At 71.7% G+C, this 54,695-nt stretch carries 57 protein-coding genes (1 of these 57 running past the window's edge); 41 read left to right on the forward strand and 16 right to left on the reverse strand.

What is annotated here, in order from left to right; translation table 11 throughout:
- From ACIBI9_RS31965 to ACIBI9_RS32040, 16 genes are all read left to right on the forward strand, one after another.
- Window positions 1-578, forward strand: a 578-nt coding sequence (locus tag ACIBI9_RS31965) for an aldehyde dehydrogenase family protein (RefSeq protein ID WP_397227332.1), incomplete at its 5' end; no start/stop codon positions are given.
- Complete coding sequence (locus ACIBI9_RS31970) at window positions 571-1,392, forward strand: aldehyde dehydrogenase family protein (RefSeq protein ID WP_397227334.1); 822 nt, start codon at window positions 571-573, stop codon at window positions 1,390-1,392. The genes ACIBI9_RS31965 and ACIBI9_RS31970, both read left to right, overlap by 8 nt.
- A gap of 77 nt (window positions 1,393-1,469) precedes the next feature.
- On the forward strand, window positions 1,470-2,411 hold the full coding sequence (locus tag ACIBI9_RS31975; protein WP_364257649.1) for a ribokinase: 942 nt from the start codon (window positions 1,470-1,472) through the stop codon (window positions 2,409-2,411).
- Entirely contained in the window at window positions 2,408-2,812 is a 405-nt protein-coding gene (rbsD, locus tag ACIBI9_RS31980; protein WP_397227336.1) for a D-ribose pyranase, read from the forward strand. Before ACIBI9_RS31975 ends, rbsD begins: the two co-directional genes overlap by 4 nt.
- Before the next feature lie 13 nt (window positions 2,813-2,825).
- Complete coding sequence (locus ACIBI9_RS31985; protein WP_397227338.1) at window positions 2,826-4,319, forward strand: sugar ABC transporter ATP-binding protein; 1,494 nt, start codon at window positions 2,826-2,828, stop codon at window positions 4,317-4,319.
- Complete coding sequence (locus ACIBI9_RS31990) at window positions 4,316-5,311, forward strand: ABC transporter permease (protein WP_397227340.1); 996 nt, start codon at window positions 4,316-4,318, stop codon at window positions 5,309-5,311. The genes ACIBI9_RS31985 and ACIBI9_RS31990 overlap by 4 nt, the downstream gene beginning before the upstream one ends.
- Window positions 5,312-5,322: 11 nt before the next feature.
- The gene (locus ACIBI9_RS31995; RefSeq protein WP_397227342.1) at window positions 5,323-6,324 is read left to right on the forward strand and encodes a substrate-binding domain-containing protein; all 1,002 of its coding nucleotides are present in this window, start codon (window positions 5,323-5,325) and stop codon (window positions 6,322-6,324) included.
- Window positions 6,325-6,762: 438 nt separating this feature from the next.
- Window positions 6,763-7,368, forward strand: coding sequence for a TetR/AcrR family transcriptional regulator (locus tag ACIBI9_RS32000; protein WP_397227344.1), 606 nt, complete (start codon window positions 6,763-6,765; stop codon window positions 7,366-7,368).
- A 97-nt stretch (window positions 7,369-7,465) separates the two neighbouring features.
- The gene (locus tag ACIBI9_RS32005; protein WP_397227346.1) at window positions 7,466-7,894 is read left to right on the forward strand and encodes a hypothetical protein; all 429 of its coding nucleotides are present in this window, start codon (window positions 7,466-7,468) and stop codon (window positions 7,892-7,894) included.
- 67 nt (window positions 7,895-7,961) lie between these two features.
- On the forward strand, window positions 7,962-8,894 hold the full coding sequence (locus tag ACIBI9_RS32010; protein ID WP_397227348.1) for a formylglycine-generating enzyme family protein: 933 nt from the start codon (window positions 7,962-7,964) through the stop codon (window positions 8,892-8,894).
- A 20-nt stretch (window positions 8,895-8,914) separates the two neighbouring features.
- Window positions 8,915-10,474, forward strand: a complete 1,560-nt coding sequence (locus ACIBI9_RS32015; protein WP_397227350.1) for a sulfatase — start codon at window positions 8,915-8,917, stop codon at window positions 10,472-10,474.
- Window positions 10,475-10,483: 9 nt separating this feature from the next.
- Complete coding sequence (locus ACIBI9_RS32020) at window positions 10,484-11,851, forward strand: sulfatase (RefSeq protein ID WP_397227352.1); 1,368 nt, start codon at window positions 10,484-10,486, stop codon at window positions 11,849-11,851.
- A 186-nt stretch (window positions 11,852-12,037) separates the two neighbouring features.
- Entirely contained in the window at window positions 12,038-13,003 is a 966-nt protein-coding gene (locus tag ACIBI9_RS32025; protein ID WP_397227354.1) for a sugar kinase, read from the forward strand.
- Window positions 12,975-13,736: an IclR family transcriptional regulator gene (locus tag ACIBI9_RS32030; protein ID WP_397227356.1), complete on the forward strand. Its 762-nt coding sequence runs from the start codon at window positions 12,975-12,977 to the stop codon at window positions 13,734-13,736. The genes ACIBI9_RS32025 and ACIBI9_RS32030 overlap by 29 nt, the downstream gene beginning before the upstream one ends.
- Window positions 13,723-14,328, forward strand: a complete 606-nt coding sequence (locus ACIBI9_RS32035; RefSeq protein ID WP_397227358.1) for a bifunctional 4-hydroxy-2-oxoglutarate aldolase/2-dehydro-3-deoxy-phosphogluconate aldolase — start codon at window positions 13,723-13,725, stop codon at window positions 14,326-14,328. The genes ACIBI9_RS32030 and ACIBI9_RS32035 overlap by 14 nt, the downstream gene beginning before the upstream one ends.
- Window positions 14,329-14,483: 155 nt before the next feature.
- Window positions 14,484-14,891: a cupin domain-containing protein gene (locus ACIBI9_RS32040; protein ID WP_397227360.1), complete on the forward strand. Its 408-nt coding sequence runs from the start codon at window positions 14,484-14,486 to the stop codon at window positions 14,889-14,891.
- A 33-nt stretch (window positions 14,892-14,924) separates the two neighbouring features.
- Here the strand turns inward: ACIBI9_RS32040 and ACIBI9_RS32045 are convergent, their stop codons facing one another.
- A complete protein-coding gene (locus ACIBI9_RS32045) occupies window positions 14,925-15,815 on the reverse strand; it encodes a helix-turn-helix transcriptional regulator (protein ID WP_397227362.1) in 891 nt (296 codons plus the stop codon).
- A gap of 147 nt (window positions 15,816-15,962) precedes the next feature.
- Between ACIBI9_RS32045 and ACIBI9_RS32050 the strand changes: the two genes are divergently transcribed.
- Window positions 15,963-17,192, forward strand: coding sequence for a multidrug effflux MFS transporter (locus ACIBI9_RS32050; protein ID WP_397227364.1), 1,230 nt, complete (start codon window positions 15,963-15,965; stop codon window positions 17,190-17,192).
- Window positions 17,193-17,197: 5 nt separating this feature from the next.
- On the opposite strand, the gene ACIBI9_RS32055 is transcribed toward ACIBI9_RS32050, so the two are convergent.
- Complete coding sequence (locus ACIBI9_RS32055; protein WP_397227366.1) at window positions 17,198-17,914, reverse strand: NADPH-dependent F420 reductase; 717 nt, start codon at window positions 17,912-17,914, stop codon at window positions 17,198-17,200.
- A gap of 114 nt (window positions 17,915-18,028) precedes the next feature.
- Here ACIBI9_RS32055 and ACIBI9_RS32060 point away from each other — a divergent pair, with 114 nt between their 5' ends.
- Together ACIBI9_RS32060 and ACIBI9_RS32065 are read left to right on the forward strand one after the other, a co-directional pair.
- Window positions 18,029-18,649, forward strand: coding sequence for a TetR family transcriptional regulator (locus ACIBI9_RS32060; RefSeq protein WP_397227368.1), 621 nt, complete (start codon window positions 18,029-18,031; stop codon window positions 18,647-18,649).
- A gap of 40 nt (window positions 18,650-18,689) precedes the next feature.
- A complete protein-coding gene (locus ACIBI9_RS32065) occupies window positions 18,690-19,454 on the forward strand; it encodes an SDR family NAD(P)-dependent oxidoreductase (protein WP_397227370.1) in 765 nt (254 codons plus the stop codon).
- A 14-nt stretch (window positions 19,455-19,468) separates the two neighbouring features.
- Here the strand turns inward: ACIBI9_RS32065 and ACIBI9_RS32070 are convergent, their stop codons facing one another.
- A complete protein-coding gene (locus ACIBI9_RS32070) occupies window positions 19,469-20,479 on the reverse strand; it encodes a LacI family DNA-binding transcriptional regulator (protein ID WP_397227372.1) in 1,011 nt (336 codons plus the stop codon).
- 219 nt (window positions 20,480-20,698) lie between these two features.
- Here ACIBI9_RS32070 and ACIBI9_RS32075 point away from each other — a divergent pair, with 219 nt between their 5' ends.
- Genes ACIBI9_RS32075 through ACIBI9_RS32095 form a run of 5 tightly spaced genes read left to right on the forward strand, consistent with a single transcriptional unit; the run spans window position 20,699 to window position 25,092 of the window.
- Window positions 20,699-21,682 carry an ABC transporter substrate-binding protein gene (locus tag ACIBI9_RS32075; protein ID WP_397227374.1) on the forward strand — a complete coding sequence of 328 codons (984 nt, stop codon included), beginning with the start codon at window positions 20,699-20,701 and terminating at the stop codon, window positions 21,680-21,682.
- Window positions 21,679-22,494, forward strand: coding sequence for an ABC transporter permease (locus tag ACIBI9_RS32080; RefSeq protein WP_397227376.1), 816 nt, complete (start codon window positions 21,679-21,681; stop codon window positions 22,492-22,494). Before ACIBI9_RS32075 ends, ACIBI9_RS32080 begins: the two co-directional genes overlap by 4 nt.
- Window positions 22,491-23,285 (forward strand): ABC transporter ATP-binding protein, encoded by a 795-nt coding sequence (locus ACIBI9_RS32085; RefSeq protein ID WP_397227378.1) that lies wholly within the window; start codon window positions 22,491-22,493, stop codon window positions 23,283-23,285. The genes ACIBI9_RS32080 and ACIBI9_RS32085 overlap by 4 nt, the downstream gene beginning before the upstream one ends.
- Window positions 23,282-24,091 carry an ABC transporter permease gene (locus ACIBI9_RS32090; protein ID WP_397227380.1) on the forward strand — a complete coding sequence of 270 codons (810 nt, stop codon included), beginning with the start codon at window positions 23,282-23,284 and terminating at the stop codon, window positions 24,089-24,091. The genes ACIBI9_RS32085 and ACIBI9_RS32090 overlap by 4 nt, the downstream gene beginning before the upstream one ends.
- Window positions 24,088-25,092 carry an amidohydrolase family protein gene (locus ACIBI9_RS32095; protein WP_397227382.1) on the forward strand — a complete coding sequence of 335 codons (1,005 nt, stop codon included), beginning with the start codon at window positions 24,088-24,090 and terminating at the stop codon, window positions 25,090-25,092. The genes ACIBI9_RS32090 and ACIBI9_RS32095 overlap by 4 nt, the downstream gene beginning before the upstream one ends.
- Before the next feature lie 44 nt (window positions 25,093-25,136).
- Here ACIBI9_RS32095 and ACIBI9_RS32100 read toward each other — a convergent pair whose 3' ends face one another.
- From ACIBI9_RS32100 to ACIBI9_RS32110, 3 genes are all read right to left on the reverse strand, one after another.
- A complete protein-coding gene (locus ACIBI9_RS32100; protein ID WP_397227384.1) occupies window positions 25,137-25,385 on the reverse strand; it encodes a hypothetical protein in 249 nt (82 codons plus the stop codon).
- Window positions 25,386-25,612: 227 nt separating this feature from the next.
- Entirely contained in the window at window positions 25,613-26,857 is a 1,245-nt protein-coding gene (locus tag ACIBI9_RS32105) for a serine/threonine-protein kinase (protein ID WP_397227386.1), read from the reverse strand.
- Between the two features lie 171 nt (window positions 26,858-27,028).
- Complete coding sequence (locus ACIBI9_RS32110; RefSeq protein ID WP_397227388.1) at window positions 27,029-27,613, reverse strand: TetR/AcrR family transcriptional regulator; 585 nt, start codon at window positions 27,611-27,613, stop codon at window positions 27,029-27,031.
- Between the two features lie 100 nt (window positions 27,614-27,713).
- Here ACIBI9_RS32110 and ACIBI9_RS32115 point away from each other — a divergent pair, with 100 nt between their 5' ends.
- The 6 genes from ACIBI9_RS32115 to ACIBI9_RS32140 all read left to right on the forward strand — a co-directional run bounded on the left by ACIBI9_RS32115 (window position 27,714) and on the right by ACIBI9_RS32140 (window position 31,509).
- Window positions 27,714-27,935, forward strand: coding sequence for a hypothetical protein (locus ACIBI9_RS32115; RefSeq protein WP_397227390.1), 222 nt, complete (start codon window positions 27,714-27,716; stop codon window positions 27,933-27,935).
- Window positions 27,932-29,071: a zinc-binding dehydrogenase gene (locus ACIBI9_RS32120; RefSeq protein WP_397227392.1), complete on the forward strand. Its 1,140-nt coding sequence runs from the start codon at window positions 27,932-27,934 to the stop codon at window positions 29,069-29,071. The genes ACIBI9_RS32115 and ACIBI9_RS32120 overlap by 4 nt, the downstream gene beginning before the upstream one ends.
- On the forward strand, window positions 29,068-29,463 hold the full coding sequence (locus ACIBI9_RS32125; RefSeq protein ID WP_397227394.1) for a VOC family protein: 396 nt from the start codon (window positions 29,068-29,070) through the stop codon (window positions 29,461-29,463). The genes ACIBI9_RS32120 and ACIBI9_RS32125 overlap by 4 nt, the downstream gene beginning before the upstream one ends.
- 24 nt (window positions 29,464-29,487) lie before the next feature.
- Window positions 29,488-29,958: a 4-oxalocrotonate tautomerase family protein gene (locus ACIBI9_RS32130; RefSeq protein ID WP_397227396.1), complete on the forward strand. Its 471-nt coding sequence runs from the start codon at window positions 29,488-29,490 to the stop codon at window positions 29,956-29,958.
- Between the two features lie 217 nt (window positions 29,959-30,175).
- On the forward strand, window positions 30,176-30,676 hold the full coding sequence (locus ACIBI9_RS32135; protein ID WP_397227398.1) for a SigE family RNA polymerase sigma factor: 501 nt from the start codon (window positions 30,176-30,178) through the stop codon (window positions 30,674-30,676).
- Window positions 30,673-31,509 (forward strand): hypothetical protein, encoded by an 837-nt coding sequence (locus ACIBI9_RS32140; protein WP_397227400.1) that lies wholly within the window; start codon window positions 30,673-30,675, stop codon window positions 31,507-31,509. Before ACIBI9_RS32135 ends, ACIBI9_RS32140 begins: the two co-directional genes overlap by 4 nt.
- A 119-nt stretch (window positions 31,510-31,628) precedes the next feature.
- Here the strand turns inward: ACIBI9_RS32140 and ACIBI9_RS32145 are convergent, their stop codons facing one another.
- Genes ACIBI9_RS32145 through ACIBI9_RS32155 form a run of 3 tightly spaced genes read right to left on the reverse strand, consistent with a single transcriptional unit; the run spans window position 31,629 to window position 36,298 of the window.
- Entirely contained in the window at window positions 31,629-32,336 is a 708-nt protein-coding gene (locus tag ACIBI9_RS32145; RefSeq protein ID WP_397227402.1) for a phytanoyl-CoA dioxygenase family protein, read from the reverse strand.
- A gap of 35 nt (window positions 32,337-32,371) precedes the next feature.
- The gene (locus tag ACIBI9_RS32150) at window positions 32,372-32,971 is read right to left on the reverse strand and encodes a TetR/AcrR family transcriptional regulator (protein ID WP_397227404.1); all 600 of its coding nucleotides are present in this window, start codon (window positions 32,969-32,971) and stop codon (window positions 32,372-32,374) included.
- Window positions 32,972-33,025: 54 nt separating this feature from the next.
- A complete protein-coding gene (locus tag ACIBI9_RS32155) occupies window positions 33,026-36,298 on the reverse strand; it encodes a BTAD domain-containing putative transcriptional regulator (protein ID WP_397227406.1) in 3,273 nt (1,090 codons plus the stop codon).
- Window positions 36,299-36,444: 146 nt separating this feature from the next.
- Between ACIBI9_RS32155 and ACIBI9_RS32160 the strand changes: the two genes are divergently transcribed.
- Both ACIBI9_RS32160 and ACIBI9_RS32165 read left to right on the forward strand, forming a co-directional pair.
- Window positions 36,445-37,956 carry an FAD-dependent monooxygenase gene (locus ACIBI9_RS32160; RefSeq protein ID WP_397227408.1) on the forward strand — a complete coding sequence of 504 codons (1,512 nt, stop codon included), beginning with the start codon at window positions 36,445-36,447 and terminating at the stop codon, window positions 37,954-37,956.
- A gap of 48 nt (window positions 37,957-38,004) precedes the next feature.
- On the forward strand, window positions 38,005-38,667 hold the full coding sequence (locus ACIBI9_RS32165) for an SGNH/GDSL hydrolase family protein (RefSeq protein ID WP_397227410.1): 663 nt from the start codon (window positions 38,005-38,007) through the stop codon (window positions 38,665-38,667).
- A gap of 38 nt (window positions 38,668-38,705) precedes the next feature.
- Here the strand turns inward: ACIBI9_RS32165 and ACIBI9_RS32170 are convergent, their stop codons facing one another.
- Complete coding sequence (locus ACIBI9_RS32170; protein WP_397227412.1) at window positions 38,706-39,893, reverse strand: ROK family protein; 1,188 nt, start codon at window positions 39,891-39,893, stop codon at window positions 38,706-38,708.
- Window positions 39,894-39,999: 106 nt separating this feature from the next.
- On the opposite strand from ACIBI9_RS32170, the gene ACIBI9_RS32175 reads away from it, so the two are divergent.
- The gene (locus ACIBI9_RS32175) at window positions 40,000-43,533 is read left to right on the forward strand and encodes an alpha-N-acetylglucosaminidase TIM-barrel domain-containing protein (RefSeq protein WP_397227414.1); all 3,534 of its coding nucleotides are present in this window, start codon (window positions 40,000-40,002) and stop codon (window positions 43,531-43,533) included.
- A gap of 112 nt (window positions 43,534-43,645) precedes the next feature.
- The gene (locus ACIBI9_RS32180) at window positions 43,646-43,843 is read left to right on the forward strand and encodes a hypothetical protein (RefSeq protein WP_397227416.1); all 198 of its coding nucleotides are present in this window, start codon (window positions 43,646-43,648) and stop codon (window positions 43,841-43,843) included.
- On the opposite strand, the gene ACIBI9_RS32185 is transcribed toward ACIBI9_RS32180, so the two are convergent.
- The 3 genes from ACIBI9_RS32185 to ACIBI9_RS32195 form a co-directional block, all read right to left on the reverse strand.
- On the reverse strand, window positions 43,824-43,964 hold the full coding sequence (locus tag ACIBI9_RS32185; RefSeq protein ID WP_397227916.1) for a hypothetical protein: 141 nt from the start codon (window positions 43,962-43,964) through the stop codon (window positions 43,824-43,826). The two genes, ACIBI9_RS32180 and ACIBI9_RS32185, sit on opposite strands and share 20 nt — an antisense overlap.
- Before the next feature lie 249 nt (window positions 43,965-44,213).
- Window positions 44,214-44,429 (reverse strand): hypothetical protein, encoded by a 216-nt coding sequence (locus ACIBI9_RS32190; protein WP_397227418.1) that lies wholly within the window; start codon window positions 44,427-44,429, stop codon window positions 44,214-44,216.
- Window positions 44,426-44,767: a DUF3147 family protein gene (locus ACIBI9_RS32195; protein WP_397227420.1), complete on the reverse strand. Its 342-nt coding sequence runs from the start codon at window positions 44,765-44,767 to the stop codon at window positions 44,426-44,428. Before ACIBI9_RS32195 ends, ACIBI9_RS32190 begins: the two co-directional genes overlap by 4 nt.
- A gap of 226 nt (window positions 44,768-44,993) precedes the next feature.
- Between ACIBI9_RS32195 and ACIBI9_RS32200 the strand changes: the two genes are divergently transcribed.
- Window positions 44,994-46,787: a thiamine pyrophosphate-requiring protein gene (locus ACIBI9_RS32200; protein WP_397227422.1), complete on the forward strand. Its 1,794-nt coding sequence runs from the start codon at window positions 44,994-44,996 to the stop codon at window positions 46,785-46,787.
- A gap of 43 nt (window positions 46,788-46,830) precedes the next feature.
- On the opposite strand, the gene ACIBI9_RS32205 is transcribed toward ACIBI9_RS32200, so the two are convergent.
- The 3 genes from ACIBI9_RS32205 to ACIBI9_RS32215 all read right to left on the reverse strand — a co-directional run bounded on the left by ACIBI9_RS32205 (window position 46,831) and on the right by ACIBI9_RS32215 (window position 48,959).
- A complete protein-coding gene (locus tag ACIBI9_RS32205; protein WP_397227424.1) occupies window positions 46,831-47,784 on the reverse strand; it encodes an LLM class F420-dependent oxidoreductase in 954 nt (317 codons plus the stop codon).
- 36 nt (window positions 47,785-47,820) lie between these two features.
- Window positions 47,821-47,976: a hypothetical protein gene (locus ACIBI9_RS32210; protein WP_397227426.1), complete on the reverse strand. Its 156-nt coding sequence runs from the start codon at window positions 47,974-47,976 to the stop codon at window positions 47,821-47,823.
- A 68-nt stretch (window positions 47,977-48,044) separates the two neighbouring features.
- Window positions 48,045-48,959, reverse strand: coding sequence for a glycosyltransferase (locus ACIBI9_RS32215; RefSeq protein WP_397227428.1), 915 nt, complete (start codon window positions 48,957-48,959; stop codon window positions 48,045-48,047).
- A 129-nt stretch (window positions 48,960-49,088) separates the two neighbouring features.
- Here ACIBI9_RS32215 and ACIBI9_RS32220 point away from each other — a divergent pair, with 129 nt between their 5' ends.
- The 6 genes in view from ACIBI9_RS32220 to ACIBI9_RS32245 are tightly spaced (each overlapping or abutting the next) and all read left to right on the forward strand, a layout consistent with a single transcriptional unit that may run on beyond the window.
- Entirely contained in the window at window positions 49,089-50,708 is a 1,620-nt protein-coding gene (locus ACIBI9_RS32220; protein ID WP_397227430.1) for a carbamoyltransferase, read from the forward strand.
- Window positions 50,705-51,595: a glycosyltransferase family 2 protein gene (locus tag ACIBI9_RS32225; RefSeq protein WP_397227432.1), complete on the forward strand. Its 891-nt coding sequence runs from the start codon at window positions 50,705-50,707 to the stop codon at window positions 51,593-51,595. Before ACIBI9_RS32220 ends, ACIBI9_RS32225 begins: the two co-directional genes overlap by 4 nt.
- Window positions 51,589-52,461, forward strand: a complete 873-nt coding sequence (locus tag ACIBI9_RS32230) for a glycosyltransferase family 9 protein (RefSeq protein WP_397227918.1) — start codon at window positions 51,589-51,591, stop codon at window positions 52,459-52,461. Before ACIBI9_RS32225 ends, ACIBI9_RS32230 begins: the two co-directional genes overlap by 7 nt.
- Window positions 52,458-53,645, forward strand: coding sequence for a glycosyltransferase (locus ACIBI9_RS32235; RefSeq protein WP_397227434.1), 1,188 nt, complete (start codon window positions 52,458-52,460; stop codon window positions 53,643-53,645). Before ACIBI9_RS32230 ends, ACIBI9_RS32235 begins: the two co-directional genes overlap by 4 nt.
- Complete coding sequence (locus ACIBI9_RS32240) at window positions 53,630-54,181, forward strand: SIS domain-containing protein (protein ID WP_397227436.1); 552 nt, start codon at window positions 53,630-53,632, stop codon at window positions 54,179-54,181. The genes ACIBI9_RS32235 and ACIBI9_RS32240 overlap by 16 nt, the downstream gene beginning before the upstream one ends.
- Window positions 54,178-54,695, forward strand: partial view of a PfkB family carbohydrate kinase gene (locus ACIBI9_RS32245; RefSeq protein ID WP_397227438.1) — the start only. The gene runs 835 nt beyond the window's last position; the window shows 518 of its 1,353 coding nt (coding positions 1-518); it begins with the start codon at window positions 54,178-54,180; the stop codon falls past the right edge of the window. Before ACIBI9_RS32240 ends, ACIBI9_RS32245 begins: the two co-directional genes overlap by 4 nt.

The following is a 54,695-nucleotide window of genomic DNA, read 5'->3' on the forward strand; positions in this document are numbered from 1 at the left end:
ACCAGGGCCATGTGTGCTGCGCCGGGTCGCGGCTGCTGGTGCAGGAGTCGGTTCAGGAGGAGCTGCTGGCCGCGTTGAAGCGGCGGCTGGGCACGTTGCGGGTGGGTGATCCGCTGGACAAGAACACCGATGTGGGGGCGATCAACTCCGCCGAGCAGCTCGCCAAGATCAAGGAGCTGTCGGCGCTGGGGGAGTCGGAGGGGGCCGAGCGGTGGTCGCCGGTGTGTGAGCTGCCCGAGCGGGGGTTCTGGTTCCCGCCCACGATCTTCACGGGGGTGGCGCAGTCGCACACGATCGCCCGGGACGAGATCTTCGGCCCGGTGTTGTCGGTGCTGACGTTCCGGACCCCGGCTGAGGCGGTGGAGAAGGCCAACAACACGCCGTATGGGTTGTCGGCGGGGATCTGGACGGAGAAGGGGTCGCGGATCCTGTGGATGGCTGACCGGTTGCGTGCGGGGGTGGTGTGGGCCAACACGTTCAACAAGTTCGACCCGGCCTCGCCGTTCGGCGGTTACAAGGAGTCCGGATACGGCCGCGAGGGCGGTTTGCACGGATTGGAGGCCTACCTCGATGTCTGATCGACGCGTGACCGTGCGCAAAACGTACAAGCTCTTCATCGGTGGAGCGTTCCCGCGCTCGGAGAGCGGGAGGTCCTACCCCGTGACGAGAACGGAGCACGCCGCCAGGGCCTCGCGCAAGGACGCCCGCGACGCGGTCGTGGCCGCGCGCAAGGCGTTTCCCGGCTGGTCGGGCGCCCCCGCCTACAACCGGGGACAGATCCTCTACCGCGTCGCCGAGATGCTGGAGGGCCGCCGCGCCCAGTTCGCCGACGAGCTCGGCGGCCCGCGCAAGCAGGCGCTGGAGCAGGTGGACGCCGCCGTCGACCGGCTCGTCTGGTACGCGGGCTGGTCCGACAAGATCGCCGCCGTGCGCGGGACGGCCAACCCGGTCGCGGGCCCGTACCTCAACCTGTCCTCGCCGGAACCGGTCGGGGTGGTCGCGGTCATCGCGCCCGCCGAGCCCCTGCTCGGCCTCGTCACCGCCGTCGCACCCGTGATCGTCACCGGCAACACCTGCGTCGTGGTCGCCTCGGAGCGGGCGCCGCTGCCCGCGATCACGTTCGCCGAAGTGCTGGCCACCTCCGACCTGCCGGGCGGCGTGGTGAACATCCTCACCGGGCACCAGGCCGAGCTGGCCCCGTGGCTGGCCGCGCACATGGACGTCAACGGGCTCGACCTCACCGGCGTGGCGGCCCCCGAGCTGAAGCCGGCCTGCGAACAGGCGGCGACCGAGAACTTCAAGCGCGTGCTCACCACGGCAGAGGACCGCGGGACGAGACGCATGACCGCGTTCATGGAGACCAAGACGGTCTGGCACCCCGCCGGGATCTGATCGACCCCGCACCCGCAAGGACACGGCACATGGGCCGTGCCCTCGGGTCACCCATCCCCGAATCTGGAGGAACCCCCATGGAACCCACCGGTGTTCTCGTCGTCGGGAGCATCACCGCGGACGTCACGGCGTTCAGCCGGCGGCTGCCGCGGCGCGGTGAGACCGTGCTCGGTGACGACTTCACCCTCGTGCTCGGCGGCAAGGGCGCGAACCAGGCGGTGGCCGCCGCCCACTCGGGCGCGCCGACCTGGATGGCCGCCTGCGTGGGCCAGGACCCGTTCCGCGACATCGTGCTGTCCGGCCTGGAGACGCACGGCGTCACGCTCACCGAGGTCCGCACGGTCGAGGGCCGCACGGGCGTCGCCCACATCCGCGTGGACGCCTCGGGCGAGAACGACATCGTCATCACGCCGCTCGCCAACGCCTCCCTCGACGAGGCGATGGTCACGGAGAGCATCGAGCGCGTCCGCGACCGGGTCGGCGTCCTCCTGCTCCAGCTCGAGATCCGGACGGAGGTCGCCTGCCACGCGGCGCGGGAGGGCGCGGCGGCCGGGCTGACCGTGGTCCTGGACCCGGCGCCCGCCCAGGAGTTGCCCGACGACGTGTGGCCGTACCTCGACATCGTGACCCCGAACGAGAGCGAGGCCACCGTGCTGACCGGCGTCCAGGTCACGGACCTGGAGTCGGCGGAGCGGGCGGCGGCCTGGTTCCTGGAGCGCGGCGTGCGCCACGCGATCATCACTCTCGGCGCGGGCGGGGCCCTGTCGGTCACGAAGGAGCGCACCCGCCACTTCCCCGCGTACGCCGTGACGCCCGTGGACACCACGGCGGCCGGCGACGCGTTCACCGGCTTCTTCGGCGGCGCCCTCGCCGCCGGCCTCGACGTGGACACCGCCATCCAGTACGGCATGGCGGCCGGCGCCCTGGCCACCACCAAGGCGGGAGCCAGCCCCTCGCTCCCCGGCAGGGACGAGGTCGAGCCACTGGTCAACACCTCCATGGAAGGAGCCACCCGATGAGGCGCAACCAAGGGACGCTCAACGCCCAGCTCGCCCGCGTCATCTCCGAGCTCGGCCACACGGACACGATCGTCGTCACCGACGCGGGCCTGCCCATCCCGAGGGAGGTGGAACGCGTGGACCTGGCCGTCAGGGAGAACCTGCCGCGTTTCCTCGACCTGCTGGACGTGGTGCTCGACGAGGTGGCCGTGGAGGGCGTGCTGCTGTCCGAGGAGATCAAGCAGCACAGCCCGGACATGCTGGCCGCGATCGAGGAGCGGTTCGACCGGCTCGGCCTGACGCTGGAGTTCCTGCCGCACACCGAGTTCAAGCGGGCCACCGCAGGGGCCAGGGCGGCCGTGCGCTCCGGCGAGTTCACCCCGTACGCCAACGTCCTGCTCACCGCGGGCGTCGTGTACTGATCGGGAGCCTGGCATGCATCTCCAGCTGGCCGATGTGCGCAAGTCCTTCGGCGACAACAGCGTCCTGCGCGGCGTCAGCTTCGACGTCGGTCCCGGCGAGGTCGTGGCGCTCATCGGGGAGAACGGGGCGGGCAAGTCCACGCTCACCCGGGTGATCTCCGGCGCGCACCAGCCCGACTCGGGGCGGCTGCTGATCGACGGGACCGCGACGGTGTTCAAGGACCCGCAGGCCGCGATGGCGCAGGGCATCGAGGTCATCTACCAGGAGTTCCAGCAGAACCTGTTCCCGCACCTCAGCGTGGCCGAGAACATGTATGTGCTGGACCGCGAGCGCGTCTTCGGCCGCCTGTTCGTCTCCAAGCAGCGCATGGCCGCCGAGGCCAGGCAGGCGCTCCGCCGCCTCGGCATGGAGATCGACGTGCACCGCCAGGTCAGCGAGCTGAGCGTGGCCGAGCGGCAGATGCTCGAGATCGCCAAGGCCATGACGCACGAGCTGCGGCTGATCATCCTCGACGAGCCGACCGCGGCGCTCGACGAGCAGGAGTCCGAGCAGCTCTTCGCCCAGGTGAACCGGCTGCGCGAGGCCGGCGTCTCGGTGATCTACATCAGCCACCGGCTGGACGAGGTCTTCGCCCTCTCGGACCGCATCGTCGTGCTGCGCGACGGCCGGGTCACGCTCGACGCCCCCACCGAGCGGCTCACCCCTGCCGAGGTCGTCACCGCCATGGTCGGCGACGCCGTGGACGACTTCTACCCCAAGGAGCGCAACGCCCGGGACGAGGTCGTGCTGGAGGTGCGCGGCGGGGGCGGCTCGCGCTTCCACGACATCGATCTGCAGGTCAGGGCCGGCGAGGTGGTCGGCATCGGCGGCGTGGTCGGCTGCGGGCGCAGCGACCTGCTGCGCGCGCTGTTCGGCCTGCAGCCGCTGACCGGCGGGTCCGTGCTCGTGGACGGCTCCGGCGTACGCGTCGCGAGCGTCCAGGACGCGATCGGCAGCCGGATCGCCTACCTGTCGCCCGACCGGCAGGCGGAGGGCCTGTGCATGGGCCAGTCGGTCGAGTCGAACGTGTCGCTGGCCTCGCTGCGCGAGTTCAGCTCCGGGAGCGGCGTCGTACGGCGTGGCAAGGAGCGCGCGGCCACCGGCGCGGTCATCTCGGAGCTGCGGGTGCGCGCCGCCTCCCCGTCGATCGCGGTCAGCTCGCTGTCCGGCGGTAACCAGCAGAAGGCCCTGTTCGCCAAGTGGGTGATGACCCGGCCGCGGGTGCTGCTCATGGACGAGCCGACCCGCGGCGTGGACGTCGGGGCCAAGACCGAGATCTACCGGATCATCAACCAGCTCACCGCGGACGGCGTCGCCGTCCTGCTCGTGAGCTCCGACCTGCCGGAACTCGTCGCCATGTCCGACCGCGTGGTCGTGATGCGCGAGGGACGGCTCGTCGCCGAGCTGACCGGCGACGACCTCGACGAGCAGTCCATCCTCAAGCACGCACTGGTAGGTGCCGCATGACCTCGAAGCTCAAGACCGTCGCGGGCCGGCTGCGCGCGGTGTGGATGCTCCTCCTGGTAGGGATCGTCCTCTCGGTGGCCTCGCCGGTCTTCCTCACCCCGACGAACCTGCTCAACGTCGCGCTCGCGACCTCCGTCGCCGCGCTGCTCGCGGCCGGGCAGACATATGTGATCATCCTTGCCGAGATCGACCTGTCCGTGGGCTCGGCGCTCGGCTTCTCCGCCGTCGTCACCGCCCTGACGCTCGGCACGTACGGGCTGATCCCCGCGCTGGCCGCGGGCCTGGCGACCGGCGCGGCCATCGGGCTGGTCAACGGCTTGCTCGTGACCAGGACCAGGATGCCGTCGTTCATCGCGACGCTGGCCACGATGTCGGTGTTCGCGGGGCTCACCCTGCACATCACCTCGGGCAACCCGATCCCGGTGACGGACTACGACTTCCAGGGGATCGGGCAGGCGAGGTTCGCGGGCGTGCCGGTGCCGGTGTGGATCATGCTGGTGGCGTTCGGGATCTTCGGGTACGTCCTGGCGCGCACCCGCTTCGGCCGCTACGTCTACGCCACCGGCGACAACGTCGAGGCCGCGCGGCTGTCCGGCATCAGGGTGCACCGCGTCAAGATCCTCGCCTTCGTCATCAGCGGCGTGCTGGCGTCCCTGGCGGGGTTCATCATCACCGCCCGGCTGTCCACGGCCCAACCGACCGCCGGCGCCGGCCTGGAGCTGGACGCGATCGCGGCCGTCATCATCGGCGGCACCAGCCTCGCCGGCGGTCGCGGCACCCTGCTCGGCACCCTCGTCGGAGCGCTCGTGCTCGGCGTCATCGACAACGGGATGAACCTGCTCGACGTCTCCCCGTTCCTGCAGGACGTGGTGAAGGGCCTGGTCATCCTCCTGGCCGTCTTCCTCGACCGCAACGTGGACATCCTGCGCAGGCTCGTGCCGCGCAGGGCCGAATCCCCCGTCCGTACCCCAGAACTCGCCCAGCACATCTAAAGGAAAGATCCATGCGCACTCCCCGCAAGCTCATCGCCGTCGCCGCCCTGGCCGCCGTCTCCCTGACCGCCTGCAGCCGGGGCGGCGAGGAGGCGACCACGGGCGCCCCCCAGGCGTCCGGCAAGAAGGACGCCACGATCATCATGAGCACGCTCGGCAACCCGTTCTTCATCAGCGTGAAGGACGGCGCCGAGGCCCAGGCCGCCAAGAGCGGCATCACCCTGAACGTGCAGAACGCCGACAACTCCGACGCCACCTTCCTCAACCAGGCGACGACCGCCATCTCCAAGCAGACCGGGATCCTCATCCTCGACCCGGTGGGCAGCCAGTCGGCCAGCAGCTCCGTCACCCAGGCGAACTCGGCGAGCATCCCCGTGATGGCCTTCGACCGCAAGCCGTCCGGCGGCAAGCTGGCCACGTTCGTCGGCTACGACGCCGTCCAGGCCGGCAAGAACGCGGCCGACGCGCTGGCCGAGGCCGTCGGCGGCAAGGGCAAGGTCGTCGAGATCCAGGGCATCCTCGGCACCAACGTGGCCCAGGACCGCAGCAAGGGCTTCCAGCAGCAGATCGCCACGCACAAGGACATCAAGGTCGTCGCCACGCAGGCGGCCGACTTCGACCGGGCCAAGGCCCTGAACGTGATGACGAACGTGCTGCAGGCCAACCCCGACATCGACGGCGTGTACGCGGCCAACGACGAGATGGCGATGGGCGTGCTGTCCGCGCTCAAGGCCCGCAACCTGGTGGGCAAGGTCAAGGTCGTCGGCAACGACGGCATCGCCGACGCGCTGGCCGCCGTCGCGGCGGGCGAGATGTACGCCACGAACGCCGAGTCGCCGTTCGCGCTCGGGCAGAAGGTGGTCTCGCTGGCCTCCGACGTCCTGGGCGGCAAGCAGGTGCAGGCCGACGAGACGCTGCAGGGCAAGCTCGTCAAGAAGGACAACGTGAAGGAGTACGCGGACTACCTCGTCGGCCTCGGCGACAAGTCCGGCGTCCCGGACAGCCTCAAGTAGGACCCTCGAACCCCGGCCCGGGCATCGGGCCGGGGTTGCCATGACGGCGGGGTGGGGCGTACACGCCCCGAATTTCGCGCGGCTCCGGTCTGCGCGGCGGGCGAGCGCCGTTCGGCGCTGGTGCAGACGATCGACTTCCGGTCGACGCTGCTCGAATGGTTCGCACTCCCGACAACGGCCCGCTGTTCACGCTGACGCCCACGCGCATGATGGCCCGCTTCCGCCCCGAGGAGTTGCGCGACGCCGAACTGGTGGGACGACGCGCTGAAGGCCCGGATGATCCGCCTCCTGGTCGAGCTGCTGCGGGACACCGACGCGCCCGCCGAGCTCAGCGACGCGTTGCTGCAGTAAGTTACTGAAAGGTAGGGGTTTCTTACCTACCGAGTACTCGGTAAGTTACGAGTAACCGGAGCAGCGGGCGCCGAAGGGGAGATACGCATGGCACGAGCGGAGAGCAGCCGGGTCCGCCGCCCGGCCGCCGCGCGACGGGAGCAGATCCTCGCCGTCGCCGCGGACGCGTTCGCCGTCGCGGGCTTCCGGGGCACGAGCCTGGCCGAAGTGGCCCAGAAGGTCGGGGTCTCCCAGCCGGGCCTGCTGCATCACTTCGACAGCAAGGAATCCCTCATCCTCGCGGTGCTCCAGCAGCGCGACCTCCAAGACGAGCAGCACGTCGAAGCGCAGTTCCAGGGGGTGGAGGTCACCACCAGGGAATGGCTGATGGCGTTCTGCCGTCGCAACGAGACCCAACCCGGCCTCGTCCGGCTGTTCACCGTCCAGGCGGCCGAGAGCCTCAACCCGGCGCACCCGGCTCACGACTTCTTCTACCAGCGCAACCAGCGAGTCCGGGACCGGATCGCCCGGCTGATCATCGCCGACCAGGAGAAGGGGCGCATGTCCCCGTCCCTCGATCCGGCCGCCACGGCCGCCGAGCTGGTCTCTCTGATGAACGGCCTGCAGCTGCAGTGGCTCCGTGACCCCACGACCGACATGTGCGAGCTCTTCGAGACGAGTCTGCTGCGGCTCGAAGCGATCCCGAAGGCCTGACCTTCCAGAAACACCCCCGGCGCCGGTCCCGCGCGTCAGCCGGCATGACGACGCATGCGCAGGCGGCGCCGTCCCCGGCTTCACGAGGAGTTCCACCATGCGTACAGGCGCACGAAGCCGTCCAACTCTCCGAGCCCTGCCGGCGTCGTCCGCGGGGCGGCGCCTGCCCTCCATCCCCGGCGCTCCCCCCGACCCCGCCCACCTGCCGAAAGGTCGTCCCTTCCGCCTGAGCGAGGACGTCTGCGCGCAGGAGGCGCCGGAGCTGTCGCCGCGCGGCGTCGGCCATTGTCGGCATCAACGTGGCGGCCTCGGGATCGGCCCGCATCGGGGCCGGTTCGTCGAGATCGGCGACGCCGACCGGGCGACCGGATGCCGGTTCCGCACCCGCTGCCCGATCGGGCCGCTGAAGCGCCCGGGCCGTACGGTCTGTGTCGAGCAGGCGCCGGAGCGCACGCCCGCCGCCACGGGGCAGCCGGCCGCGTGCCACTTCGCCGGAGATCCGGCCGCCACTGGAGCGGTGGCATGAGCGAGCGAAGCGAGCGACTAATCGAACACGGCCGGCTGTCGCTCATGCGACCGACGCAGGAGGGCGTATGAGCGGCTGTTGCACCCCAGGCCGGCCGTCGTCCGGCGCGTCGACGGCGGCGGCGCAGCCCCTGCGGGCGGGGCGCGGATCCGACGTCGGAATGGCGCGGCTTCCCGGCGGGCGCTTCCGGATGGGCAGCGACGGCGCCGAGGGCTTCCCCTCCGACGGTGAGGGCCCGGTCCGCACGGTGGAGCTCTCGCCGTTCCTCATCGACCGCTGCGCAGTGACGAACGATGATTTTTCGGGATTCGTGGCCGAGACGGGCTACGTCACGGAGACCGAACGGATCGGCTGGTCCTACGTGTTCGTCCGCTTCCTGAACCGGGAGCTGCGCCGGATCTCGCCGCGGCCCGAGGTCACCCCGTGGTGGGCGGCCGTCCGGGGAGCGGACTGGCGCCATCCCGAAGGACCGGGGAGCGGCCTGGACGACCGCGGCGATCATCCGGTCGTCCACGTGTCCTGGCACGACGCCGACGCCTATGCCCGCTGGGCCGGCAAGCGGCTGCCGACCGAGGCGGAGTGGGAGTACGCCGCGCGAGGCGGCCACGACCAGCGGCGCTACCCGTGGGGCGACGAGCTCACCCCCGGCGGCAGGCACATGGCCAACATCTGGCAGGGCCGCTTCCCGGTCACGAACACGGCCGAGGACGGCTACGCGGGGACCGCGCCGGCGCACGCGTTCCCGCCCAACGACTTCGGCCTGCACAACATGGCGGGCAACGTCTGGGAGTGGTGCGCCGACTGGTGGGGGACCGATCACCCCGCCCAGGAGCGAAACCCGGTCGGCCCGCGTTCGGGCACCGACCGGGTGACGCGCGGCGGCTCGTACCTCTGCCACGACTCCTACTGCAACCGCTACCGGGTCGCCGCCCGCTCGCACAACACGCCGGACAGCTCCGGGGGCAACACCGGCTTCCGCTGCGCCCGCGATCTCGACTGACCGACACACGAAGGGTTCCCATGCGCGTCATCTACATCGACGTCGACACGCTCCGAGCCGACCACACGCAACCCTACGGCTACCAGCGGCCCACCACGCCGAACCTGCAGGCACTGGCCGACAAGGGCGTGGTGTTCGAGCGCTACTACTGCTCCGACTCGCCCTGCCTGCCCTCGCGCACCGCGCTGACCAGCGGGCAGTTCGGCATCACGAACGGCGTCGTCGGGCACTTCGGCGAGGCCGCCAGGTTCCGCCTCGACTCGGGCCACGGCAACCATCCGGAACGCCCGCTGCTCGGCCAGCGGCTGGGTGCGCACGGCTACTACACGGCCGCCGTGTCGATGTTCGCCGAGCGGCACCGGGCCTACTACTTCCTGGGCAACTTCCGCGAATCGATCCGGGCCAGCAACGAGATCAACGACGAGGACGGGCGTGACATCAACCGGGTCGGGCTGGACTGGATCCGCCGCCACGCGCACGAGGACGACTGGTACCTGCACCTGACCTACTGGGAGCCGCACACGCCGTACCTGACCGAGCCGGGCTGGACCGAGAAGGCGGCCGCCTCCGGGCCGCCCCCGGCCTGGCCGGACCAGGAGGCCATCGACGGCCACGCGGAGGTCTACGGGCCGCGCAGCGCCCTCGACCTGCACTACTCGGCCCTGCCGCGCAGCTCCCCGGTCCCGCACAACATGCCGGAGGCCATCCGCACCCGCGCGGACTTCGAGCACCTCATCAACGGGTTCGACGGCACGATCATGTACTGGGACAGCCTGTTCGGCGAGCTGCTGGCCACGCTGGAGGAGCTCGGCATCGCGGGCGAGACCGCGATCATCGTGAGCGCCGATCACGGGGAGTCCTTCGGTGAGAACGGCTCCTACGCCGAGCACGGGCACGCCAACGAGCCGGTCCACCGGGTGCCGCTGGTCGTCTACTGGCCCGGCGTCACCGACGACCTGCCCGAGGACGCGCGCCGCTGCGACGCCCTGCTGTACAACATCGACCTCGCCCCCACGCTGTGCGACCTGCTCGATGTCCCGATCCCGGGCGGTTGGCAGGGCGCCTCGTTCGCCGACGCGGTACGCGGCTCCGCCATCCCGTCGCGCCCGTACCTGGTGCTCGGCCACGGGGCGCACACCTACCAGCGGGCGGTCCGCACCCGCGACCATCTCTACATGCGGACCTACCATCCGGGCAGCTTCCGCGCCGAGTGGGAGCAGCTGTTCCACGTCACCGCCGACCCGCATCTCACCACCGATCTGATCGAGAAGGAGCCGGAGCTGGCGGCGCAGATGCGTACGTACCTCTCGGAATGGTGGCACACCTACGCGGGCCGGCCGGGCGCGCTGCCCGACCCCATGCAGACGACGCTGCAGGTCGGGCCGACCTACTACAACGACCCGGTCCGCTACATGGAGCACCTGCGCGCCACCGGCCGGGCCCACCTCGCGGACGACCTGGCGGAGCGGCTGTCCACCGCCACCGGTGCCACGCCGGTCTCGTGGCACGCCGCGGAGGCCGCCTGGACGCCCGAGCGGCACGCCATGTGGGAACGCAGAGTCGCCGCGGCCGGCCGCTGAGGAGACCGCATGCCACCGAACATCCTGCTGATCACCGCGGACGACATGGGCGGCGACACCCCGGGCTGCTTCGGCGGCCCGGCGGAGGTGACCCCCGCCCTGGACCGGCTGGCCGCCGAGGGGATGACCTTCGGGCGCGCGCACGTGGCCATCGCGGTGTGCCAGCCCAGCCGTTCCGCGATCATGACCGGTCGCTGGCCGCACCGCAACGGCGCGCAGGGCTTCGAGCCGATCGCCGACGGAGTGCCGGTGCTCACCCGGGTCCTGCGCGAGGCCGGGTACGTGTCGGGCATCCTCGGCAAGGTGGAGCATCTGCAGCCGGTGGAGGCGTTCGGCTGGGACTACGCGCGCGGCATGCGCGAGCTCGGGATGGGGCGCGATCCGCGCGCCTACGGCGAGGCGTCGCGGCGGTTCATGGAGGAGGCGGCCGCGCGGGGCCGGCCCTGGTTCCTCATGGCCAACGCGCACGACCCGCATCGCCCGTACTCCGGCAGCCAGGACGAGCTGGACCGGTTCCCGGCCGAGGCCCGGGCCTCCTACCCGGCCCCGTCGAAGGTCTTCGGGCCGGCGGACGACGTCGGAGGCGTGCCCGGTTTCCTCCCCGACCTGCCGGAGGTGGCGTGGGAGTACCGCGAGTACCTGAGCTCGTCCCGCCGCTGCGACGACGTGGTCGCCGAGGTGCTGCGCGCGCTGGACGAGGCCGGCGCCGCCGGGGAGACCCTGGTGGTGTTCCTGTCGGACAACGGGATCGCCGTGCCGTTCGCCAAGGCGAACTGCTACCTGCAGAGCAGCCGGACGCCGCTGATCGTCCGCTGGCCCGGGGTGACCCGCCCGGGCGGGCGCGAGAACAGCGCGTTCGTGTCGATGATCGATCTGTTCCCCACGTTCTGCGCGGCGGCGGGCCTGCCCGGACCGGCCGGACTGGACGGGCGGACCATGCTCCCGCTGCTGCGCGGGGAGCCCCAGGACGGCCGGGACGCGATGTTCACGGTGTTCCACGAGACGGCGGCGAAGGGCCGGTACGAGATGCGGTGCCGGCAGGACGACCGCTTCGGCTACATCTGGAACGAGTGGTCCGACGGCACCCGGGAGTACCGGGCCGAGAACATGATGGGACGCACCTGGCCGGCGATGCTCGCCTCCGGCGACGAGCGGCTCGCCGAGCGCGCCCGCTTCTACCGGCACCGGACCCCCGAGGAGCTCTACGACCTGCACGCCGACCCGCATTCGCTGGCCGACCTGGCCGGCGACCCGGATCGCCGCAAGGACCTCGACGTGGCACGGCAGGGCCTGCTCGCGTGGATGTCCGAGACCGGCGACCCGCTGCTCGACACCTACCGGGCGTACCTCCAGGGTGAGGGTGCCCCCGCCAAGTGACGCCGGACGGCGGCCACGTCCCGGGACGCCTTCCGGCTGTGATGGGGCGACCCGGATGATCTCCACCCCACTCCTTCGAGACGTCCGGCTTATCGGATATATTGCAAATGCAGCATAGGCGTTGCAACATTTGCAATAGGGAGTGCCTTCGTGCGAGTGGTCACGTGGGCGGAGGGTGAGCGGCCGATGAGACCCGCAGACGTGCTCGCGATCGGCGAGACCATGGTGATGGTCACCCCGACAGCGGGCGGCCGCCTCGACGGGGACAGCGCGTTCATCCTGCGCCCCGGCGGCGCGGAGTCGAACGTCGCCGCGCTGCTGGCCCGGCTCGGCCACGTCACGGCCTGGGCGAGCGCCGTCGGCCGCGACCCCCTCGGTGACCTCGTCCTCGACGCGCTGCGCGCCCACGGCGTGGACGTCGATCTGGTCCGCCGCGACGACGAGCGGCCCACCGCTGTCTACTTCAAGGACCCGACCGCCTCGGGCACCCGCGTCTACTACTACCGGCGCGGCTCGGCCGCCTCGGCCATGACCGTGGCAGAGGTCGCGGGCTGGGCCGCCCGGCCGTCCAGGGTTACGCACATCTCCGGCATCACCGCGGCCATCTCCCCGCAGTGCCTGGAGCTGACCAGGCACATCGTGTTCGACCGGCCGCTCGGACCGGCCGCGGTCAGCTTCGACGTCAACCACCGGCCGAGCCTGTGGAAGGACGCCGACGCCCCGGCCGTGCTCCTGGAGCTGGCACAGCGCGCCGACATCGTCTTCGTCGGTCGCGACGAGGCGGCGGCGCTGTGGGGCACCTCCGACGCCGAGAGCGTGCGCCGGCTCATCGACCGGCCCCCGTACCTGATCGTCAAGGACGCCGCGATCGAGGCGGTCGCCTTCACCCCGGCGGGCGTCCATCGAGCGCCGTCGACGCCGGTCGAGGTGCTCGACGCCGTCGGCGCGGGCGACGCCTTCGCGGCCGGCTGGCTGAGCGGGTTCCTCGACGGCCGGGACGAGCTCACCCGCCTGCGGCTGGGACACTACGCGGCCTCCCGCGTCCTGATGTCCCCGGCCGACCTGGCCGATCTTCCTCCCGCCGGCGAGATCGTCTCGTTGCTCGAACAAGGAGCACACCAGCATGTCGCAGACCGTCGCACGGGCCATTGACATCGTCGGGTTCGTCTCCGTACGTCACCGCACGCTGGGCGAGATCGCCGAGCACCTCGGCGTCCACAAGTCCACCGCGCTGCGCCTGCTGCAGACGCTGGAGGAGGGCGGTTTCGTACGGCGTGTCCCCGGCGGCATGTACGGCATGGGCTTCCAGCTCATCGCGCTCGGCCAGCTCGCGCTCGACCAGGTCGAGGCCCGCTCGCTCGCGCACCCGATCCTGCACGGCCTGAGCGAGCGCTACGGCCAGACGGTCCACCTGGGAGAGCTGGTCGGGGACCAGGTCATCTACGTGGACAAGATCGACGGCCGGGGCACCGTGTCCATGGGCTCGCGCATCGGGCTGCCCGCCCAGCCGCACACCGCCGCCGTCGCCAAGGTCATCCTCGCCTACCAGGACGCCAGGACCTGGGCGCGGGTCATGGAGCGCACCACGTTCACCCGCTTCACCCCGACGACGATCACCACCGCCGAGGCGCTCGAGGCCGAGCTCGCCCTGACCAGGGAACGAGGCTGGGCCGAGGACGACGGCGAGCACGAGGACTACATCAACTGCGTGGCGCTCCCGGTCTTCGACGCCCGGGGCAAGGTCACGCACGGCATCTCGATCACCGCTCTGCGAGCGGTCGTACCACTGGAAGAGCTGCGCGCGTACATCGACGACCTGCGCGACGCGGCCCACGAGATCTCCAAGAGTCTGGGCTGGGGAGGAGACCGCTATGGACGCCGCTGACTTCTTCGACACTAATCTCGGCCGATGCCCGATCCTGGGCATTTTCCGCAATCTCGACCCCGTGGCCACCGTGGCCATGTGCGAGCGCGCCTGGGCGTTCGGCGTCGAGCTCATCGAGGTGCCCGTGCAGGCGCCCGACGCGCTGCCGTCCCTGCGTGCGGCGCTGGACGCCGCCCGGGCCAACGGCAAGAGCGTCGGAGCAGGAACGGTGACCACGGCCGAGCAGCTGACCGCCGTCAGCGAGCTGGGCGCCGCCTTCACCGTCGCGCCCGGGCTCCACCCCGAGGTCGTGGCGGAGTCGCTGCGGCTCGGGCTGCCGCACCTGCCGGGCGTGGCCACGTCCACGGAGATCGCCGCCGCCCTGGCCCACGGCTTCACCTGGCTGAAGGCGTTCCCCGCCGCGCAGCTCGGGCCCGACTGGATAAAGGCGCAGCTCGCGCCGTTCCCCGGCGTCCGTTTCGTCGCGACCGGAGGTGTCGACGCGGGCAACGCGGCCGCCTTCCTGGCCGCGGGCTGCAGGGGAGTGGCCGTGGGATCGGCGCTGAGCGATCCGGACGCGCTGGAACGGCTGCGCAAGGTCACGAATTCTTGACAGCCCCATCGAGCGAACCGGTCGCGGCCAGGGGTGGTCTGCGGGTACGTGGTACACCAGAGCCTGTCACGCGCGCTTGACCAGGCGTTTCATGGGCGATGGGGCGCGTTCGCCGTCGGGGGCGTACGCGCCCGGACCTGTCACAGGAGACATCCATGAAGATCTTGAAGCAGCCGCCGACCACCAAGCTGCCCGCCGAGTGGTTCACCGGCGACGCCTGGGCCGACGTAATCCAACGGGGCGAGGACCCCTCCCGCGCGCGGGCGAACATGGTCAGGTTCGCGCCCGGTGCCCGTACCGCCTGGCACTCGCACAGCCTGGGCCAGACGCTGTACATCGTCGAGGGCGTCGCGCTGATCCAGTCGCGCGGCGGCGAGATCATCGAGGCCCATCCCGGCGACATCGTCTACACGCCGCCGGGCGAGGAGCACTGGCACGGCGCCGCCCCGGACCGGTTCATGATCCACCTCGCGATGTGGGAAGGCGACGACGCCACCTGGCGGGAACACGTCACCGACACCGAGTACAACGGCCCGCGCGTCAGCACCCGGACCGGCTCCTGACCGTGGCACCGGCCGGGCGGCCGAAGTCCGGCGTCAATCGGCCGGTTGCGGCTGCAGGGTGGAGTCCGCCTCCTGCGAGGCGGCCCACGACGCGAGCAGGCGCAGCCCCTCCTCGGACGGCGAGCCGGGCTCGGCGGCGTAGACGGTGAGGGTGAGACCGGGTTCGGCGGCCATCTCCAGGCCCTCGTAGGCGAGGGTGAGGTCGCCGACGATGTGGTGGTGGAAGTTCTTCGTGCCGCTGCCGTGGTGGCGCACGTTGTGGGCGCCCCACCGTCTGCGGAACTCGTCGCTGCGGGTCGACAGCTCGCCGACCAGGTCGTGGAGTTCCTTGTCGTGCGGGTCGCGACCGGCCTCCGTGCGGAGGATGGCGACGCAGGTGTCGGCGGCAGGGCCCCAGTCCGGGTAGAACCGGTGGGCTCTGGGGTCGAGGAAGGTGAACCGGGCGATGTTCGCGGGGCGCTGCGGATCGGCGTAGACGTCGGCGTAGAAGGCTCGCGCGAGCCGGTTGGCGGCCAGGAGATCCATCCGGCCGTTCCGGACGAAGGCGGGGCCTTCGGTGACGGCGTCGAGGGTCCACTGCAGGCTCGGGCGCGGGGTCCACTGCTTCGCCGGACGCCGCCGGGGCCGTACGATCGCGCTCGATCTGCTTGCGGTCTGGGCCAGATTGAACAGGTGCGCACGTTCGGCCTCGTCGAGCTGGAGCGCGCGGGCGATGGCCTCCAGCACGCTGGGCGACACTCCGGCGAGGGCGCCTCGCTCGAGTTTCGAGTAGTACTCGATGCTCACGTCGGCCAGCGCGGCGACCTCGCTCCGGCGTAGTCCGGGGACCCGGCGGTTGGTCCCGGAAGGCAGCCCGGCCTGCTCCGGCGTTATCTTCGCGCGCCGCGAGACGAGGAACTCACGAACTTCCTGTCGATTGTCCACCTTTCGACCGTACGCTCCGCGGCCCCCGCGCCGGGATGCCCTGCCAGTACACCTTTCATCAAGAACTCCCTGGTCAGGAGCGGTCGGGGTGTCATGGACAACTACGCACCGGCTCGCATCGACCCCCGACAGGAATCCCAAGCCACCATGCCCCGACGCGAACAGGTCATCGGCCGCCCGCTGGCGGTCGTCCTCGGCCTGCTGACGATCTTCGGTCCGATCTCCATGGACCTCTACCTGCCCGTACTCCCCGCGCTCACCGCCGAGCTGCGGTCGGCGACGTCGGCCGCGCAGCTGACCGTCACGGCGTGCCTGCTCGGCCTGGCCCTCGGCCAGATCGTCGCCGGGCCCCTGTCCGACCGGTTCGGCCGCCGCCGCCCGCTCCTGGCCGGCGTCGTCGCCTACATCCTCACCTCGGCGCTGTGCGCCCTCAGCCCGGCCATCGAGACGCTCGTCGCCGCGCGGTTCGTCCAAGGACTCGCCGGCGGGGTGGGCATCGTGATCGCGCAGGCCGCGGGCCGCGACGTCTACTCCGGCGGCAGGCTCGTCCGGTACTACGGCCGCCTGACCGTGATCGGCGGACTCGCCGCCATCGTCGGTCCGGTGATCGGCGGGCAACTCGCCTCCGTCACCGACTGGCGGGGCATCTTCCTGTTCCTGTCCGCGGTCGGCGCGGCGATCCTGGTCGCCGCTCTCGTCGTCTTCCGTGAGACGCTGCCCCCGCCCGAGCGGGTCGCCGGCGGGCTCGCGCGGACCGGGCGCGACTTCCGCCGGCTGCTCGGCGACCGCGTGTTCCTCGGCGCCGTGCTCGTCACCGGGTTCGTGAACGCCGCGCTGTTCGCCTACCTGAGCGGCGCCACGTACGTCCTGCAGGGAATCTACGGGCTCTCCCCGCAGGGGTACTCGTTCGCGTTCGGCCTGAACTCCCTCGGGTTCATGGTCTTCGGCTTCGCCGCCGGCCGCCTCGCCGAGCGGTGGTCGGAGACGCGGACCCTGGTGATCGGGCTCGTGATGTGCCTCGTCGGCGCCGGCGGGCTGCTCGCCACCGCCGCCCTCCACCTGCCCCTGATCGCCGTGATCCTCTCGCTGTTCACGATGGTCAGCGGCGTGGCGGCCACGACCCCGCCGACCACCTCCCTCGCGCTGGCGAACTATCCCGGCATCGCCGGCACCGCCTCCTCGCTGCTCGGGCTGGCCCGTTTCGCGTTCGGCGGGCTCGCCGCGCCCCTCGTCGGCCTCGGCGGCGCCGGCGACGCCGCCCCGCTCGGGCTCGTCACCGTCGCCTCAGCAGCACTCGCCGCGACGGTCCACCTCGTGTGCATCCGGCGCCGGCCCGTCGAGGAGAGCTCGCAGCCGTACGACAGCCTCGCCGTATAAGCGCGTTACAGGACGGCCAGCTCGGCCAGCTTCCGCACCTCGTCGGCGGGCACCGGGACGCCGGGGGTGTCCAGGAACCAGCGGTACGACTCGTCGAAGTCCAGCCCCTCGGGCCGCTGCGCCGGGAAGTACGGCTGGACGTAGACGGGCGTGCCCGGCTGGATGCGCCAGCTGTCGGCGATGGTGCCGATGTCCACCGCGTCGTAGCCGAGCACGTCCAGGAGCCGCGCCACCTGCGCCTTGGCGCCTTCGTCGTCACCCGCGACGGGCAGGGCGCTGCGGTCGGGGGCGCCGGCGGGGCGGGCGAGGGTGAGCAGCCGGTGGAAGTCGATGTTGTTGAACGCCTTGACCACATGGGCCCCGGCCAGGTGCCGCTGCACCAGGGCGGTGGAGGTCAGCGTGCCGGCGGCCAGCTCCGGGATGTCGCCGTCGCGGTCGGGATAGTAGTTCATCGTGTCGATCACGGTCTTGCCGGCCAGGTCCGCGGCCGGGAGCCGGTCGTAGGCGTGCAAGGGGATGGTGGCCACCACCAGGTCGCCGGCGCGGGCGGCTTCGGCGGGCGTGGCCGCGCTCGCGTGCTCGCCGAGCTCGGCGACGAGGTCGGCGAGGGATTCCGGCCCGCGCGAGTTGCTGAGGACGACGTTCACGCCGGCGGCGACGGCGAGGCGGGCCACCGTGCCGCCGATCATGCCGCTGCCGATGAGGCCGAGAGTCTGAATCACGGGGTTATGTCTCCATTCAGGTGAATCTGTACGTCGATAGTGAAACTGAGTGTCAGGTTAGCTATATGGTCCTATCTCTGCAAGCAAGGTCCGAATTGGAGGTAGGATCGCGGAGTGATCGAAGCAGCGCGTACGAGCACGCGGGACATCGCACGGGCCGCCGTACGGGCCGAGCTGGCCCAGGTGGCTTTCGACCTGTTCATGCGCGAGGGCTTCGACAAGGTCACCATCAACGACCTGGCCGAGGCGGCCGGCGTCTCCCGCAGCACCTTCCTGCGCTACTTCGGCACCAAGGAGGACGCCGTCGTCAGCGCCCTCGACGCCCAGGGCGACAAGGTCGCCGACGCCCTGCGTGCCCGCCCCGCCGGGGAGGACGACTGGACGGCGCTGCGCCGAGCGCTGGACGCCGTCATCGAGCTCTATCACCAGGACCGCGCCGGCACCCTCGCGACGACCCGCCTCATCAGGGACACTCCCGCCCTGTGCGCGCGCCACCTGGAGAAGCAGCACTGCTGGCGCCCCGAGCTGGTCCAGGCCCTCGCCGAACGCACGGCCGCCCCCGGGTCGACGGAGCTGGCCCTGTCGGTCCGGGTGGCCGCCGCCCTCGACTGCCTGAACATCGCCGTCGACCACTGGACGGCGTCCGACGGCCGGCTCGACCTCGTCGAGCTCCTGGACGAAGCCTTCACCGCCCTCGCGCCGCCCCGAGATCAGGTCCGGGGAGCGACGGAGTAACCTGCGAGGTGAATCACGAACGCGGCTGATGGGGGCTTCGATGGCGGATCGGCTGAATGGCACCGTGGCGCTGATCACGGGAGCGTCGAGCGGCATCGGGGCCGCGGCCGGGCTGGCGCTGGCCGCCCAGGGAGCCACCGTCGCGCTGGTGGCCAGGCGGGCCGATCGCCTGGAGGAGCTGGCCGACAAGATCCGCGGCCAGGGCGGGACCGCGCTGACGCTCGTGGCCGACGTCAGTGACGAGCGGCAGGCCAAGGAGGTCGTGGAGCGCACCGCGACCGAGCTCGGACGGCTGGACACCCTGGTCAACAACGCCGGGGTGATGCTGCTCGGCCCGGCCGCCGACGCGCCGCTCGCGGAGTGGCAGCGCATGGTGGAGGTCAACGTGCTCGGCGTGCTCTACTGCGCGCACGCCGCGCTGCCGTACCTGGTACGGGCCGCCGCGGACGGCCCCCGCCAGGTGGCCGACATGGTGAACATCAGCTCGGTGGCCGGGCGGGTGGCGCGCAGCGGCAGCGGTGTCTACAACCTCACCAAGCACGGCGTGGGAGCCTTCAGCGAGTCGCTGCGCCAGGAGTTCGCCGGCCGGCACGTCCGGGTGTCGCTGGTCGAGCCGGGAGCGGTGGAAACCGAGCTGGCCGGCCACAACCGCCCGCAGATCCAGGAGCAGATCAACCAGCGGTTCTCCTCGGTGGAGCGGATGCAGGCCGAGGACATCGCCGACGCGATCAGCTACATCGTGACCAGGCCCCGGCGCGTCGCGGTCAACGAGCTGCTGATCCGCCCCACCGAGCAGGAGGGCTGACGTACGCCGCAGGGCTACGCCCGGCGGGCGGTGGTCTCCCGGGGGATGAGGCGGTGGCTCAGGATCGTCGTCGTGGCGTCGTCCGTGCCGGGGGCGGACTCGATGATGTGGCGGGCGGCCATGGCGCCCATCTCGTACAGCGGCAGGCTGACCGTGGTGAGGCCGACGAACTGCGCGACCCTGAGGTCGTCGAGGCCGGCGACGGAGATCTCGCCGGGCACGTCGATGCCCGCCTGACGTAGGGCGTTGAGCGCGCCGACGGCGGCTTCGTCGTTGGCGGCCAGGATGGCGTCGGGCAGCGGCGGGCGGGCGATGAGCCGCATGGCGGCGGCGTGCCCGGCCTCGAAGTCGAAGCCGCCCGGGAGGCACCGCGCGTTCTCGGCGAGGTCGGCGTCGCTCATGCAGGCCAGGAAGCCCTCGCGGCGCTGCCGGCTGGCGATCATGCCGGACGGGCCCTCGACGAACGCGATCCGGCGGTGGCCGAGCGAGATCAGGTGGTCGGTGATGTCGTACGCGGCGGTCCGGCTGTCGGCGGTGATGACCGGGCAGCCGATGTCGCGGACGGTGAGCGACACGGTGTGGATGCCCTGCTCCCGGGCCTGGCGCACGGCCTTGACCAGCTCCGGTGTGTGGGGGTCGTCGTCGTAGCCGCTGCCGGCGAAGATCACTCCGGCGGCGCGGTAGTCGCGCATGGTCTGCAGCCGGTTGATCTCGGTGGTGGTGCGCCGGTCGACGTTGGACAGCATGGTGACGTAGCCGGCGCGGCTGGCCACGTCGTCCACGCCGCGGGCGATGACCGAGAAGTACGGGTTGACGATGTCGCTGACCAGGACCCCCAGCAGGCGGCTGTTGCGCGAGACCAGCGCGCGGGCCAGGGCGCTGGGGGAGTAGCCGAGCTGCTCGGCGACGGCGATCACCCGGGCGCGCGTCTTGGCCGAGATGGGATGGCTGGAGCCGGTCAGCACCCGCGACGCGGTGGACACCGACACGCCGGCCGCCTTGGCGACCTCCATCAGCGAGCTCACGTATCACCCTCCCGAAGGACAACGTTTGCCTAAACGATGGCACGGTTTGCCCAGGTCGGCAATCGATTGGTGAAAACCGCCACGTAACTAACCTGCAACGCCCTCTTGACGATGTCGTGCCGCAGATCTTTAACTTGCCCGTAAGGCAGACGTTTGCCTAGCCGGTGACCTTGGCTTACACAGGGCCGAGGCCACGGGTGCGAGCTCGAAGGAGGAGCCATGCGCGCCGGGACCCATGTGAAACGGATCGCCGCCCTCGCGGTCCTGTCAGCCGTGGCCGCCTGCGGCGGCGGGGGCGCCGGCACCAACGCGGACGGGACGTCGTCGTTCACGGTGGCGGTGATCGAGCCTGACCTCACGACGGTGCCGATCCTGGCGGCCGTGGACGCCGTCCGCCAGGCGGGTCACCAGGTCAAGGTGGTCGAGCTGGCCGAGCCGGAGCTGGCCATCGAGGGGCTGGCCAAAGGCGACTACGCGATCTCGGCCGAGGCGACGAGCCCGGCGCTGATCGCCATCGAGCAGGACGCCCCCATCAAGATCATCGCCGATGTCATCGGCAACCAGTGGGCGATCTACAGCAAACCCGGGATCTCTTCCTGTGACGACCTGAGCGGGCGTCCGTTCGGCATCTTCAGCGAGGGCGCGGTGGCGACCGCGATGGCCAAGGAATGGGTGGGTGCCCAGTGCGGCGCCGGCAAGCGGCCCGATTACCTGACCATCGGCGGGTCCGATGTGCGGGCCCAGGCCCTGGTCGCGGGCCAGATCGACGCGACGCCGCTGGAGATCTCCGACGTGGCCGTCCTGGAGTCGTCGGGGAAGGAGAAGTTCACCCAGGTCGTCGACTTCGGCAAGACCCTGCCCGACCTGCACCCGCAGACCGTGTACGCCAACGCCGGGTTCCTGACCGAGCACAAGGCCGCGGCGCAGGCGTTCGTGACCGCCCTCGTCCGCGAGCACGCCAAGATCAACGCCGACCCGCGGTACCTGGTGAGCCTGGCCGCCAAGTACCTGCCGGACGAGGACACCGGCCACGTCGCCGAGATCGCCGAGCGGTACGTCAAGGCGAAGCTGTTCGACGCGCCGGCCCTGACCGAACAGAACCTCCAGGGCACCATCGACTTCTTCGTCCGGGCCGGCGTGATCAAGCAGGGCATGACCGCCAAGGACGCCGCCGACCTGTCCTTCATCAAGGCGGCCGCATGACCTCCGGACCCAGGCCCGCGCGCCGTCCAGGGGCACTGCGCCGCATCGCCGGCGCGAGCCTGCCATACCAGCTGCTGACCTTCGCCGTCTTCGCGGCCGGCTGGGAGCTGTACGCCCGCGAGTGGGGCGGGCTGCTCGTCCCCACCTTCACCGAGACGGTGGAGGCGACCGTCGAGCTGCTGGGCAGCTCGGAGCTGTGGCGCGCGATGTACGTCAGCAACCAGGCGCTGGTGCTCGGCTTCGGCATCGCCGTCGTGCTCGGCGTGCCCGCGGGCATCGTGCTCGGCCGCTTCCGGCTGCTGGAGCGCCTCACCGACGTCTACCTGAACATCCTGCTGGTCACGCCGATGGCGGCGATCATCCCGCTGCTGGTGATGTCGGTCGGGTTCGGGCTGGCCTCGCGGGTCATCCTCGTCACGATCTTCTCGATCGTGATGGTGGTGGTCAACGCCCGCGCCGGCGTACGCCAGGTGGACCCGTCGCTGATCGAGATGGCCCGCTCGTTCGGCGCGAGCGAGCGGCAGATCTGGACCCGGATCCTGCTGCCCGGCGCGCTTCCCGCGATCATGACCGGCATCCGGCTGGGCATCGGCCGGGCGGTCACCGGCATGGTGATCGTCGAGCTGCTCATGGTCTCCACCGCGCTGGGCGGGCTGATCCTCGAATACCGCGGCCTGTTCAAGGCCCCGCTGCTCTACGGCACCATCGTGATCATCCTGGCGGAGGCGCTCCTGCTGATCTCCGTCGCACGGTGGGGCGAGCGCAGGCTGACCGGCTGGGCCCACACCATCACCGCAAGGAGCGCTGGATGATCGAGATCCGTGGATTGAGCAAGAGTTTCGTCGGCCAGGACTCCCGCCCGGTCGACGCGCTGCGCGAGGTGAACCTCGACGTCGCCGAGAACGAGTTCCTGACCGTGCTCGGGCCGAGCGGCTGCGGCAAGACCACGCTGCTGAAGGCCATCGCCGGGCTCATCCCCTGGAACGACGGCGACATCATCGTCGACGGCACCCCCGTACGCGGCCCGGGCCCCGACCGCGCCATGGTCTTCCAGAACTTCGCGCTGCTGCCGTGGGCGACCGTGCTGGAGAACGTCACCTTCGGGCTGCGCCTGCGCGGCGTCGGCCGGGCCGAACGCGAGGAGCGCGCCCGTTCGCTGATCGCCATGGTGGGGCTGTCCGGGTTCGAGACCAAGCGGCCCGGCGAGCTGTCCGGCGGCATGCAGCAGCGCGTCGGCATCGCCCGCGCCCTGGCCGTGCGGCCGCGGGTGCTGCTCATGGACGAGCCGTTCGGCGCCGTCGACGAGCAGACCCGCCGCCTGCTGCAGGAAGAGCTGCTGTCGATCTGGGAGGAGCACCGGATGACCGTCGTGTTCATCACCCACAGCATGGAGGAGGCGGTGCTGCTCGGCGACCGCGTCGTGCTGATGAGCGCCCGCCCCGGCCGCATCGCCGAGATCGTCCCGGTTCCGCTGGAACGGCCCCGCTCCAGCGACGTCGGCGCCCTCGAACGGTCCGGCCAGTACGTCGAGATCACCGCGTACCTGTGGGACCGGCTGCGCGACATGCACGAGGAGCACCGCCCGGCGAAGGCGGCCGGATGAGCGTCCTCGCCCAGCGGCGCGCGGCCCGCGCGCCCCGGCAGCTGTCCTGGCGGCGCCTGCCGGCCGCCCCCGTCAGCCTGGCCGTCGGCGCGGCCGCCTGGGAGCTGATCGGCCACCTGGCCGGCGGATCGTTCTTCCCCCCGCTCAGCACGGTCCTGGCCCGTCTCGCCGACATGACCGCCGGCGGCCTGATCGTCACCAGCCTCGGCGACAGCCTCGTCAACCTGGCCCTCGGCTTCGCGATCTCGCTGGTCGCGGGCCTGCTGACCGGCGTGGCCATGGGCCGCTACCGCAAGGTCGAGGCCGCGCTGGGCGTCTACGTCTACGCCCTGCTCACCGCCCCGTCACTGGTCTTCGCGCCGATCTTCTTCTCCCTGCTGGGGGAGGGGCGCGGCTCGATCGTCGCCGTGGTGGTGATGTACGCGATGTTCGTCATCATCATCAACACCGCCTCGGCCATCCAGTCCGTGCCCGCCCATCTGGTCGAGATGGCCCGGTCCTACGGCGCGAGCGAGGGCCAGGTGCTGCTGCGCGTCATGCTCCCGGCGGCCGCCCCCATGATCATGGCCGGGGTACGGCTCGGCGTCGGCCGCGCCGTCACCGGCATGATCAACGGCGAGATGTTCATCGCCGTCGTCGGCCTGGGCCGCATCGTCACCCAGGCCGGCGGCCGGTTCGACAGCGCGAGCGTGCTCGCCGTGCTCCTGGTCATCATCGCCGTCGCGCTCGGCGCCGTCGCCCTGGTCCAGGCCGTCGACCGGCGCATCACCCGCTGGGTCCCGAAGACGACAAGAGGAGATCGATGAAGGTCGACGCCTACAGCCACATCCTGCCCGCCCGCTACTTCGAGCGCATGCGCGAGCTCGCCACCGACCCCGGCGCGCTCAAGCGCTGGCTGGAACTGCCCGCGCTGCACGACCTCGACGCCCGGTTGCGGATGATGGACGAGTTCGGCGACGGCTACCAGCAGGTGCTCACCCTGTCCTCGCCGCCCATCGAACTGCTCGCCGGGCCGGCCGAGTCCGCGGCCCTGGCCCGGCTGGCCAACGAGTCGATGCTGGAGCTGTGCGAGAAGCACCCCGACCGGTTCCCGGCCTTCGTCGCCTCCCTGCCGATGAACAACCCCGACGCCGCCCTGGACGAGCTGGCCCACGCCATCGACGAGCTCGGCGCGCGCGGCGTGCAGGTCTTCACCAACGTCAACGGCCGCCCCCTGGACGATCCGGCCTTCCAGGCCGTCTTCGACGAGATGGCCCGCCGCGACCTGCCCATCTGGATGCACCCCACGCGCAGCGCCGCCTTCTCCGACTACGCCACCGAGGAGCGCTCCAGGTACGAGATCTGGTGGGCGCTGGGCTGGCCGTACGAGACCAGCGCCGCCATGGCCCGCCTGGTCTTCTCCGGCCTGTTCGAACGCCACCCCGACATCAAGATCATCACTCATCACATGGGAGCCATGATCCCCTACCTTGAGGGCCGCATCGGGCTGGGCTGGAGCGACCAGCTCGGCAGCCGCACGGCCGGCGAGGACTATCGCGATCTGCTGCCGCGCCGGCCGCTGGACTACTTCCGCCGCTTCTACGCCGACACCGCGCTGTCCGGCTCGGCCATCGGCACCCGTTGCGGCCTGGACTTCTTCGGCGCCGACCACGTCCTGTTCGGCTCCGACTGCCCCTTCGACCCCGAAGGCGGCCCCATGTACATCCGCGAGACCATCCGGGTCATCGATGCCCTCGACGTCACGGACGCCGCCCGCGAGCAGATCTACCACCTCAACATCCGGCGCCTGATGCGGCAGCCGGACTGACCGGGAAGAACGCGCCACGCACTGGCGGCGTGCCCACGGGTCCGTCACCGCTGCCCCGGCCCGAGCAGCACCTCGGCGACCCTCTTCCAGCTCTCGCCGAGGCTGAAGGCGCCGGGGTCGAGCAGCCAGTGCGTCTGGAGGCCGTCGAGCACGGCGAGGACGCGGCGTACGAAGCCCTCGTCCTCGCCGGTGATCGCCCCATGATCTACCAGCAATCGCGCGAACCTGGCGGGGCGTTCACGCAAGTTCTCGGTGCCGGAGATCGTCTTCGGCGCGGTCGAGCGGGGATACACGGTCGCGGCCGATCAGCGGTACTACACGATGCGCTGGACAGGCGCGGAAGGGAAAGCGAGCGAGTGACCGCTCGCGTACGACCTGTACCGGCCGGCACGCGCGGTCGCCAACGTCGAGCTGCCCTTGGCGATGCACTCGTCGAACGCCGACTACTACGGCGTGTGGGGGCAGATGACCGATCAGTACCTCCTCCGGTTCGCTCGGCTGGTCCTTCCCGATAACCGGTTCATCCGGCCGTCCAGGTGAACTTGTTCGACACGACTCGTTCCCCGTCCGGCCCTTCGGCGACGATCCACACCTTCTGGCCGGTCGCGCTGCACGGGAAGCGGTCGTGCGTGTGCTGCTCGCCCTTCTCGTCGGTGGTGAACGTCGCTCCAGGGTTGAACGCCCCCCAATTGTCGGCGTACGGCCGGAAGACATACTTCGTGTTCGGCTTGAGGCCGGTGGCCCGGAACTCGACGAAGGCGCAGTTCTTCCGGCAACTGCCGTAGGTCGTCGAGGGGCCTTTGGATGCGACGATCCTCGCCTTTTCGCTGGGACTGGGCGAGTTGGACGTCGCGGGCGGCGAAATCGGCAGGGGAGCGGTGGGACGGTCGTCGCGGTCGGCGAGCCAGAGCGTCCCGGTCGCGGCCAGCGCCAGGGCGGCGGCGCCCGCGGAGAGCGCCTGCCACCGGCGCCCGGCGACATTGCGGGTCCTCCGCCACCGCGAGGGCGGGTCGGCGATGTCGCGCAGCGCGTCGCGGGCTCCGGTGGCGGTCGGCCGCTTGCCGGGCTCGCTCCGGAGCATCGCCGTCAGCACCGGCCGCAGCGGCCCGATCTCCGCGCTCAGCTCGATGACGCCGTGGTGCGTCGCCCATCCCACGATCCGCCGGTCGTCGTCCGGCACGCGCTCGTCTCCTTCGCCCTGCGCCCAGGGGCGAGGGGGGTTCCCGGCGACCAACGTGTAGACGGTGGCGCCGAGCGAGAACACGTCGGAGGCCGTATCCGGGCGGCCCCCGATGAGCTCGGGCCCGGCGTAGTCGGGCGTGTAGGAGATCGGGCGGTCGGGAGAGATCGTCTCCACGCCGCCGAGCCGCCGCGCGGCGTCGAAGTCGGTCAGTTTCGCCGCCCCTTCGGCGTCCATGACGATGTTGGCGGGCTTCACGTCGCAGTGGATCAGACCCTTGCGGTGCAGCGCCGTCAGGGCGTCGGCGATCTGCGCGCCGATCCGGGCCGCCTCCTGGGGGGAGAATCTCCTGTCCGACAGGCTGCCGTTCGGCACCCGTTCCATGACCAGCCACGTGCCGGCCCGAGGGCCGTCGTCAACGGTCAGGACGTCGTGAACGGTGACGATGTGGGGATGGACGAGCTTGGCGAAAGCGCGGGCCTCGCCCGAATGGGTGCGCTTGAGCACAACGGGGAGCTTCAGCTTCTCGTCGTAGGCGAAGAGCACCTCGCCCTTGCCTTCGGCGACGGTCGCTCCCTGCTCCACCTGGAATCGCGCGCCAAGTCCTTCATCTCCGTTCAGCCGCAATTCGTCCGCCTCCACAGTGACTGGCGTGTGCTCGTACCGGGGCGAAGCATCCCAGATTTCACACACCATCGTCACACGCGGTAGGCCGATCGGTCACGAGAGTGACGCTCCTCGAACTCTCGGCCCGGTCTAGCCGCCGGTCGCGTGCCGTACCAGTGCTTCGAGCTGGATCGTGACGTCGTCGAGGGGGCGGATGTCGCGTTGGGCGCGGCACATCGCCACCGTGCCTTCGGTCGCCGCCACGATCAGGGTCGCCAGCTGGGCGGCTTGGGCCTGGTCGGCGCCGTGGTCGCGCAGTGACGCGGCGAGCATCCGTTCCCACGTGCCGAACACCTCGGCGGCCGCGTCGATCGCTTCGGGAGGGCCGTCGGCGGGAGGCTCTTCGACCGCGACGGCCAGGACGGGGCAGCCGGCGCGGAAGTCGCTGTCGAGTACGGTCTGCCGCCACAAGGTCAGGAACGCGCGCAGACCGGCCGCCGGGCCGGCCTTGAGCTCCCGCTCCAGGACCCGCGTGACCAGGTCGCCGGCGAAGCGGACCGCCTCGGCGGCCAGTTGCTGCTTGCCGCGCGGGAAGTAGTGGTAGGTGGAGCCGAGGGGCGCGCCGGAGTGCGCGGCCAGGTCCCGGACCGTGCTTCCTGCCAGGCCGCGCCGCCGGATCAGGTCGGCGGCGCCGAAGATGATCCGCTCCCGTGACCGCGGTTCCCGCTGTGCCATGTAGTACCCCAGGTTGATTATGACGTGCGTTATAGCCTACCGTGAGCAGCGGTTATAACGACCGTCATAAATCGTCCTCCCCAGGAGGTGTCTCAGGCCGATGATCCAGCTCACCGCCTCCTCCGGGGCGCTGACCGGCCAGGGCCGGGCGGAGGTCCGGCGCGAGCTCGCGCGGGCGCCGCTGCGCCGGGAGGGCGCACCGGACACGGCGTTCTTCCGCGCCCGGGCGTGGAGCTACCTCACCGGGCCGCCCGCGCAGGCGCGGACGACCGCCGAGGACGAGGTGCCCCGCATGGTGGGCGGTCTGCGAGCGCCGCGATGACCCCCGACAGCGTGCGCGAACTCGTCTTCCTGCGCAGCGGTCGCCTCGCCTGGCACGAGCGTGCCGCGTCTCAACCGGCCGAACCGGGTGACGCCATCGTCCGCCCGTTCCTGGCCGGCCGCTGCGACGGCGACACCCTCCCGATCCACCGGCCGGTCTCACGAGCGCTGCAGGCGGGGATGGCGCTCGGCCTCGTCGACCCGATCGTGGCTTCCATCTGCGGGAAGGTCCCCTTCCACGGGCCTTTCCCGATCGGCCACGAATGCGTCGCCGAAGTCGTCGCCGTCGGGTCCGGCGTGCGACGGGTCCGGATCGGCCAGACCGTCGTCGTCCCGTGGGCGGTCTCGTGCGGCACCTGCCCGCGCTGCCTGGCCGGGCTCACCTCCAAATGCGCCACCACCACCCGCGGCACCCTGGCCGCCTACGGCTTCGGCCCCGCCAGCGGCCCGTGGGGCGGCATGGTCACCGACCGGATCCGCGTCCCCCACGCCGACCACATGCTCGTCCCCGTCCCGGACGGCGTTCCGCCGCTGCGCGTCGCCGCGGCCAGTGACAACCTCGCCGACGCCTGGCGGACGGTCGTCCCCCTGCTCGCCCGGCGCGAAGGCGCGAGGGTGCTCATCCTCGGCGGCGGCGCCAAGAGCATCGGTCTGTACGCAGCCGGGCTCGCCGTCGCCCACGGCGCCGCAACCGTCCACTACCTCGACGACGCCCCGGGGCGACGCCAGATCGCCGAATCCTTCGGCGCCGAGGCCCGGCCGCTGACCGGTCCCGTCCGCGGCGCCTACGACATCGTCGTCGAAGCCACCTCACGCGCCTCCGGCCTGCGCCGGGCGCTCACCGCGACGGCTCCCGGCGGCGTCTGCACCGCAGTGGGCTACTACCTGGCGACCGGCACCCGCGTCCCTCTCATGCGCATGTACGCCACCGACGCCACTCTCCGGGTGGGCGTCTCCCACGCCCGCGCCACCCTCCCGGACCTCCTGGAGTTCGTCCACCGCACCGGCTTCCCCGCCGAACGCGTCATCACCCTGCTTGCCGACTGGGACGACGCCCCCACGGCCTATGCCGCCCGTACCACCAAACTCGTCCTGGCCCGCGACCCGCTCCCGACCCGAAACGGGCCCACACCATGATCAACCTGCACCACGCCCACCTGATGGCCAGTGACATCGACGCCACCATCGCCTTCTGGCGCGACGGCTTCGGCGCCCGAGTCGTCTACGACGACGTCTTCGCCGGCGCCCGCAACGTCTTCATGACGGTCGGCGCCGGCCGCATCCACCTCTACGACCAGCCTCCCCGCAGCACCGAACGCTCCACCGTCCACCACCTGGGCATCCAGACCGACGAACTGGAAACCGTCGTGGAACGGCTGCGCGCCACGGGCGTCCCGGTCACCGACATCCGCCACGAACCCACCGCCCGCTACGCCATGGCCGAGGCCCCCGACCGGCTCCTGCTGGAGATCTTCCAACCCGACCCCGCGGCCCTGCCCCCGGAGCTACGAACCTACTTCGCCCTTTGAGGACGACCGTCACAGGAGGAAACAATGACAGTGATCACGGTGACCGCGCCGCAGGGACGGCTGAGCGTCGAGCAGCGGCGCGTGCTGGCCCGGACGCTGACCGACGCGGTCCTGGTGCCGGAGGTCGGGCAGCTCGCGCCGGCCGCCTGGGTGGGCTTCCAGGTCCACTTCGTCGAGCGCGCACCCGACATGATGGCGATCGGCGGCACCCTGCTCGCCGACGCCGAGCAGGACGTGATGGTCATCGACGTGGTCGTCATGGACGCCGACTGGCGACGCGAGGTTCGCGCGGAGGCCGTCGAACGCATTCTGGCGGCGCTGGCCGAGGCCTGCGGCCTGCCGGCCCCGTCCCCGGCGTGGTGGGTGAACTTCCGGGTGATCGAGGACGGCAGCTGGGGCTCGGGCGGCCGCGTCCTGTCGATCCTCGACCTGCTCGACACGGGGGTGTTCACCGAGGAACGCGTCAAGGCGGTCCGTGCGGCGCTGTCGCCCTGACGGCCACCGCCGGCCGCGCGGGCGAAACGGCTGTCCGTCGAGGACCTCGGCCAGAACGCCTGGCGTACCCCGTCGGCACCGAGCACCGGGTCGTAGCCGGCGCGCGGTGCCGCGGGGTGCCTCCTCTCAGCGCGCCGAAGAAGGTGGCGGGAGCCTGTCATCCGTATGCGTCTCCCAGGTTGTAGTCATCGCCAGAGACAACGAGCGGAGATGATGGATGGACGACGGGTTCGCCGAGTACGTGGCACACCGGCATTTACGGCTGTGCCGGATGGCATATCTCCTGACCCGCGACTGGGGTACGGCCGAGGATGTGGTGCAGACCGCGCTGGCGAAGGCGTGGCTTGCCTGGCGCCGGATCGAGGGCAATCCCGATCCCTACGTCTATCGGATCATCGTGAACACCCACGCGTCGTGGTGGCGCAGGCTCTGGCGCGGGGAGGTCCCGGCTGAGACTCTCCCCGAGACGGCCGATCCACGCGACCTGGCCGCCGAGGTGGAAGAGAAGGCCGCGCTGTGGAACGCGATCGGCACCCTTTCTCCTCGTCAGCGCGCGGTGATCGTTCTGCACTACTTCGAGGGCCGGACGCTCACCCAGGTCGCCGACATCGTCGGTTGCTCGCTGGGAACGGTGAAGACCCAGCTCAGCCGGGCCCTCGCTCGTCTTCGGGTCGATCCCGACATCCAGACCATGAACTTGGAGGGGGTCCAGCGATGAGGCAGACCGAGAACGACCTGCGTACGCTTCTGACCGAGCATTCCCAGGAACGGGCCGGCCGCGAACCGTCGGCTCATCTCGACGCGATCGTGCGGCGGGGCCGGCGCATGCGCCGTACCCGGCAGGCGGTGACGGCCGGGGCAGTGGCGGTCATCGCGGTCGCCGCCGTCGGACTGGGCAACGGCCTGCTGGCCGGAGCACCCCGAGTGGGCGGGGCCACGGCAGCCCAGCCTCCTGCGGACTCGGTGCAGGTCGAGCCCGGACCGAAGCTCCCCGAAAGCTTTCCCGTGAGCTTGGGGGCCGAGAAATTCGACCTCTCCCTCATCCACTCCCAGCGGTTCGAGACGGTGGGCGTCGCCCGGACGGTGACCTTCACTCCGACCAGCTTCTCCACCGGGTTCAAGGTGGTCTGCGACGATCCCCGGGCGTGGGTGGTCACAGTGGAAGGGCTCAGGGGCGGTGAGATGGGTGGTGGGATCGGACGGTGCGGGGAGTCGGCAGGCTCGCATCACGACCGGCTTTCTGCACCCTCGGACTGGTTGAAGCGTCCGCAGTCCATGCAGGTCTGGGTCTTTCCGGCGGACGCCCCGGTCCAGGAAGTGGCGAAAGGCGTCACGGCCTGTCCGAAGAAGGCGAAACTGTGTGACGAGACAGCCCAGTTGCTGTGGCGCCCCGATGTGCGCGAACGGCTGTCGGCCAAGATCGGTGAACTGCCGGGCAGGTGGGCCGTAGGAGTCTACGACCGCCCGGCCGAGACCGGGGCCGGACCGAGCGCTGAACCCTCGGCGGCAACTGGATCTCCAGCGGACAGCGCGTCAGTGCCACAAGGCTGATCACCGGTTTCCTTTGATCCGCTCACCTGCGGCGATGGTCGTCGCCGCAGGGCCGCGGAGGCCGTCTCAGCGCCACGCGTCGCAGCCTGGGCTGCCGTCCGCGACACGGATCGACGGTGTCAGGAGAAGAGGCGGTAGGGGTGCATGCCGTCCACCAGTCCGGTGTCCGGGGGGTGGATGCTGTACCCGAGCATGCGGCGGATCCGGTTGCTGAGCTGCCGGGCCACCTGCCGACCGGGGGAGAGGGTGAACGCCTCCCGGGTGCGTAGCCACGGCTCGCAATACTGCGTGGTGACGGTCAAGGACGGCGTTGCCGATTGCGGGGGCCGGCCATGCCAGAGGGTGCCGAGGAGCAGGGTGCAGGAGCCGGGCGGGGGAGTGAGGGGCGCGCCCGCAGTGGTGGGGTGACGGGAGGGCCAGCGGTGGCTGCCCTGCCACACCGTCAGGACGGTGCCCGGGCCGAGGGTCCAGAGGGCGGTGACGGACAGGGCAGGCCGGGGGCGGGCAAGCGGATAGCGTTGATCTTCGTAGCTCGCGGGACGGGCGGGCGCGCCGGGGGAGACCTCCATGACCTCCAGCTGGGACAGCAGGTAGTTGGGCAGGAGCAGCCGGTCGAGGAGGGCCAGCACGCGGGGATGGTCGATGAGGGCATCCGTGGCCCGGGTGTTGTGCAGCACCCCGTACACGCGGCGGATGTGGCTCGACCGGAAGGGGTCACGGCCCGCGGGGCGGAGCAGCGGGGTGAGCTCGGCGCGGATGCGGCCGCAGGCGGCAGGGGTGAGCAGGTCGTGCATGACGAGGTAGCCGTCACGGTGGAGTGCGGACATGGCTCCCGCGGTGGCCGACGTCCGGCTCCTGCCGGTCATGGCGTGTCGTCCCGGGTCGCGCCGAGCGCGCCGGTGCTGAACTCCCAGATCTCCTGCAGCACCGCGGCCCGGTCAGGGCGGGGATCCTGGTTGAGTACGACGGCCAGGACGGAGCGCATGCCGCCGACGACGGCCGCGGACATGAGCTCGGCGTCGCGCCCGCGGGTGACGACGCCTTCGGCCTGGCCGGCGGCCACGTGCTTGGCCCCGAGGGCGATGACCTGCCTGGCGCAGCGGGCTTCCATCGCGGCGACCTGGGCGTCGCCGACCATCCGGCCGAGTACGACGGAAGCGAGCGGCTCGTCGTAGACCCAGTCGACCCATCGGGTGAGCTGGGCCCGCCAGCGCTCGAGCCACGTGTGACCGGAGAAGTGGCCGAGCACGGTCTCGTTCACGAGCCGGTCGTAGAAGTCGGCGAGCAGTGCGCTCATCAAGCCGCTGCGGGTCCCGAAGTAGCGGTACGGCAGGCCGACGCTGAGCCCGGCACGGCGCGCGACCGCCGCGACCTCGATGTCGCCGGTCTCGATGAGCTCGGCGGCGGCGGCTTCGAGGATGCGGCGGTGGGTGGCGGCGGCGCGTTCGGACAATGGCTCCACGTCGCCATGTTAGTTGAGCTCAACTCAACATCCAAGGCCTTACGGCCCCGCTGGTCACTCAGGATCCGGGTGCGCCGTCCCGAGTTCCCGGCGCAGCCGGGCCGGGTCGACTTCGGTCACGGCCGTCTTCCCGTCCAGCTCCCAGCCCTTCCCGTACGCCGCGGCGAAGGCTTCCTCGCCCAGCGCGGCCCGCCCCCGGCGGGTGAGCTCGCGAACCTGCCGATCGGTGCGGTCGTGAGCGCCGCGCAGCCGGGAGGCGGCGCCGAGCAGGACGGCCGACTCGTGATGCCGCCCGTGCGCCTCGGCCAGCGCGGCCGCGTTCACCGCCACCAGCGACAGGATCGGCAGGTCCCGGGTCTCCAGCGCCGCCGCGTACGCCTTCTCCAGCGCCTTCTCCGCGCCGGCCAGATCGCCCGTCTCCAGGCAGAGCGCGGCCCGTACGCTGCCGACCAGCGTCCGCGCGTGGTCACCGGGAAACGTGGTGTCGCCGTGCAGACCCCGTTCGGCGTCGTCGAGCAGTGCCCGCGCCCGGTCCAGGTCGCCGAGCCGCACCCAGAAGACGGCCTCCCACGCCTCGACCAGGAACAGCATCTCCGGCGTGGCCGCGCGCAGCGCCCGCTCCCGGGCCGAGTCGATCATCGCCATCGCCAGGTCGGTGTCGCCGCGCCGCAGGTGCAGGTCGATCCAGCGCAGGTCGCCGAACACCTCGTCGCCGAGGCTGAGCGAGCCGAACTCACCGGCCAGCGACCGGGCCTCGCGCAGGTCGGCCAGCGCGCCGTCGAGGTCGTCGTCGTACTGCCGCAGCTGGGCGCGCATCGGCAGCACGGTGGCCTGGCCCCAGCGGTCGCCGAGCTGCCGGAAGCAGGCCAGGGCCGCCTCCACGTCGGTGCGCATCTTGTCGAGCTCGCCCGCGTTCTCGGCGAACTGGGCCCGGAACATGCGGGCCAGCCCTGACAGCCACACGTCGTCGCCGTCGGCCAGGCGTCCCATGATCGCGAGCGTGGCCTTCTCCTTATGCCGGAACGCGAGCGGGAGCGCGGCGAGCGCGCCGTATGGGCCCGGCAGCTCCGGGTACGCGAGCAGCCGGTCGGCCAGCTCGCGCATCTGCGCCCGGTCGTCCGCGGCCTCCTCGGCGGTCATCCCCGGCCGGGGGTCGACCCGGTTGATCAGGTAGATCGCGTGGGCGCAGTCGCGGTCGGGCGTCGGCTCGCCGCCGGGCACCGCCAGCGCCTCGCCCAGCCAGTAGGCAGCGTCAGGGTGCCGACCGAGTATCTGCCAGTACCAGGTCAGGTTCAGGGCGAGAGCGACCGCGCCGGGGGCGTCGCCCGTCTCGCACCGCCGGCGCAGGGCGGCCAGCGCGTTGTCGTACTCGGCGCCGATGACTCGCATGGCCGCCAGCTGGCCGGGCCCGCGCAGCTGCGGGTCGTACCGGGCCATCAGCTCGGCGAAGTAGCCGGCGGACAGGTCGCGGGCGGTGCCGAGGTCGCCCGTCTCGGCCAGGCGGTCGGTGCCGTACTCGCGCAGCGTCTCCAGCATGCGGTAGCGGCCCGGGTCGGGCGCGAGTTGCAGCAGCGACCGGTCGACCAGACCCGCGAGCAGCTCGGGGATCTCGGCGGCCGGCACCGCGGTGCCGGCGCAGACCGCGGTGGCCGAGGCCGGCGTGACGCCGCCGGGCAGGATCGAGACGCGTTCGGCGACCGTACGCTCGTGCTCGCTCAGCAGCTCCCAGCTCCAGGCGATGACCGCGCGCAGCGTGCGGTGCCGGGGCAGCGCGGTGCGGCTGCCGGTGGTGAGCAGCCGGAACCGGTCGGACAGCCCGTCGGCCAGCTCGGGCAGCGACAGCGTCCGCAGCCGGGCCGCGGCCAGCTCCAGCGCCAGCGGCATCCCGTCCAGGCCGCGGACCACCCGCAGGATCGCGGGCAGCGTCGTCCCGTCCACGTCGAAGCCCGGGCGCACGGCCGCGGCCCGCTCGGTGAACAGGCGTACCGACGCCGCCCGCCGGGCCTGCTCGACGCCGTCGTCCGGCCCGGGCAGCGCGAGCGGGCCGAGCGGCACCAGCGCCTCGCCGTCGACCGCGAGGGGTTCGCGGCTGGTGGCGAGCACGCGCAGCCCGGCGCAGCGGGACAGCAGCGCCGCGACCAGGTGGGCCACGGCGTCGATCAGGTGCTCGCAGTTGTCGACCAGCAGCAGGCTCTCCCGGCCGCCGAGCTGGTCGACGAGTACGTCCAGGTCGGAGCCCTCGACCCGCATCCGGGCCTCGAACATCGCGCCCCCGCGCAGCCCGATCCCGGCGAGCACGGCCGCGCCGACCTTGGCCGGCTCGGTGACCGAGGCGAGGTCGATCATCCAGGCGCCGTCGCGGTAGTCGTGGCGGTGGCGGCGGGCGGCCTCGACGGCGAGACGCGTCTTGCCCGCGCCGCCGGGACCGACCACGGTGACCAGGCGCCCGGCGGTGAGCAGCGTGCCGATCCGGGCGAGGTCGTCGTCGCGCCCGATGAAGCTGGTCAGCGGCGCGGGCAGGTTGCTCGGTCTGGTCGGTACGGCGTCCGGGGCGGGTCGTTCGGAGCGCAGGAGGCGTAGGTGGCGCTCGCGCAGGGCGGTGCCCGGGTCGGTGCCGAGGACGTCGGCCAGGGTTTCGCGGACCCGCTCGTACAGGGCCAGGGCCTCGGCCTGGCGACCCTGGGCGGCGAGCGCGTCCATGAGCAGCGCGGCCGCCCGCTCGTGGACGGGGTGCTCGGCGAGCAGGGCGGTCAGGCGGGCGGCTGCCGCGTCGGCGCGGCCCAGGGACAGCTCGGCGTCGGCGAGGTCGGCGACGGCCTCGACCGAGTCGTGGGCCAGCCGGGTCGCGGCGGCGGGCGCCACCGCGGCGACGGCGGTGGGCTCGGCGCCGGGACGGTCGCCCCACAGCGCCACGGCCTCGCCGAGCACGGCAGCCGCGGCATTCGGGTCGCCGGCACGCAGGCGGTCACGCCCGGCCGCGGCGAGCTGCTCGAACCGCAGCGCGTCCACGTCGGCCGCGTCCACGTCCAGCCGGTAGCCGCCCGCGACCTGCGCGACGTCGCCGGCCGAGCCGAGGGCCCGGCGCAGCCGCGAGACGAGGGCCTGCAGGGCGTGGGCGGGGCCGGCCGGCGGGTCCTCGGCCCAGATCGCGTCGACCAGGACGCCCTGCTCGACCGCGCGCCCGCCGGCGAGCGCCAGGCGTACGACCAGGCCCTCCAACCGCGCACCCCGGACGGACAGGGCGGCGTCACCGCGAGACGCCTGAAAGGCGCCGAGCAGCGTGACGCGAAGCCGCGCACCCCCGTCCATCCCCAGATCTTCGCGCACGCACCCGCGAGTCCCCAAATCACCCGAACGCAGCGCAGGACGGGGGTGTCAGTGCCATGTGCGCCCTTGTCAGCGCCGTGTGTGCCCCGTGTGAGCGGCCCGCTTCAGTCTTTGCATGCCTGAAGAGAACCGGAAAAGGAGTTTTCGTGCATGACGTAGTGATCGTGGGAGCCGGCCCGGTCGGTCTGTTCCTCGCCTGCGAGCTCGGCCTCGCGGGCTGCTCTGTCCTGGTGCTTGAGCGGGACCCGGACCCCCGCTCCCCGTGGAAGGCGGACCCGCTCGGGATGCGGGGCCTGTCCGCCACGTCGGTCGAGGCGTTCTATCGCCGCGGGATGCTGGACCCGCTGTTGAAGGCGTCGGGCGTCGACGACTATCCCGGCGCGGACGAGCCGTCGCCCCCTCGTGGCGCGGGCCACTTCGCCGGCATGATGCTCGATCCGGCCAAGGTCGACGTCACCGCCCTGCCCTTCCGGCTTCCCGGCCCGGCGACGGAGGGCGTGATGACGAACCTCGAAGCGGTCGAGACGGTGCTGTCCGAGCGGGCGTCCATGCTCGGCGTGGAGGTCAGGCGCGGCGTCACGGTCTCGGCCATCGCGCAGGACGATGAGACCGTGGTCGCGCGGGCCGGCGGGCACGAGTACGCGGCGCGCTGGCTCGTCGGCTGCGACGGCGGGCGCAGCGCGGTGCGCGGGCTCGCGGGCTTCGGCTTCGCCGGTACCGAGCCGCAGTTCACCGGCTACGTCGTGCTCGCCACCGTCGCCGATCCCGAGAAGCTGCGCCCCGGGTTCAATCTGACGCCGACGGGGATGTACCTCCGGACGCCCGCGAAGGGGTACGTCGGGATGCTGGAGTTCGACGGCGGCGCGTTCGACCGCTCGCAGCGGCCGACTCGCGAACACCTCCAGGCGGTTCTGCGCCGAGTATCCGGCACCGACGTGACGCTGAGCGACGTCCATCTCGCCTCGAGCTTCACCGATCGGGCGATGCAGACGACGACCTACCGGCAGGGGCGCGTCCTGCTCGCGGGCGACGCCGCCCACATCCACTCTCCCCTCGGGGCGCAGGGGCTCAACCTCGGCATCGGCGACGCCATGAACCTGGGATGGAAGCTCGCGGCGACCGTGCACGGGTACGCGCCGGACGGGCTTCTCGACACCTACACCCGCGAGCGCCATCCGATCGGCGCATGGGTGCTCGACTGGACGCGCGCCCAGGCGGCGGCCATGAGGCCGGACCCGCATGCCCAGGCGATCCAAGGAGTGATTCGCGACCTGATCGGGACCCGTGACGGGACGACCTACGTGTTCGAGAAGACCTCGGGATCGTCGATCCGCTACGACCTCGGCAGCGAGCAGCCGCTGGTCGGCCGCAACGCCCCGGACCTCCGTCTCGAGGACGGCACCCGCCTCGGCGACCTGATGCGGGACGGACGAGGCGTCGCGCTCGATTTCAGCGTCGACCGGCGCCTGCGCGGTTCGGCGATGGGCTGGGAGAGCCGGATGCGGTATGCGGCCGGGCCGGCGAGGAACGACCTCGGATCGGGTGCCGTGCTGGTCCGGCCTGACGGCGTGGTCGCCTGGGCAGGAGATCGCGACCCTGATCGTGAAGCGTTCGAGCAGGCCGCCGGCCATTGGTTCGGCAGTCCTGGAGCAGCATGATCCGCCTGAATGTCAACGTTGACACCACTTGACCGAAATGGAGCGTATATGACGATCACCCTTCGACCGGGCAGCACCGTGATGTTCACCGGCGATTCGGGCACCGACTGCCAGCGGCTGGAGAGCGAACACGGCCTCGGGTTCGGCTACCCGCTGCGCGTCGCGGGCGAGTGGGGACTCCGGCACCCGGAGCGGGCCGTGACCTGGCTGAACTCCGGGATCGCGGGCGACAAGGTGATGGACCTCGACGCCCGGTGGCAGGCGGACGTGCTCGACGCGCGCCCGGACGTGGTGTCGATCCTCGTCGGCATGAATGACGTCGGCTGGCACACGTACGACCCGGACGGCTACGTGATCCCCGCGGAGGACTACGCGGCAGGTTACGACCGCCTGCTCGCGCCCCTCGCCGAGGCCGGCGCCCAGCTGATCCTCATCGAGCCGTTCCTCCTGCCGATCAGCGGCAGTGTCGAGGTCGGCGACGCGCATGTGGGGGTTGAGACCCGGAAGGAGTGGCGTGCCGACCTGGACCCGAAGATCCAGGTCGTACGCGAGCTCGCCCGCAAGTACGGCGCCCACCTGATCGCCGCCGACGGCATGTTCGCCGGGCTCGCCGCGACGACCGGGCCGGAGTACTGGGCCGAGGACGGCGTGCACCTGACGCCGGCCGGTCACGCCGCACTCGCGGCGGCCTGGCTGCGCCTGATCGCGTGACCGTGCCCCGCGATCGCTGAAGCCGGACGCCGGCGAGGTCAGCAGATGGTCAGGGTGTTGCGCCACACCTCGTCCAGGGCCAGCTGGATGGCGCCGGTGAGCACGGTGCCCTCGGCCAGCTCCGACAGCTCCACGCTCGGCGGGGTGAGGGTCAGGTCTTCGAGGTGCCGCGCGATGGCGTCCAGCAGGACCGCCCCGGCGCGGGCGATGCCTCCGCCGATCACTATCGCGTGCGGCGACAGCACGAGGACGGCGGGGGCGATCGCTTCGGCGAAGGCGGCGGCGACGCGGTCGACGACCTCCACGGCCATGGGGTCACCTTCGGCGGCGGCCGCGAAGACGGCGGCCGCGTCCGTCGCGCGGGCGAGCCTGGAGTCCGGATGGCCCGCGGCGCGGCGGCGGGCGAGGTCGACGATCGCCTCGGCGCCGATCGCCCGCTCCAGCGGCCCGCGACCGTCCCCGGCCGGGTCGGGAAGGTCGCCGATCGGACGGATGAAGCCGATCTCACCGGCCTGGCCCGCGCCCCGGTGCAGCCGCCCGTCGATGACGACCCCGGCTCCGAGCCGCTCGCCCCACTGAACCGCGAGCAGGGTGCCCGCGCCGGTGCGCTGGTGGACGGCCGCCAGCGCGGCCAGGTTCGCGTCGTTCTCCACCGTGACCGGGCACCTGAAACGATCTCGCAGGCGGCCGGCGAGATCGATCTCCGGCCAGCCCGGCACGCTGGGGGCGAACAGCACCCGGCCGGTGGCCACCTCGACGATGCCGGGGGTCGCCGCAATGACCGCCGCGATCTGCCCGGCGGCCAGGCCGGCCGCCGCCAGAGCCGCGCCCGTCGCCTCGTCGACCGCCTCGAGGAGGTGCCGGGCGCCGCGACGGCTGACCGGCCGGCGAATCACCGCGAGGCGCTCACCGGCCAGGTCGGCGATCCCCGCCGTCACGGTGTGCGGGCCGACGTCCAGGCCGAGCACGGGTGCCGCCCGGCCGTTCAGCGAGAACCGGGTCGCCGGCCTGCCCACCGTGGCCTGCTGCGGTGCGACCTGCCGCAGCCAGCCGGCGGCCAGCAGATCCTCCACGGCCTGGGCGACCGTCGGGCGCGTGAGCTCGGTCAGCCGGGCGAGCTCGGCCACCCGTACGGGCTCGGGCGCGCGCCGCCGGACCGCGTCGAGCACCGCGGCCCGGTTCATCCTCCGCAGGACCGGCGTGCCGGCCGGCCGCTCCTCCGTCATCAACGCCCCTCTTGACCTTCTGTCGTCTCCGGCTGAATATATTTCGCAGAGATCTTACGAAAAGTCTTTACATAATAGGCTCGCCCTGCCGGAGGTGGCCGCCCCCATGACCCGTTCCCGCGACCCGCAGAGCCCCGCCGCCCCGTTACCGCGCCTGGCGGCACTCGCCGTCCTGCTCACGATGCTCGCCGCCACGTTCGTCGCCCAGCCCACGGCGGCGGCCGACACCCCCGCACAGTCGGCGCCCGCCCGGCTCGACGGCCCGGCGGCGCAGGCCCTGGAACGGCTGATCGGAACCTCGCGCGCCAGGCAGGTCACCCTGCGCGCGATCGACAAGGGCGCGGGCCGCGACCGGTTCGAGGTGTACGCCGAGAACGGCCGCCTCGTCGTCGCCGGCACGACGCCCGCGGTTCAGCTGACCGGCTTCGGCCACTACCTGCGCCAGGTGGCACACGCCGACATTTCGATCAACGGCTCCCAGGTCGACCTGCCCCAGCGCCTCCCCTTGCCCGCGGCCCCCATCGCCGAAGACTCCTCGGTGGACCATCGCTTCGCCCTCAACGACACCAACCAGGGCTACGCGGGGCCGTATCTGAGCTGGGAGGAGTGGCAGCGGCGGATCGACGTCCTCGCGCTGCACGGCATCAACGAGGTGCTCGTCTACGAGGGCCAGGAGGCGGTCTACCAGCGCACCTTCATGGAGTTCGGCTACTCCGACCAGCAGATGCGCGAGTGGATCCCGCAGCCGGGCCACCAGTCCTGGTGGCTGCTGCAGAACATGTGCTGCACCGACGGCCCGATCTCCCAGCAGCTCATCGACCGGCGGATCGAACTCGGCCGCAAGATGGCCGACCGCCTGCGTTCCCTGGGCATGGTCCCCGTGCTGCCCGGCTATTTCGGCACCGTGCCGACCGACTTCAAGGTCCGCAACCCGGGAGCCAACACCGTCCCCCAGGGCACCTGGAACCAGCTCGAACGCCCCCACTGGCTCGACCCGACGGATCCGGTCTTCGCGCGCGTCGCGGCCACGTTCTACCGGGTGCAGACCGAGCTGTTCGGCCCCAGCACGATGTACAAGATGGACCTGCTGCACGAGGGCGGCACGGCCGGCACGGTCAACGTCGCGCAGGCGTCGCAGGCGGTGCAGCGGGCACTGAACGACGCCCACCCCGACGCGCTCTGGACGATCCTGGGCTGGCAGAGCAACCCGCTGCCGGCGACGCTCCAGGCCATCGACCGGACCAAGATGTTCATCGTCGACGGCATCAGCGAGGAGTCCGGCGTCACCGACCGGGACAAGGACTTCCTCGGCACCGGGTACGCGTTCGGCACCATCTGGAACTTCGGCGGCCACTTCAACCTCGGCGCCCGGCTGACACTGTGGAACGAGAAGTTCCACGCCTGGCGCGGCAGGCCCGGCACGGCGATGAACGGCATCGCGCTGATGCCGGAGGCCATCGACAACAACCCGGCCGCGGTCGCCTTCTTCGCCGACCTGCCCTGGCAGGACGGCCCGGTCGACATGCGGCAGTGGTTCGACGACTACGCCACCGCCCGGTACGGCGGCGAGGATCCGCACGCCAGGGCGGCCTGGCGGATCCTCCTCGACACCGTCTACAGCTGGCCCGCCGGCGCCGACACCCGGCACGTCACCGGCCTGTACGACGACGAGCCCGGCCTGGCGAACACCGGCTACCCGCTGCAGTACGACATCGCCGCCTTCGACAGGGCGCTCGACGAGCTGCTCCAGGTCGACCGGCGCCTGCGCGGCTCGGGCGCCTACCGCTACGACCTCGTGGACGTCGCCCGGCAGGTGCTGGCCAACCACAGCCGGCTGCAGCTGCCCAAGATCCGCGCCGCCTACCGCGCCAAGGACCTCGAACGCTTCGAGCGCCTCACCGGCCAGTGGATGGACCGGATGCGGCTGATGGACCGGCTGCTGGGCACCGACGAGAGCTTCCTGCTCGGGGCGTGGCAGAAGGAGGCCCGCCGGCAGGCCGCCACCCCGGCCGAGGCGGCGACCCTCGACTACAACCTCAAGTCGCTGGTCACGCTCTGGGCCACCGGCGCCCGCCTGCAGGACTACGCCCGCAGGGAGATGAACGGTCTCGTCGGGCAGTACTACGCCAAGCGGTGGCAGCTGTTCTTCGACAGCCTGAAGACCGCGCTGCGCTCGGGCAAGGACTATCCCGAACCGATCGACTGGATGGCCGTCGCCCAGGACTGGGCCAGGGCCGGCACCAGGCTCGCCGCCGAACCGCGCGGCGACGCCTACGCCGAGGCGAGCAGGGTGGCCGAGCTGCCCGACGGCGCGGTGACCGTCGGGACCGACCGCAAGGGCGTCAAGCCGGGCGCGGCCGTACGGGTCACCGCCGTGTTCACCAACGACAACACGCTGCGGCCCACCGGCCGGGTGACGCTCCGGCTCGACGCCCCGCGCGGATACCAGGTGCGGGCGACCTCTCCGACCCGTGCCGACCACGTCGCCCCGCGCGACAAGCTCACCGTGACTTGGACGGTGACCGTTCCCGCCGGTGAGGCCCCAGGCGGTACGCCGGCGCTGGACGTCGCCGCCTCCTGGCGGTCCGAGGACGTCGCCCAGCGGGACACGGCCTCGACCCGCCTGCTGATCGCCGGAGCCGCGCCCGCGTCGTACCGGACGATGAGCAACACGCAGGCCGAGTTCGCTCCGACCGGCGACGGGATCGCGATCGCGGCCGGCGGCGCGGACCTGTGGCGGGAGACCAACGAGCTGGCCATCGCCTACCGCGCGGACGCCCTGGCCGACGGGCAGCAGCTGGCCGGCACGGTGCTGCGGCAGGACGGCGCGTCGGACTGGACCCGGTCCGGGCTGGTGGTGAGCGACGACCTGGCCACCCCCGGGTCCACCGGCTACGCGAACATCGCCGTCACTCCCGGCCACGGTTGCGTGTTCAGCTGGGATTCCGACGGCAACGGGCAGCTCGACTCGTACGCCGAAGTGGGCGGGTTCGCGCCGCCCGTACAGGTGCGCGTCGGCAAGTCCGGCGACCGGCTCACCGGCTCGTGCAGCAGCGACGGCAGGAACTGGGCGCTGATCGGGGCGGCCCGCGTCCCGGGCGCCGGCGCCACGCTCGACGTCGGGCTGTTCGTCAGCGCGGCCAACCGGGACACCGGTCAGCAGGCGATCGCCGTGCTGACCGATCCCGCGCCGACCCCGTCGACCGCCCGCGACGGCGCGCAGGACACCCTGCAGAGCCTCCGCAAACCGGTCACGGCGCTGAGCTGGGAGCCGAACCGGGGCCCCCAGTACGCGAACGACGGGAACCGGGCCAACTCGCCGTACTTCGCCTCCCAGATGACCTGGGACACGACCTGGTGGCAGGTCGACCTGGGAACGGTCGACGACATCTCGCGCGTCAACGTGCGCAACTACGTCGGGGGCGGGCGCTACTACGAGTACCGGCTGGAGGGCAGCCTCGACGGCGTCACCTGGTACACCCTCGGCGGCCGCCGCGGCCCCCGGGCCGCGACCGACGCCGGGGACACGATGACCATCGAGGCCAAGGCCCGGTACGTCCGGGTGATCGGCACGCACAACACCGCCAACCTGTCGTTCCACCTCACCGAGGTCAGCGTGTACGGCATGCCGGCGCAATGATATTGACAGGACCCATGATCCGGAGAGAATAAAGTTCGGTCGCGTTGCTTGAAGTTCACGTGCTCCTGGAGGGACCTTCGTGAGAATTAAGCAGGGGATTATCGCGGCGACGATGATCGCCGGTCTGCTCGCCGTCGGCTCGACCCCGGCTCATGCCATTCCTCCACCACCACCGGGAGGCGACAACCTCACGGTCCTCAGTTACTACGCCGGGGAGACGCTCGTCGGCCAGCGCTGGTTCGGGTGCAGTCAGTCGGGCCAGTGGGGATCGCTGGAGGGCCAGCTGAAAGTCACCTGGACACCCTGCTGAACACGGGGCGGCCTGGCCTCCGGAGGGCCAGTGCCGCTCCCGCCAGGACCAGCGAGGTGCCGGCGAGCGTGCGGGCGGTGACCGGTTCGGCAAGGAGCAGCACGCCCGCCGAGACCGCCACCACCGGGGCGACGTACGTGATGAACGCCGCCCCGCCGGACCCTCGGCGCTGATCAGGGCGAAGAACGCGGTGAAGCCGCCCGCGGTGCAGGCCGTGCCCAGGCCGACGACCGCGAGCAGAGCCCGGGCTGTGAGTTGCGGAGCCGGTTCCGTCAGCTCAACGAGCTCGGCAAGCCCGCGACGTCCTTCGTGCTCTCCTCACCCAAGGCCTGGGCCCCGATACCGCCGCCCGCGACGTCCGCCTGATGGCTCATCGGCCGCGCCGATGCTCCTCCTCCTCGATGAGGGTCAGCGTGGCGGCCAGGATGGCGGGGAAGGCCAGGAACGCTCCGCCCGCCACAGGTCCCCAGCGCAGCCCGACCAGGCCGGCGGCCACCGAGACGAGGGCCCCGAAGACGAAACGCACCACCATCCCGCGGATCGGCGTTTCCCGGAGCTTGGACGGCTGCAGCCGGATCGCCCTCATGTGATCAGTGCCCAGCCCGCGCCGGCGACGGCCGCCCACACCGCGAGCGCCGTCAGCGAGCCCGCGAAGGCGCCCAGGCGACGCACGAGCGGCACGGCCACCGCGCAGTACGCCACCAGCGCGAACGATCCGGCGATCATGCCGAGCGCGGACTGCGCGAGCTGACGTTCGCCCTCGTGCAGCACGGTGACGGTCATCCCGGCCAGGGCCACGGCGGGAGCGGCGGCGAAGATGCCGGCGAACCGCTTGGGCGTCAACATCTCGCCGATCACCGCGAAGACCATCACGAGCAGGCCTCCGAGCAATCCGCGTCCTACGATCCACCACACCTCGCTCATCGGCGGCCCCCCGTTCGCGGTTCGGCTGCCCTCCAGCCGATCCGGTAACTCCCCACGAGGTAAAGGCCGCTAGCGCGGCACAGCACGCGCTCGGCGATGCCGGCGGCGGCACCTGCCGGTAGCCGGAGGCGTCGTGGGCGTCGTGGGCGTACGCCGCGCCCGGTTTCAATCGTGTGGCTCGGGAAGGGCCAAAAAAGAGCCACTACCACCTCGAGAGGATCCGGTCATGGCGCCTACCGTTGCCGACTACCTGCTCCTACGACTGCGTCAGTGGGACGTGGACCACCTGTTCGGCTATCCGGGCGACGGAATCAACGGGATCATCGCGGCGCTGGGCCGCGCCGACGACCGCCCGCGCTTCGTCCAGTCGCGGCACGAGGAGATGTCCGCGTTCGAGGCCGTCGGATACGCCAAGTTCACCGGCAAACCCGGGGTGTGCCTGGCGACCAGCGGGCCGGGCGCGATCCACCTGCTGAACGGCCTGTACGACGCCAAACTCGACCACGTCCCGGTCGTGGCGATCGTCGGCCAGACGGCCCGCAGCGCCATGGGCGGCAACTACCAGCAGGAGGTGGACCTGCTGAGCCTGTTCAAGGACGTCGCGAGCGCGTACGTGCAGATGGCGACCGTCCCGGCGCAGCTGCCCAACCTCATCGACCGCGCCATGCGCATCGCCGTCGCCGAGCGCGCTCCGACCGCCGTCATCATCCCCTCCGACCTGCAGGAGGAGCCCTACACGCCGCCCGCCCACGCGTTCAAGAACGTGCCGTCGTCGGCGCCCGGTTACACGCCGCCGGTGACCCGCGCGCCGGACGAGGAGATCGCTCGCGCGGCCGAGGTCCTCAACGCCGGGTCGAAGGTGGCGATCCTGGTCGGCCAGGGCGCCCGCTCGGCCGCCGCCGAGGTCATCCAGGTCGCCGAGCTCACCGGGGCCGGGGTGGCCAAGGCGCTGCTCGGCAAGGACGTCCTGCCCGACGACCTGCCGTACGTCACCGGGGCCATCGGCCTGCTCGGCACCCGGCCCTCCTACGAGCTCATGCGCGACTGCGACACGCTGCTGATCGTCGGATCGAACTTCCCGTACACGCAGTTCCTGCCGCCCTTCGGCGAGGCGCGCGGAGTGCAGATCGACGTCGACGGCCGCCTGATCGGCATGCGCTACCCGACCGAGGTCAACCTCGTCGGCGACGCCGCCGAGACGCTGCGGGCGCTGATCCCGCGCCTGAACCGCAAACAGGACCGGTCCTGGCGCAACACCGTCGAGGAGAACCTCGCGCGCTGGTGGAGCACGGTCGAACGCCAGGCCAAGGTGGAGGCCGACCCGATCAACCCGATGCTGCTGTTCTGGGAGCTGAACCCGCGGCTCCCGCAGAACGCCATCGTGACCGCCGACTCCGGCTCGGCCGCGAACTGGTACGCGCGCGACCTGAAGATCCGCTCCGGCGTGCGCGGCTCGCTGTCGGGGACCCTGGCGACGATGGGGCCGGGCGTGCCGTACGCGATCGGCGCGAAGTTCGGCCACCCCGACCGGCCCGTCATCGCCTTCGTCGGCGACGGCGCCATGCAGATGAACGGGCTGGCCGAGCTCATCACGATCAAGCGGTACTCCTCGCAGTGGGCCGATCCGCGCCTGATCGTGGCGGTCCTGCACAACAACGACCTGAACCAGGTCACCTGGGAACTGCGGGCCATGGGCGGCGCGCCGAAGTTCGAGGAGTCGCAGACGCTGCCGGACGTGTCCTACGCCGGCTTCGCCCGCTCGCTGGACCTGGAGGGCATCGAGGTCGAGAAGCCCGAGGCGATCGGCCCCGCCTGGGACCGCGCCCTGGCCGCCGACCGGCCCGTCGTCCTCGACGTCCACTGCGACCCGGACGTTCCGCCGATCCCGCCGCACACGGATTTCGAGCAGCTCAAGGACGCCGCCGAGGCCATCATCAAGGGTGATGCCGACGCGATCGGCGTGGTCAAGAAAGGGCTCAAGACCAAGGCCCAGGAACTGTTCACCCGCGGCAAGGGCTGAGCCGTCCGGCCGGCGTCACCGCTGACGCCGGCCGGACCCCCGGCTATCGCAGCCGGGGCAGGACCTCGCGGGAGTAGAACTCGAAGAAGGCGTCCTGCTCGGTGCCGATCTGGCTGATGTAGATCTCGTCGAACCCGGCGTCCACGTACTTCTGGATCGCCTGGACATGCGCCTCGGGATCGGGGCCGCACGGTGTCGAAGCGGTGGCCTCCTCCTCGCTGACCATCTCCGCCAGCTGCGCGAAATGGCGCGGCAGGGGGAGCAGCTGGGAGGCCTCGCCCTTGATGCCCTCGGTCGGCCACAGCCGGTGCACGGTCTTGCGGGCGGACGCCTCGTCGTCGGCGTAGCAGACCTTCAGCCCGCCCTGCGTGGGTTTGCCCGCCCCGCCGGACTCGCGGAACAGCTTGACCAGGTCGGCGGCCGGCCCCGTGCAGATGTAGCCGTCGCCGATCCGCCCCGCCAGCCGGACCGACTTCTCGCCGAAGCCGGAGATGTACACCGGCGGCGGTTGGTCGGGAAGCGTGTAGAGGCGCGCGTTGTCGACGGAGTAGTGCGTCCCGCGGTGGGTGGTCAGCTCGCCGCTCCACAGCCGGCGCATCACCCCGATCGCCTCCTCCAGCATCTCCAGCCGTTCGGCGGCCGGCGGCCAGCGGGAGTCGGTGATGTGCTCGTTCAGCGCCTCGCCGGTGCCGACGCCGAGCTGGAAGCGGCCTCCCGTCAGCACGGCGCTGGTCGCGGCGGCCTGGGCGATGACGGCCGGATGGATGCGCACCAGAGGGCAGGTGACCGCCGTCGTGATCGGCAGCGTCACCGCCTCGGCGATCGCTCCTATGGTCGACCAGACGAAGGGGCTCTGGCCCTGTTCGTCGAGCCAGGGATGGTAATGATCGGAGATCCAGAGCCCTTCGAAGCCCGCCTGCTCGGCCAGCTTCGACTGCCGGACGAGTTCTTTGGGTCCGTGCTCCTCGCTGCTCAGGAAATATCCGATGCGTGACATAGCTGAATCCTTCTCGTCGCGGGCTGAGGGGCCATGTCAGAACCAATATCGCCGGCCCGCGACCGGACGGCCGATGGAGCCCAGGACGAGCAGGACCACGCCGATGACCAGGAGGATGGCACCGATCGTGTAGAGCAGCGAGATGCCGAGCAGCCACCCCAGGAGCAGCAGGATTACGCCGATGATGATCATGTTCTCACCGATCCTGATACGTTGGTTTTGTCGAAAACTCGGCTACCCGATGTGTACGCGGTAAACGTTCACGGCGCTTCGCCGAGCACGCGGTCCCAGTCGTCGAGGAATCTGGCGATTCCGTACCGGGAAAGCGCCGCCGTGCGGGCGGCCTTGCCGTACTGGCTCGCCATGGCGGGATCCTCGACGAACTCCGACAACGCCTCCACCAGAACGGGCAGCTTGGTGGACAGGACACCGGCCTCCTGCGGCACGGCCTCGATCACCTCGGTGGCGGCGAGGGCGACGACGGGCAGGCCGAGCATCATGGCCTCGATGAGCGCGAGGCCGAGCGAGGTCCACCGGTAGGGGTGCAGGTAGGCGCGCCGCATGGCGAGGGCCGCGTGCAGCTCGGCCTGCGGCAGGTCGTAGGACGGGTACGGCAGGCCCGTGGTCTTCATGCCGTACACGTCGAGCGGCACGTCGAAGGCGGCGAGCAGGTCGGTGCCGGCCACCCGCGCGCGCCGGACCGGCTCGTTGATCACCACGGCGGCCCGGGGCAGCTCCCCGGTGTAGCGGTGGCCGGGATCGACCACGCCGTGCTCGATGACGCGGACCGGGGCGATCCCGTTGTCCCAGTACAGCGCGTTGAAGTGGGTGACGTGCACGAGCGGGATGGCCGACTGGCCGGCGAGCGGATGCCGGGTGGCGGGTACGTCGCCCTTGGGGGTGTTGTGCTCGACGTAGATGCCGGGCACCGAGCCGCCGAGCCAGTCGCGAGCCAGCTCGATCTCGTGCGGGCGCTGGTAGACGATGAGGTCGACCTGCTCGTGCACGAGCCGGTCCCACGGCACCTCACGTACCGAGGACGGCCAGTCGAAGTTCTGCGCCCGCCCTCTGCCGTCGGCGTCGCGGCCGGGGGTGAGAGGGACGAGGTAGGTGTGACGGCCTTGCACGAACGAGGTGGTCCATGAGCCGTGCACGTGCCAGACCAGGATTTTCATACGCGCCTCCTTCCAAGATTTCGTCGTGGCCGAAAAGCCGGGCCGCGACTGGCCGCCGCGTCAACATGAGAGACGGCTGCCCCGCCTACCTGGTGTTTAACGACCGCTGCGCTCGGTAGCGCTTCTCCCATGAGGTTCCTGGGGATCAACGCGGTCTTCCACGATCCAGCCGCCGCCCTCGTGGTGGACGGCGAGGTCGTCGCAGCCGCGGAAGAGGAGCGGTTCAGCCGGCGCAAGCACGGCAAGCGGCCCGTGCCGTTCTCGGCCTGGGAGCTGCCCGAGCAGGCCGCCGCCTGGTGTCTCGCCGAGGCCGGGCTGCGGCCCGAGGATCTCGACGCGGTCGCCTATTCCTACGATCCTTCGCTGGTGCGGCAGGAGACGGGCGCCCCGTGGGAGGACCTGCGCACCACGTACGCGACGAGGGCGCCGAGCTTCCTGTCCACGGCGCTGCCCGGGCTCGACCCGGCGCAGGTGCGGTTCGTGCCGCACCACGTGGCGCACGCGGCCTCGGCGGGGCTCGCGGCGCCGTTCGAGGACTGCGCGGTCCTGGTGTGCGACGGCCGCGGCGAGTCCGTCTCGCACCTGGCCGGCCACTATCGCGACGGCGAGCTGACCACGCTCGCCACGCAGGAACTGCCGCACTCGCTCGGCCTGATGTACGAGGACGTCACCGAGCACCTGGGATTCATGCGCTCCAGCGACGAGTACAAGGTCATGGCCATGGCCTCCTACGGCACGCCCCGGCACCTCGACGTGCTGCGCGAACTGATCACGGCCACGCCGGAAGGCGGCTTCAGGGTCGAGCCGATCGACTGGGGCGGCTTCGCCAAGAAGCTCGGCAGCGGGGAGCGGTGGACCGCCGACCACGCCGACCTGGCCGCCAGCGTCCAGACGCGGCTGGAAGAGGTGCTGCTCGACCTGGCCTTCTGGCTGCACGGCAGGACGGGCGCGCGGCACCTGGCGATGGCCGGAGGGGTGGCGCTCAACTGCGTGGCCAACACGCGGCTGCTGGCCGAGGGCCCGTTCGAGGACATCTGGGTGCAGCCCGCCGCCGGCGACTCGGGCACGGCGCTCGGTGGCGCCCTGCACCTGGCGCAGGAGCACGGCGAGCCCGCCGCGCCCATGCGCGGCGCGGACCTGGGGCGCTGCTGGAGCGACGACGAGGTGGCCGCGTGGCTGGACGTGGCGCGCGTGCCGTACGCGCGGCCGGAGAACCTGGCCGGTGAGGTGGCCGCGGCGCTGGCCGACGACCAGATCGTGGCCTGGTTCCAGGGGCGCAGCGAGTACGGGCCGCGCGCGCTGGGCCAGCGCTCCCTGCTGGCCCACCCCGGCCACGTCCGCAACACCGAGCGGCTGAACGACGTCAAGGGCCGGGAGCAGTTCCGGCCGGTCGCGCCGATGGTGCTGGAGTCCAGGGCGAGGGAGATCTTCGGCCGGGGGCCGGTGCCCTCGCCGTACATGCTGTTCGTCCATGACGTGCGGCCGGAGTGGCGGGAACGGATCCCCGCCGTCGTTCACGTGGACGGGACGGCCCGCATCCAGACCGTCTCGCCGGAGACCGATCCGCTGATGGCCGGGGTGCTGGAGCGGTTCGAGGCGCTGTCGGGGCTGCCCGTCGTGGTGAACACCAGCCTGAACACGGCGGGACGGCCGATGGTCGACTCGCCGAGGGACGCGCTGGAGTGCTTCGGCTCCGCGCCGGTCGACCTGCTCGTGATCGGGCCGTTCGTGGTGCGGAGGCCGGCATGATCACGGTGGTGATCCCCACGATCGGGCGGGCCTCCCTGGCCGACGCCGTTCCGGCGGGCGTGCCGGTGATCGTGGTGGAGGACACCGAACGCAGAGGACCCGCCGCGGCACGTAACAAGGGCTGGCGACAGGCACGGACGCCATGGGTGGTCTTCCTCGACGACGACGTGGTGCCCGCCGAAGGGTGGCTGGAAGCGGTCATGAAGGACCTGGCGGACCTGCCGGAGGACGTGGGCGGCAGCCAGGGCAGGATCGAGGTGCCGCTGCCTGAGGGCCGCCGGCCCACGGACGCGGAGCGCAACACGGCCGGCCTGGCGAGCGCGGAGTGGATCACCGCGGACATGGCCTACCGGCGGACCGCGCTGGAGAAGGTCGGCGGGTTCGACGAGCGCTTCCCCCGCGCCTACCGGGAGGACGCCGATCTCGCGCTGAGAGTGATGGCGGCCGGTTTCCGGCTGGTCAAGGGGGAGCGGGTGACCCGGCACCCGGTGCGGGACGACGGCTTCTGGGCCAGCGTGCGATTCCAGCGGGGCAACGCCGACGACGCGCTGATGCGCAGGATCCACGGGCCCGGCTGGCGGTCGCTGATCGGGACGGGCGGGCTGCTGCCCAGGCACGCCGTCACGGCCGTACTGGGGCTGTCCGCCCTCGCCCTCGCCCTCGCCACTGCAGGGAAAGGCGGCGGCACTGCCAGGAACCGGGCAGCAGGCGCCGCGCTCGTCGCGGCGACGGGGTGGGCGGCGCTCACCGCGCGGTTCGCGTGGGAGCGGATCGCCCCGGGACCGCGGACGCCCACCGAGATCGTCAGGATGCTGGTCACCAGCGTGGCCATCCCGCCCGTCGCCTGCCTGCACCGGCTTCGCGGGGAGCTGAGGGAGCGCTGGTGAGCCGCACCGTCCTGGTGGCTCGCCCGGACAGCGCGGGTGATGTGCTGCTCGCCGGTCCGGCCGTCCGCGCGGTCAGCGCGCACGCCGACCATGTGATCTTCCTGGCCGGCCCGCGCGGCAGGGCCGCCGCCGACCTCCTGCCCGGCGTCGACCGCGTCGTCGAGTGGCAGGCGCCGTGGATCGACCCCGACCCGCCGCCCGTCACCGGCGAGCACGTCGCCCGCCTCATGAACGCGCTGCCCGACGCCGGGGAGGCGGTGATCCTCACCTCTTTCCATCAGTCGGCGCTGCCGCTCGCCCTGCTGCTGCGGTTGCGCGGGGTCGGCAGGATCACCGCGATCAGCGAGGACTACCCCGGCTCGCTGCTCGACGTCAGGGTGCGGATCGACGAGACCCGTCACCTGCCGGAGGCCGAGCGGATGCTGACGGTCGCCGCAGCCGCGGGCTTCGAACCGGTCGACGGCGCCGCGCCGGCCGATGAGGGCTTCGCGGTGGTGGTCACCGGCGGTCCGGGTGAACGCGCGCTGACCGCCCAGGTGGCGGGCGGCCACGCGGTCGATCTCGGCGGCCTGACCAGCCTGCCGGAGCTCGCCGGGGTGCTCCGCGACGCCTGCGCGCTGGTGGCGGGCAACACCGGCCCGGCCCACCTGGCAGCCGCCGTCGGCACGCCGGTGGTCAGCCTGTTCTCCCCTGTGGTGCCGGCCCGGCGCTGGGCCCCGTACGGAGTGCCGTACGTGCTGCTCGGCGACCAGGAGGGGCCGTGCAAGGACACGCGGGCGCAGATATGTCCGGTCAATGATCATCCGTGTCTGGCAGGAGTCACGGCCGCGCAAGTGGTCAAGGCAGTGAGGGAACTGATCGCATGAAGATCGATCTCGTCTCCGAGCACGCCGATCCCCTGGCCGCGATCGGCGGGGTCGACGCGGGCGGGCAGAACGTCCATGTCGCCGCGCTCGCGTTCGCTCTGGCCCGGCGCGGCCACGACGTGGTGGTCCACACCCGGCGCAGCTCGCCCGAGCAGCCGCGGAGCGTGCCACTGGGTGACCGGGTGCGGGTCGAGTACGTCCGGGCGGGGCCCGCCGTGCCGATCCCCAAGGACGAACTGCCCCCCTACATGCCCGCCTTCGCCGAGCAGCTGGCGCGGCGCTGGACGCGGCGGGCCCCGGACATCGTGCACGCGCACTTCTGGATGAGCGGCAAGGCCGCGCTGCTGGCGGCGGGCCACCGTCGCGTCGTGCAGACCTTCCACGCGCTGGGCACCGTGAAGCGGCGCTGGCAGGGCAGCGCGGACACCAGCCCGCCGGGCCGGATCGACGCCGAGCGGCGGATCGGCCGCGAGGCGGCGGCGGTGCTGGCCACCTGCTCGGACGAGGTCGGCGAGCTGCACGCCATGGGAGTGCCCGGCCACGTCATCTCGATCGTGCCCTGCGGAGTGGACCTGGATCACTTCACCCCCGAAGGTCCGCGCGCGGACAGGGGCACGCGCCCGCGGGTGCTGAGCGTCGGCCGGCTGGTGCCGCGCAAAGGCGTCGACACCGTGCTGCGTGCGCTGCGCGAGGTGCCGGAGGCCGAGCTGCTGATCGCGGGCGGCTCCGCCGACGACCCCGAAGCGGCCAGGCTGGCGGGCCTGGCAGGCGCCTACGGCCTGGCCGACCGGGTGAAGGTCCTCGGCAGCGTCCCGCACGACGAGGTTCCCGCGCTGATGCGCTCGGCCGACGTCGTCGTCACCGTGCCCTGGTACGAGCCGTTCGGCATGGTGCCGCTGGAGGCGATGGCCTGCGGCGTGCCGGTGATCGCCTCGGCCGTCGGCGGCCACCTCGACACGGTCGACGGCTGCGGCGTGCTGATTCCGCCGCGCCGGCCGCAGGCGCTGGCACACGCGCTGAGAGACCTTCTCGAAGCCCCGCAACGGGCCGCGGAGCTCGGCGCCGCGGGGGCGCGCCGAGCCGGGCAGCGCTACGGCTGGCCGCGCGTGGCCGAGCAGACGGAGGCCGTGTACCGCGCCGTGCTGGGCGCCGAGCTGAGGGGGATGACATGCACAGGCACCTGACCATGTTGCGCGAGGCGTTGTCGATGAGCGCCGACCAGGCGCCGACCGTGGAGGCATGGGGGCGCAAGCTCGCGGCCGTCCTCGGCGGCGGCGGACGGCTGCTGGTGTGCGGCAACGGGGGCTCGGCCGCCGAGGCCCAGCACTTGACGGCCGAGCTGGTCGGCAGGTTCAGGGGTGAGCGGCGCCCCTACGCGGCGATCGCGCTGCACGCCGACACCTCGTCGGTGACGGCGATCTCCAACGACTTCGGCGCGGACGTCGTCTACGCCCGGCAGGTCTGCGCGCACGGCCGCCAAGGTGACGTGCTGTTGTGCCTGTCCACCAGCGGTTCCAGCGGCAACGTGCTGGCGGCGGCCCGGGCGGCGCGCGAGTGCGGGCTGATCACCTGGGCCATGACGGGCAGGACGCCGAACCCGCTGGCGGAGATCAGCGACGAGGTGGTCGCGGTGCCCGCCACGGACACGGCGACCGTCCAGGAGGTGCATCTGGCCATGATCCACCTCCTCTGCTACGCGATCGAGGAGGCAGGCGCGTGAACGGGCCCCTGGTCGTCATCGGCGACACGCTGCTGGACGTCGACATCGAGGGAAGCGCCGAACGGCTCGCACCCGACGCGCCCGTCCCCGTGGTCGACGTCGACGCGAGACATCCACGGCCCGGCGGCGCGGGCCTGGCGGCGCTGCTGGCCGCCAGGGACGGCGCGGAGGTGGTGCTGGTCACCGCACTGGCCGACGACGAGAGCGGGCGCACGCTGCGGGGGCTGCTGAACGGCCGGCTGCGGGTCGTACGGGTGCCGCTGCGCGGCTCCACCGTCTGCAAGACGCGGGTCAGGGCGGCCGGGCAGACGCTGGTCCGCTTGGACACGGGGGACGGGTACGCCGTGGGCGGCCTGGCCGGCCCGGTGGTCCGCACGGTCCGCTCCCTTCTCCGGACGGCGGGCGCCGTGCTGGTCTCCGACTACGGCAGAGGCATGGCGGGCTCGCTGCTCGGTCTGCTCGGCGAGGTGGACGCGCCCGTCGTGTGGGATCCGCATCCGAAGGGCCCGAGTCC

The organism is Nonomuraea sp. NPDC050451 (assembly GCF_044458585.1).

Bases quoted from the DNA above. Each gene is read 5' to 3' on its own strand.
- ACIBI9_RS32190 (WP_397227418.1), bottom strand. From the start codon at position 44,429: ATGAGGGCGATCCGGCTGCAGCCGTCCAAGCTCCGGGAAACGCCGATC.
- rbsD (WP_397227336.1), top strand. From the start codon at position 2,408: ATGAGGCGCAACCAAGGGACGCTCAACGCCCAGCTCGCCCGCGTCATC.
- ACIBI9_RS32210 (WP_397227426.1), bottom strand. From the start codon at position 47,976: ATGATCATCATCGGCGTAATCCTGCTGCTCCTGGGGTGGCTGCTCGGC.
- ACIBI9_RS32125 (WP_397227394.1), top strand. From the start codon at position 29,068: ATGATCAACCTGCACCACGCCCACCTGATGGCCAGTGACATCGACGCC.
- ACIBI9_RS32215 (WP_397227428.1), bottom strand. From the start codon at position 48,959: ATGAAAATCCTGGTCTGGCACGTGCACGGCTCATGGACCACCTCGTTC.
- ACIBI9_RS32130 (WP_397227396.1), top strand. From the start codon at position 29,488: ATGACAGTGATCACGGTGACCGCGCCGCAGGGACGGCTGAGCGTCGAG.
- ACIBI9_RS32010 (WP_397227348.1), top strand. From the start codon at position 7,962: ATGAGCGGCTGTTGCACCCCAGGCCGGCCGTCGTCCGGCGCGTCGACG.
- ACIBI9_RS32080 (WP_397227376.1), top strand. From the start codon at position 21,679: ATGACCTCCGGACCCAGGCCCGCGCGCCGTCCAGGGGCACTGCGCCGC.
- ACIBI9_RS32050 (WP_397227364.1), top strand. From the start codon at position 15,963: ATGCCCCGACGCGAACAGGTCATCGGCCGCCCGCTGGCGGTCGTCCTC.
- ACIBI9_RS32225 (WP_397227432.1), top strand. From the start codon at position 50,705: ATGATCACGGTGGTGATCCCCACGATCGGGCGGGCCTCCCTGGCCGAC.
- ACIBI9_RS32135 (WP_397227398.1), top strand. From the start codon at position 30,176: ATGGACGACGGGTTCGCCGAGTACGTGGCACACCGGCATTTACGGCTG.
- ACIBI9_RS32170 (WP_397227412.1), bottom strand. From the start codon at position 39,893: ATGACGGAGGAGCGGCCGGCCGGCACGCCGGTCCTGCGGAGGATGAAC.
- ACIBI9_RS32235 (WP_397227434.1), top strand. From the start codon at position 52,458: ATGAAGATCGATCTCGTCTCCGAGCACGCCGATCCCCTGGCCGCGATC.
- ACIBI9_RS32020 (WP_397227352.1), top strand. From the start codon at position 10,484: ATGCCACCGAACATCCTGCTGATCACCGCGGACGACATGGGCGGCGAC.
- ACIBI9_RS32195 (WP_397227420.1), bottom strand. From the start codon at position 44,767: ATGAGCGAGGTGTGGTGGATCGTAGGACGCGGATTGCTCGGAGGCCTG.
- ACIBI9_RS32040 (WP_397227360.1), top strand. From the start codon at position 14,484: ATGAAGATCTTGAAGCAGCCGCCGACCACCAAGCTGCCCGCCGAGTGG.
- ACIBI9_RS32000 (WP_397227344.1), top strand. From the start codon at position 6,763: ATGGCACGAGCGGAGAGCAGCCGGGTCCGCCGCCCGGCCGCCGCGCGA.
- ACIBI9_RS32015 (WP_397227350.1), top strand. From the start codon at position 8,915: ATGCGCGTCATCTACATCGACGTCGACACGCTCCGAGCCGACCACACG.
- ACIBI9_RS31985 (WP_397227338.1), top strand. From the start codon at position 2,826: ATGCATCTCCAGCTGGCCGATGTGCGCAAGTCCTTCGGCGACAACAGC.
- ACIBI9_RS32005 (WP_397227346.1), top strand. From the start codon at position 7,466: ATGCGTACAGGCGCACGAAGCCGTCCAACTCTCCGAGCCCTGCCGGCG.
- ACIBI9_RS32145 (WP_397227402.1), bottom strand. From the start codon at position 32,336: ATGTCCGCACTCCACCGTGACGGCTACCTCGTCATGCACGACCTGCTC.
- ACIBI9_RS32095 (WP_397227382.1), top strand. From the start codon at position 24,088: ATGAAGGTCGACGCCTACAGCCACATCCTGCCCGCCCGCTACTTCGAG.
- ACIBI9_RS32030 (WP_397227356.1), top strand. From the start codon at position 12,975: ATGTCGCAGACCGTCGCACGGGCCATTGACATCGTCGGGTTCGTCTCC.
- ACIBI9_RS32090 (WP_397227380.1), top strand. From the start codon at position 23,282: ATGAGCGTCCTCGCCCAGCGGCGCGCGGCCCGCGCGCCCCGGCAGCTG.
- ACIBI9_RS32200 (WP_397227422.1), top strand. From the start codon at position 44,994: ATGGCGCCTACCGTTGCCGACTACCTGCTCCTACGACTGCGTCAGTGG.
- ACIBI9_RS32240 (WP_397227436.1), top strand. From the start codon at position 53,630: ATGCACAGGCACCTGACCATGTTGCGCGAGGCGTTGTCGATGAGCGCC.
- ACIBI9_RS32025 (WP_397227354.1), top strand. From the start codon at position 12,038: ATGAGACCCGCAGACGTGCTCGCGATCGGCGAGACCATGGTGATGGTC.
- ACIBI9_RS31970 (WP_397227334.1), top strand. From the start codon at position 571: ATGTCTGATCGACGCGTGACCGTGCGCAAAACGTACAAGCTCTTCATC.
- ACIBI9_RS31990 (WP_397227340.1), top strand. From the start codon at position 4,316: ATGACCTCGAAGCTCAAGACCGTCGCGGGCCGGCTGCGCGCGGTGTGG.
- ACIBI9_RS32165 (WP_397227410.1), top strand. From the start codon at position 38,005: ATGACGATCACCCTTCGACCGGGCAGCACCGTGATGTTCACCGGCGAT.
- ACIBI9_RS32120 (WP_397227392.1), top strand. From the start codon at position 27,932: ATGACCCCCGACAGCGTGCGCGAACTCGTCTTCCTGCGCAGCGGTCGC.
- ACIBI9_RS31995 (WP_397227342.1), top strand. From the start codon at position 5,323: ATGCGCACTCCCCGCAAGCTCATCGCCGTCGCCGCCCTGGCCGCCGTC.
- ACIBI9_RS32110 (WP_397227388.1), bottom strand. From the start codon at position 27,613: ATGGCACAGCGGGAACCGCGGTCACGGGAGCGGATCATCTTCGGCGCC.
- ACIBI9_RS32075 (WP_397227374.1), top strand. From the start codon at position 20,699: ATGCGCGCCGGGACCCATGTGAAACGGATCGCCGCCCTCGCGGTCCTG.
- ACIBI9_RS32115 (WP_397227390.1), top strand. From the start codon at position 27,714: ATGATCCAGCTCACCGCCTCCTCCGGGGCGCTGACCGGCCAGGGCCGG.
- ACIBI9_RS32065 (WP_397227370.1), top strand. From the start codon at position 18,690: ATGGCGGATCGGCTGAATGGCACCGTGGCGCTGATCACGGGAGCGTCG.
- ACIBI9_RS32085 (WP_397227378.1), top strand. From the start codon at position 22,491: ATGATCGAGATCCGTGGATTGAGCAAGAGTTTCGTCGGCCAGGACTCC.
- ACIBI9_RS32205 (WP_397227424.1), bottom strand. From the start codon at position 47,784: ATGTCACGCATCGGATATTTCCTGAGCAGCGAGGAGCACGGACCCAAA.
- ACIBI9_RS31975 (WP_364257649.1), top strand. From the start codon at position 1,470: ATGGAACCCACCGGTGTTCTCGTCGTCGGGAGCATCACCGCGGACGTC.
- ACIBI9_RS32175 (WP_397227414.1), top strand. From the start codon at position 40,000: ATGACCCGTTCCCGCGACCCGCAGAGCCCCGCCGCCCCGTTACCGCGC.
- ACIBI9_RS32035 (WP_397227358.1), top strand. From the start codon at position 13,723: ATGGACGCCGCTGACTTCTTCGACACTAATCTCGGCCGATGCCCGATC.
- ACIBI9_RS32180 (WP_397227416.1), top strand. From the start codon at position 43,646: ATGATCGCCGGTCTGCTCGCCGTCGGCTCGACCCCGGCTCATGCCATT.
- ACIBI9_RS32220 (WP_397227430.1), top strand. From the start codon at position 49,089: ATGAGGTTCCTGGGGATCAACGCGGTCTTCCACGATCCAGCCGCCGCC.
- ACIBI9_RS32140 (WP_397227400.1), top strand. From the start codon at position 30,673: ATGAGGCAGACCGAGAACGACCTGCGTACGCTTCTGACCGAGCATTCC.